The following is a 40,840-nucleotide window of genomic DNA, read 5'->3' as shown; positions in this document are numbered from 1 at the left end:
CCAAAGCAGCAGCGGCGCGGGCCGGCGGGCCAGTGGTGGGGCGGCCGGGAGCGGCGCCGCGTGGGCTGCCAGCCGGGCGGCCGCGGCCATCGAAGCTCCCGCGCCACCGAACGGCGGCACCGCCCCCGGCGGTAACGACTTCACAGCGGGCAGCAGCGGAATCACACCCGCCGGCGGTGGGGTGGCACCTGCGGGCAGTGGGATGGCTTTCCCCGGCAGCACGGCGTTCCCGGGCAGCGGGATGGCTCTGTCCGGCGGCACGGCACCTCCGGGCGGCGGAATGGCGACCGCCGGCGCTGGGGGTTGGAGTGGTCACGACGGCTGGGCCGGTGATGGTGGCGAGGGCGGACTGTTCGACGGCGGGCACGGTCTGGACTCCGTACCGGACGGTCCGCCGGTCGGCCGACACCGACGCACCTGAGCGGCCGGCACGACCTGCTGTTTCCGCCGTCCTGCGGAGGCTCCGCACACTCAGGCCGTTCGCCGGACTGGTGACCCGGCCGGCGCGGTCGACTGGTTCAGCGGTGGCTGGACCGGCGGAGGTGGCCGCCACCGCGACGCCGGAGGCGCCCGGGCTGGTCAGGGCAGGCGGGTCTGGAGCACGCCGTTCTGGATCCGGGTGGGCAGGATCTGCTGGTCGTTGCCGGACGGTCCCTGCACGACCTCGCCGCCGTTGAGCCGGAACGCGCTGCCGTGCCACGGGCAGACCACGCAGGCGTGGCCGTCGATCTCCTGCACTTCGCCCTCGCCGAGCGGCCCACTCTGGTGCGGGCAGCGCTCCAACATCACCGTCACCTCGTCACCGTGCCGGTAGAGGATCACCGAGATGTCGTCGTCCACCTCTCGGGTGATCAGGGTGCGTTGCGGCAACGTCGCCATGTCGGCCAGCGAGTGCCAGCCCTCGGACATCCGGCGCAGCTCGGAGATGCTCTGGTTGACCTGCGCCCCCTGCTTGTACGCGAGGTGCCCCCCGATGTACGCCCCGATGCTCACCGTGGAGAGCCCGAGGAAACCGAGAGCGCGGCCCATCCCGTGGCGGCCGGACAGTCGGGCGGCCAACGAGCTGGCGTAGAGCGTCAGGCCGACGGTGTTGGCGGCGGCGTGCACCAGGCCGACCCGGCGCTGTTCACGGGCGAGTGCCGCCCAGTCGTTCAACCCGGCGACCGCCGCCGGCAACGCGCTGACGGTGCCCAGGCCGACCAGCACGGTGGCGGGCCGGCGTTGCCCGGGCATCAGGTCCAGCACCGCGGCGCTGATCCACGCGCCGACCGGCACCTGCACCATCGCCGGGTGCAGCGGATGCCCGAGGGTCACCCCGTGCAGCAGGTCGCGCAGCCGACGTGGACGCAGCGTCCCGAGGACGACCTTCTGCAACCGGTCACCCGCGCGGTCCAGCCGGGAGTCCTGCTCAACTTTCGTCAAAAGTGCTCGCACGAGTACCGACTTCCCGGCGATCGCCGTCGCAAACCGGTCGGTGGCGACAAACCTGCCGCACCGCCCACGCCGCCGATCTTGCAGCTTCTGTTCCGATAATTCGGGGCACAAGCCGCGAACCGGCAACCGGAAGTGCAAGATCGACGGGGATTGTGGGCGTGGGGCGGGCCGGGCATGCTGGCGGGATGGGTGTGCGGGTGGAGCGGGTCGGGGCGGTCACCACCGTGGTGCTGGACCGGGCGGCCGCGCGCAACGCCGTCGACGGGCCGACGGCGCGGGCACTGGCCGACGCCTTTCGGGCCTTCGAGGCCGATCCGGACGCGGCGGTGGCCGTGCTCTGGGGTGCCGGCGGCACTTTCTGCGCCGGCGCCGACCTCAAGGCGATCGGCACGCCGAGCGGCAACCGGGTCGAGCCGGAGGGGGATGGCCCGATGGGTCCGACCCGGATGACGCTCAGCAAACCGGTGATCGCGGCGATCTCCGGGTACGCGGTGGCGGGCGGGCTCGAACTGGCGCTCTGGTGTGACCTGCGGGTCGCCGAGTCCGACGCGACACTCGGGGTGTTCTGCCGCCGTTGGGGGGTGCCGTTGATCGACGGCGGCACCGTCCGGCTGCCCCGGTTGATCGGCGAGAGTCGGGCCATGGACCTGATCCTCACCGGCCGCCCGGTGTCGGCCGACGAGGCGTACACGATGGGGTTGGTCAATCGGTTGGTGCCACCCGGCCAGGCTCGGGCCGCGGCCGAGGAGTTGGCGGCGACGATCGCCCGGCATCCGCAGACCTGCCTGCGCAACGACCGGGCGGCGCTGCTGGCGGGCGCGGGGCGAGGAGAGCCGGAGGCGCTGGCGACCGAGTTGGCGTACGGGATGGACTCGCTGGCCACGGACGCGGCGGCCGGCGCGGCCCGGTTCGCCGCGGGCGAGGGCCGACACGGCGCGACGCCGCCGGGAGGGGGGACCCTCCCGGCGGCGCCCGGTGCGAGCTAGCTCAGTTGCGGTTGATGGTGAAGGTTGTCGTGGGGTTCTGGATGTCGACCGCGTTGTTGCTCAGCCGGAGGTTGTTGAAGGTGACCGACCCGACGGCCGGCCCCTGCCCGGCCTCCGGCATCGGGTTGGCCCAGATGGCGAAGCCGGACTTCGCGTCGTAGGCGTCACCACTCTTCCGGGCACCGCTGATGGAGATGTTCGTGAAGACCGTGTCGGTGATCGGGTTCTGCGGCTGCCCGCCGACGTAGTTGGTCTGGAACATGATGCCGCTGTAGGTGGGGTCGACGATGTCGACGTCGCTGACCCGGATGCCCTGGAACACCTTCGAGGCGGAGAAGACCCAGATCGCCGGGAAGGTCTGCGAGCCCCAGAAGTGCCCACCGGCCCGCACGATCGAGATGTTCTCGAACCGGGTCGGCGGGTTGGCACCGAACCCGTTCATCGGGTAGCCGAAGTCGAGCGAGCTGATGGTGATGCCGGAGTAGACAAGCGTGTCCGCGATGTAGATGTTGCGGAACGTGTTGCCGTAACCGCCGTAGACGGCGACGCCGGCGGCCCGCCAGGTGAGGGTCGAGGTCAGGTTCTCGTAGATGTTGTCCTTCATGTCGGCGCCGCCCGCGTCGATCGCCGAGAACAGCGCGAAGCTGTCGTCGCCGGTGGCCCGGGCGTCGTTGTTGCTGACCAGGTTGTTGGTGCTCCCGTTGGTCATGTTGATGCCGTCGGCGAACATGTTCCGGATCCGGGAGTTCTTGATCGTCATGTAGTCGGTGTTAGCGCCCCAGTAGAGGCACACCATGTGCTCATTCCAGATGTTGTCGATCACGATGTTCGACACGTTGGAGAAGTCGAACACCTTGCCCGGACCGTCGATCCGCGAGGTGTAGTTACCGAAGTACGCGAAGTTCTTGAACGACGAGTTGGCCGCCGAGTTCTCGGCCCGGAAGCCGATGTCGGTGTTGTCCTGGCCCGACGGCGCGTTGAACCGGGTGTACCAGGGGCCGGCGCCGGTCACCTGGACCGCCTTGCCGTACACCTGAAACTTCGACGAGGTGGAGTAGTTACCGGCCGGCAGGTACACCCCGATCAGGTTGCCGGTGGTGTCCATCCGCACCCGGTCCAGGGCGTTCTGCACGTCCTGGTGGGTGAAGCCGGTCGGCGTGGTGTAGCGGGCCGGGTCCGGGTTGGCGATCGGCGCCACCTGCTCCGTGTTGATGAAGTCGATGGCGTACGTGGTGGTGTTGGCCGGGTCCTTCTGAAGGCGGATCTTGCTGCCGGCCGGGACTGTGGAGTTGAGCATGACGTTGGCTTCGTCGTAGATGTGCCGCGGTCCGCCCGCGCTCGGCGAGTTGCCCGGGCTGGTCTCGTTGCCGTAGAGCCAGGCGTACCGGGACGTCAGGTCGATGGCCTTGTGGAACGTGCCGTTGACGTAGACGTTCAGCGTCGAGTTGATCCCACCGCCGCCCGGGGCGTCCGGGATCGAGAAGCGGGTGACCAGCGTGTTGGTGCTGGCCCGGGTGGTGAACTCGACGTAGCTGCCGGTCGAGTTGAGGGTCACCGCCCGCCGACCGGACGCCTCGCCGGCCAGGTCGCCGACCTCCCGGTTCGGCCCGACGACGGTGGCGCCGCCGCCGACCGCGCCGTCCTCGGCCTCGTACATGTCGTACGGCATGTTGGCGCCGCGACCGACGAAGAGCGGACGGTCACTGGTGTTGTTGGCCTGCTTGACCGGCAGTTCGTTGCCGTCGGCGGCGAGCACCACCCGGACGGTGTACTTGCCGTTCGCGGCGGTCCAGGTACCCAGGTTGATCGGGCCGACCGTGGCACCGGCGTTGATCACGCCGGAGTACGAGCCGGTCAGGGTACGGACCACGGTGCCGGACTCGTTGAGCACGGTGAGCGTGATGCCGTGCGCACCGGACGCCGAGGCCACACTGCCGGCGTTGCGTACCGACACCGAGAAGGTGACCGTGTTGCCGGCCGACGGGTTGCCCGGCGACCAGGCGACCGACGAGGCGACCAGGTCCGACGTGGCGACCGGGCTGACCACCAGCGGGCTGGGGTTGGTGTAGCTGTTGTTGGTGTCGTCCTGCTCGACGACGGTGTTCGACTCGTCGACCTTGGCGCTGAGCGGGTAGCTCCCCGAGTCCCGGGTGCCGATGCTGGCGCTGACCGTGGTCGAGGCACCGGCCGCGAGGCCGCCGACCGAGGCCGTGCCGACCCGGGTGGAGCCCAGGTAGAAGTTGACGTTCGTCGCGCCGGAGGCCGCCGAGCCCGCGTTACGCACCGTCGCGGAGAGCGTGATGGTGCTGGTCTCCACAGGTGCGGACGGGCTGAACGACATGCCGGTCACGGTCAGGTCCGGGTTCGGCGCCGGAGTGCCGAAGACCTGGAACTCGGCCACCTGACCGGCCGGAGCACCGGTGTTCGAGGCGATCGAGAGCCGTACGTCGGCCGCCGCGCCGGAGACCGGGATGGTCACCGTGTTGCCGCTGCCCGGGTTGAAGGTGTAGTTCGCCGCGCCGACCAGGGTGGTGAAGCTCGACGAGCCCTGGTCCCGGCCGAGCACTGTGATGTTCTGGGTACGCGTGCCCCACGCCGAGTCCGGGTTGAGCTTCACGACGACCTGGCTGAGGCTGGCGTTCGCGCCGAGCTGCACGGTCAGCGTGCTCGGGTTGCCGTTGCCCTCCCAGTACGTGGCCACATTGTTGTCGTTGGCGTTGGTGGCCACGAACGTGTGCACGTACCCGGAGGCGGTGATCGGCTTGCCGGTCGCCAGGTTGGAACCGGTCGGCGGGTTGCCGGTGCCGGTCCGGGTCACGGTGTTGCTGTTCGCCGACTGGTTACCGGCCGCGTCCTTGGCCCGCACGTAGTACGACACCGTGGCGCTGTCCGCCTGGCTGTCGGTGTACGTGAGCGTCGAGCCGTTGACGGTGCCGCGCAGCGCGCCGTTGGCGTAGACGTCGTAGCCGGTCACCCCGACGTTGTCGGTGGACGCCGACCAGGCGAGCCGGATCTGCCCGCTGGCCGGCTGGGTGTAGGCCAGGTTGCCCGGGACGCTTGGCGCCTGGGTGTCGGTGCTGCCGGTGGCGCCGTACACCTCGACCTCGGAGAACTGCGCGGCCGGCCAACCGGAGTTGCCGGTGACCTGCACGCGTACGTAGCGGGTGCTGGCCGCGGTGAAGCTGACGGTCGCGGTGTTGCCGCTGCTCGGGTTGAAGGTGTAGCCGGCGGACGCCTTCAGGGTGGTGAACGTAGAGCCGTTTGTCGAGCCCAGCACCGACAGCGTCTGGGTACGGGTCTGCCAGTCCGACGCGGGTGGCAGCTTCAGCACCACCCGGTCCACGCTGACCGTGGCGCCCAGGTCCGCCTGGATCCACTGCGGGAACGCGTTGTTGCTGCTCTCCCAGTAGGTCGACGCGTTGCCGTCGTTGGCGTTGCTCGCCACGTAGTTCTGGTTGTAGCTGCTGGCGGTCATGGTGGCGGAGAGCCCGGCGAGCAGGGCCACGCGGGCGGCGGCCGCGGACGGGTCGGCCGCCGGTGCCGCGCTCGCCATGGGGGTGACGACCGGGGCGGTGGCGAGGAGCATCCCGGCGAGCGCGCCGGCGAGCATCCGACGGCGGCCCGTGCGGGCGGTGCGGGGGACGGTGGTGGGCGCGCCGGTTGGCGGCGTGCCTCGTCTGGTGCCGGTCCTGGACATGGGGTCGCTACACCTCTTTCGGGGGTGGGTGTGGGTGCGTTGCCCGGTGACGGGTGCAGGGGTACGCCCGTCGTTCCGCGACAGGTGGGGGACGGTGCGGGTTGGGGACGGGGTCGGACGGCCGGCGCGGCGTTGCGCCGGAGCGCCCGGACCGGGTGCCCCCGCCCGGTCCGGGCGGGGGCGCCCGACCTAGCTGGAGTAGACCTCGAACTCGCTGAGCTGGCCGGCTGGCCAGCCGCTGTTGCCGGTGACGGTCAGCCGCAGGTACCGCTGGGTGGTCGCCGCGAAGGTCACGGTGACCGTGTTGCCGCTGGCCGGGTTGAAGCTGTAGCCGGCGGACGCCTTCAGCGTGGTGAACGTCGAGCCGTTGGTGGAGCCGAGCACCGCCAGCGTCTGCGTACGCGTCTGCCAGGCCGATGACGGTGGGAGCTTCAGCACGACCCGGGACACCGACCGGTCGGCCCCCAGGTCCACAGTCAACGACTGCGGGAACGCGTTGTTGGCGCTCTCCCAGTAGGTGTTCGCGTTGCCGTCCACCGTGTTGGCGGCGGCGTACACGTCGGAGTGGCTGGTCTCGGTGACCGACCGTCCGGCCGCCAGGTTGCCGGTGGGCGGCGGCGTGGTCGGGGGCGGGGTGGTCGGCGGTGGGGTGGTCTGCGTGCCGCCGTACACCTCGACCTCGGAGAGTTGCGCGGCCGGCCAGCCGGTGTTGCCGGTGACCGTGACCCGCAGGTAGCGGCGGTCACCGGAGGGCAGCCCTATCGACACGGCGTTGCCCGTGCCGGGGGCGAAGACTCGACCAGCGGACGACGCCAGGGTGGTGTACGACGAGCCGTCGGTGGAGCCGAGCACCGACAGCGTCTCGGTGCGTTGCTCCCAACCGCTGGGCAGCTTGAGCACCACCCGGTCGACCGACCGGGACGCGCCCAGGTCGATGGTGACCGACTGGGGGAAGGCGTTGTTGGCGCTCTCCCAGTAGCTGGCCGCGTTACCGTCCACCACGTTGGCCGCCGTGTAGCTCTGGTTGGTGCTGGTCGCGGTCGTCGACCGGCCCAACGCCAGGTTCCCGCTGGTCGGGGGCGGAGTGGTCGGCGGTGGCGTGGTGGGCGGCGGGGTGGTCGGCGGCGGCGAGGTCGGCCCGCCACCCCACTGGGGGGTCGGCCACGGGCCGCAGTACGGGGTCGGGGTGTACCAGCCGGAGTTGCCGGAGCCCTGGGTGATCTGGAAACCGGCGCCCACGCAGTTGTGCATCGGGTTGCTCTGCGCGATGTTGGTGGCCCGCACGTTGGTGAACGACACCTGGCTGTTCGCCTGCACCTGCAGCGCGTACGTGCCGGCGCCGTCGATCCGTACGTTGTTGAGGTTGATCCCGTTGGTCTGGCCCTCGATCCAGTGCAGCGCCGCGTAGGAGCTGTCCAGGATGTCGGTGTCGGTGATGTTGATGGTGGGGTTCTGGAACGCCTCGTTGAGCGCGGAGAACCAGATCGCGCCGACCCCGAAGTTCCAGTTGTAGTCCGAGTTGCCGTTACGGATCAACGTGTTCCGGGCGATCGTCCAGGTGCCCTGGACTCCGGTGGCGCCCTGCACGCCGGGGTAGCGGTTCGCGACGTGGATGCCACCGCCGTTGGTCAGCGAGTCGGCCGTCACGTTGTCGGTGATCTTGATGTCCCGACCGCCGTAGCTGACCAGGTGGTTGGCCAGCAGGGTCACCCCGATGGTGTTGTGGGTGAAGGAGTTGTTGACGTTCGGCACGCTCTGCGCCCACATCGCCAACGCGTCGTCGCCGGTGTTGCGGACGAACGTGTTGGTCACCGTCGAGTTGGTCACGCCGGTGTGGAAGTTCACCCCGTCCGCGGTCTGGTCCAGGATGCGGCTGTTGCGGATGGTGAAGTTGTCCATCGGGCCGTCCATCCACGCCCCGACCTTGGTGTTCTCCAACCACAGGTTGTCGACCACCGAGTTGGTCATCGCCCCGCCCAGGGCGTTGACCTGGTCGTCGTCGACCCGCTCGCGGATGTCGCCGATGATGGCGAAGTCCCGCAGCGTGACGTTACGGCTGGGCCCGTTCGCCTCGTGCGCGCGGACCGGGCCGGTGTAGCCGCCACCGGGGACGTACTTGCCGTAGATGCCGACGGACCTGTTCCGCTCGGTGGGGTGCCGCCCGCCGAGCACCGAATACCAGGGGCCCGCGCCGCGCAGGGTCACCCCGTCGACCACCACGTGGTCCCAGAGGGTGAAGGTGCCGGTCGGGATCCAGACCGCCCGGCCCTGGGCCTTGCCGGCGTCGACCGCCGCCTGGAACTTGGCAGTCGAGTCGGTCGCGCCGCTCGGGTCTGCGCCGAAGTCGGTGACCACGTCGAGCACACCGGAGGGCTTCGTGATCGCGGGGGCGACCAGCTCGAAGTCGGCCAGGTCGATGGTGAACGTGGGCGACTGCGCGGTCGAGGAGACCTGGAACCGGATCTTCGTGCCGGCCGGCTGGGTGCTGCCGAACAGCGCCCGGGTCTCGTCGTAGAAGTGGTGCGGGTTGGTGTCACCCGGGTTGTTGTTGAACGGGTATCCGCCGTAGTACCAGCCGTACCTCGACGTCACCGGGACCGACTTCAGCAGCGCCCCGTTGGCCCGCAGGTCGATGGCGGCGTCGCGGCCGGTGCCGGCCGGGCTGTCCGGCAGGCTGTACCGGAAGGTGACCGCGTTGGCCGGAGCGGTGAGGGTGAACTCGACGTACTCGCCGACGGCGTCCAGGGTGACCGCCTCCCGGCCGGACGCCTCGGACGGCAGCGTGCCGTACCGCCGGTCCGGGCCGATCTTCGTGCCGTTGTGGGCGGTCTCCTCCGCCTCCTGCTCGACGAACGGAACGGTGGCACCCCGGTTGGGGATGTCGAAGGGGGACAACCCCGCCGCCGAGGCCGGGGTCGCGGTGCCGGTGACCGCGAGGGCGGTCACCGTTGTGGCGGCGAGCAGGGTGGCGGCGATGGCGGCCAACCCTGCCCGGGCCGGGTGTCGAAGGTGGTGCGGGGTGCCGGTGGTGTGGTTGGCCATGAGCTGCGCTCTCCCTTTCGTCAGGCAGGCCAGATCCCCCCGTGTTGGTGCGGTGTAGCGCGTCCCCCCTTGGTTCTCCCTTCCTGGTGGTGTGGTGTCGGCGGCCGGGACGGGCCGCCGACACCACGGCGAGCAGAGTCAGGTCAGGCCGGGCCGTCCGCCCCGTGCGGCCCGTCGGTGGATTCGGCGGTACGCAGCCAGACCGCGGTGTCGGACGGCAGCAACCCGTCGTCGAGCGGCCCGCTGGCCAGCACCAACTCCCCCTGAGCTGGCATCGGCACCGCCTCGGCGGAGAGGTTGACCAGGCAGGCGAAGCCACCGCCACGGCTGAACGCGAGCACCCCGTCCGGGGCGGGCAGCCAGGTCAGCTCGCCGTCACCGAGCGCCGGGTCGGCCTTCCGGGCCTGGATCGCCGCCCGGTACAGCTCCAGCATCGAGGCCGAGTCGCCGGTCTGCGCGCTGGCCGTCCGGTCCTTCCAGTCGGCCGGCTGCGGCAGCCACGGTGCCGCGGCGCCCTCGGGGCTGAACTCGAACGGCGGCTCGTCCCCGCCCCACGGCAGCGGTACGCGGCAGCCGTCCCGACCGGGGTCGATCCGGCCGGAGCGCTCCCACATCGGGTCCTGCCGCAGCGCGTACGGGATGTCCTCGACCTCGTAGAGGCCCAGCTCCTCGCCCTGGTAGACGTAGGCGGCGCCGGGCAGCGACAGCGAGAGCAGCGCGGCGGCGCGGGCCCGGCGGGTACCCAACTCCAGGTCGGTGGGGATGCCCTCGCGTTTGGCGGCGAAGCTGAACCGGGTGTCCGCCCGACCGTAGCGGGTGACGTGTCGGGTGACGTCGTGGTTCGAGAGCACCCAGGTGGCCGGCGCGTTGACCGGCGCGTGCGCGCTCAGCGTCCCGTCGATGCTCTCCCGCAGCGCCGCGGCGTCCCAGGCGCAGCCGAGGAAGTCGAAGTTGAACGCGGCGTGCAGCTCGTCGGGGCGTAGGTAGTTGGCGAACCGCTGCCGGTCCGGCAGCCACACCTCACCGATCAGCGCCCGGTCGGTGTACTCGTCGGCGACCCGACGCCAGCCCCGGTAGATCTCGTGCACCCCGTCGAGGTCGTGGAACGGGTGCGGTTGGTCCGGTCGGACCTCGGGCAGCTCCCCGTCCTTGACCAGGAGCCCGGCCGAGTCGATCCGGATGCCGTCCACCCCCCGGTCGAACCAGAACCGCAGGATGTCCTCGAACTCCGCCCGTACCCGGGGGTGGTCCCAGTTGAAGTCCGGCTGCTGGGGGGCGAAGAGGTGCAGGTACCAGTCGCCGGGGGTGCCGTCCGGGTTGGTGGTGCGGGTCCAGGTCTCGCCGCCGAACTCGCCGATCCAGTCGGTGGGTCGCTCGTCGCCGTTCGGGCCTCGGCCCGGTCGGAACCAGAACAGGTCCCGTTCGGGCGCACCCGGCCCGCCGGCAAGCGCGGCCTGGAACCAGGGGTGCGCGTCGGAGCAGTGGTTGGGCACCACGTCGACGATGGTCCGGATGCCCAGCGCGTGCGCCTCGGCGATCAACGCCTCCACCTCGGTCAGGGTGCCGAAGACCGGGTCGATGTCGCGGTAGTCGGAGACGTCGTAGCCGGCGTCCGCCATCGGGGACGGGTACCAGGGACTGAACCAGATCGCGTCGACGCCGAGCGCGGACAGGTGGTTCAGCCGGGACCGGATGCCGGCGATGTCGCCGATGCCGTCGCCGTTGCCGTCGGCGAAGCTCCGGGGATACACCTGGTAGATCACGGCTCCCCGCCACCACGGACTTCTGTCAGCTGTGGACACGAGCACCTGCTTTCTGCGTCAGTACGTCGGCGGGTTCGCCGGACCTGGATATGTATCGGGCGAACGGTCGTTGTTCGCCGCGCGGGAGGACCGGTGGTGGCTAGCCCTTGATGCTGCCCGTGGTCAGACCGGACATGATGTTCCGTTGGAAGATCAGGAAGATGATGACTGTCGGGATCGCGGCGATGACCGACGCGGCGATCACCACGTTCATCGGTGTGCCACCGGCGAAGGCGTAGATGCCGACGCTTACCGTCCGGGTCTCGGGCGACGGCATGACCAGCTTCGGCCAGAGGAAGTCCTTCCAGACCGCCGTCACGGCGAAGATCGAGACTACGCCGAGGATGGGACGCGACAGCGGCAGGATGATCGACCACAGCGTGCGCAGCGACGTCGCCCCGTCCATGAGGGCGGCTGCCATCAACTCCTCCGGAATCGAGTCGAAGAACCGCTTCAACAGGAAGATGTTGAACGCGTTGGCGACCAGGGGCAACCAGATGGCGAAGGGTGAGTCCAGCAGGTTGATGTGCACGATCGGCAGGTCGATCACGGTCACGTACTGCGGAACGATGAGGACCATCGCCGGGATCATCAGCGTCCCCAGCATCAGGGCGAGAATCACGTTGCCGAAGATCGGTCGAAGCTTGGACAGCGAGTACGCGGCGGCGGTGTCGAGGACGAGTTGGAACAGCACCGCGCCGATGGCGTAGTAGAAGGTGTTGAACAGCAGCTTGGCGAGGGCCAGGTTGTTCCACGCGTCGACGTAGTTCTGCGGCTGCGGATCCTTCGGGAACAGCGACGGCGGGGTCTGCGCGATCTCCTGGCCGGACTTGAGCGCGCCGGTGACCATCCAGTAGAGCGGCCCGAGGAAGACGAGCGTGAACCCCGCCACGACGACGACCAGCAGCGTCCAGTAGATGACCCTGCCACGCCCCCGGCTGATCTGGGTCTGGGAAATGAGGGTCCGGGTGCCGGAATCCTGTGCCATTCCTCGCCGTCCTAGTCCTGTTTCGCAGTCAGCCGCACGTACACGGCGGAGAAGCCGGCAAGCACCACGAGCATGATCACGCCCAGTGCGGCGGCGCCGTTGAGGTCGTTCTGGAAGAAGCCGTGCTGGTAGATGAGGTACGCCACCGAGGTCGCGGAGTCCTCCGCGCCCGCACCGTTGGCGAGGATCAGTGGCTCGATGAAGAGCTGCATCGTGGCGACGATCTGCAACATCGCCAGGAGCGCGAGGATCAGCCGGGTCTGCGGGATCGTCACGTGCAGGATCCGCCGCCAGATCCCGGCGCCGTCCAGCTCGGCCGCCTCATACAGCTCGCCGGGAATGTTCTGCAACGACGCCAGGTAGATCAGCACCGCGCCGCCCATGTTCATCCAGGTCGACGCGACCACCATCGCCGGCATCGTCATCTCGGGCGACTGCATCCACTGCGAGGTGGGCAGGTGCAGTGCCTTGAGGATCGCGTTGAAGAGCCCGGCCTCACTCGGGTCGTACGCGTAGAACTTGAAGAGGAACAGCGCGGAGGCCGGCGGCAGCATCACCGGCAGGTAGACCAGGATCCGCAGGTAACCCTTGCCGTGCCGGAACTCGTTGAGCAGGATCGCCACGAAGAACGGCACCACGTACCCGAGGGCGAGCGCGAGCACCGTGAAGTAGAAGGTGTTCTGCCAGGCCGTCCAGAAGCTCGGGTCGGCGATGATGCGGGAGTAGTTGTCCCAACCCACCCAGGTGGTCTCGCCACGCCGGGTGCGCTGGAAGCTCATGACGATCCCGCGGATCATCGGGTACCAGGAGAAGACGACGAAGCAGAGCACCGCCCCGATCAGGAACGCGTGACCGGTGAGGTTGTCCCGTACCTTGCGGCCGAGGCTCGTGCGCTGCGGCCTCGCCGAGTACGGCGACGGCGGGCGGCCCGGTTTCCTGGGGGTCTCCGGGACGGTGGTGATCGCCAAGGCAACTCCTGGGTGAGTCGGTGACGTCGAGATGTGGTGCGAGTGGCGTGGGGGTCGGGTCGGCGTCCCGACCCCCACACGATCGGTCAGCTCTCGGCGGCGAGGAGCTGGTTGACCTTCTCCTCGGCGGTCTTGAGCAGTGCGTCGATGTTCGAGTTCGGGTTGGTCAGCACACCCGACATCGCGGCGTCGAGCACGGCGTAGACGGCCTGCGCGTTGCGCGGCTCACCCTTGATCGGAACCGGGGTCGCCTCGAAGAGCGCGAAGTTCGCCGTGTCCACGTTCGCGTTCGCCTTGCGCAGCTCCAGCTCCTGCTTCTGCGCGTCACTGCCGTTGGCGAAGAGCAGCGGCTGGGGCAGACCCACCGGGTAGTTCTGCGGCTTGGCCCGGACGTAGTCGAACTGACCCTTGCCCGGGGTGAGCTTCTGGTACGCGATCCACTTCAGACCGGCCTTGACCTGCTCGGGCGTGAGGTCCTTCTTGAAGAAGTAGCCCTCGCCACCACCGAGCGTCCCCTTCGCCGCGCCGTCCTGGCCGGGCAGCGGAGCCATCGCCCAGTCCTGGAACTTGCCCTGGAACTGGCTGACGATCGCCTGGGTGGCGTCCGGCGCGCCGATGAACATGCCGACCTTGCCCGCACCGGCGTTCGTCAGCAGGTCGCCCCACTGCAGCAGCTGACGGGCGCCCATGCTGTTGTCGCCGTACCGCATGTCCTTGAGGTTCTGCAGGACCTGCTTGCCCATGGCGTTGTTGAAGTCGGCCTTCTTGCCGTCCTCGGTGAGCACCCGGCCGCCCTGCGAGTAGAGCAGGGAGGTGAAGTGCCAGCCGCCGGTGTTGCCGGCGCTGTACTCCGAGTAGCCGGCGATGCCGTTGCCGAGGGCGGAGATCTTCTTGGCGGCGGCCCGAACCTCGGCCCAGGTCTTGGGCGGGTTGTTGACGTCCAGCCCGGCCTGCTGGAACAGGGCCTTGTTGTAGACCAGGCCCATCGAGTAGTTCTTCACCGGAACGGCGTAGAGCTTGCCGCCGTCGGTGAAGACCTCCTTGAGCGCCGGGTCGACGCTGTCCCAGGTCGGGATCGTGTCCTTGCTGACCTGCTGGCTGATGTCCATCGCCTGACCGGAGTCGAGCACCTGCTGGAGATCTGTCATGTACCCGTAGAAGACGTCGGTCACGGTGCCGCCAGCGAGGCGGGCGGTGAAGTCCGGCGGGTTGTTGCACTGCTCGCCGACGCTGACGCTCTTGATGGTGATGTCCGGGTTCTGCTTCTGGAACTCGGCGACGTCGTCGTTCCAGTTCTTCAACAGCTCTTTCTGCGCGCCGACCGGCTGACAGTCGACCGTGATGGTGACCTTGCCGCCGGCGTTCGAGCCCTTGTCGTCGCTCTTCGTGGAGCACGCCGTGAGGCTGAGCCCCAGGCCGGCCACGAGCGCAACCGCCGCAGCCTTTCGGTATTGCGGTACGGACATCTGTCCATCCCTTCGGGAACGGGTGTCTCCAATGACCTTCGCTGATCTGCGGTGATACGACCTGACGCCCAGTAGCTGCGTCGGAGCCAGATGTGAGTGGAGTCACTGTAGCGAGGCCGACTCATTTCGGCAAGGTATCGACCCTGTTCCGAAAGGACACGACGTGATTACGGCAGATGTTGGCAAGGCTTTGAAAGCAGCCCGATTTGCCGGCTATTGATCCCCTATGGCCGGTCATTCGACCCGATCGATGCCGACCGTGGCGAGCAACGACGAAAACGGCCGCCGACCGCGTGAGCGGTCGACGGCCGAAGCGTCGTTCGGGGTGGCGCCTAGCGGCCGGGAGCGGGCGCGGTGGAACCCCGCACCACCAACTCCGGCTCGAACAGCAACTCGTCCTGCAGCACGCCGGCACCCTCGATCTGGGTGACCAGCAGATCCACCGCGGCCTGCCCCATCGTCTCGATCGGCTGCCGCACCGTGGTCAACGGCGGATCGGTGCACGTCATGAAGGCGGAGTCGTCGAAACCCACCACCGACACGTCGGCCGGGACCGAACGCCCCAACCGCCGGGCCGCGCGGATCGTGCCCAGCGCGAGCACGTCGCTGGCGCAGATGATGCCGGTCACGCCCCGCTCGACCAACTTCGTCGCGGCTACCCGCGCGCCCTCCATCGAGAAGCTGGACCGCTCGACGCACTCGGCGTCGCCCTCGTCCCAGCCGGCTGCCTGGATCATCGCGTCGAGCTTGCGCCGGGACGGCACATGCCCCTCCGGGCCGAGCACCATCCCGATCCGCTCGTGCCCGAGCGAGCGCAGGTGCCCGTACGCCTGCTCCACCGCCACCGCGTCGTCAGTGGAGACCCGGGGGAAACCCAACTCGTCCACGCCGGCGTTGACCAGCACGACCGGAAGCCCTCGGTCGGTCAGCCGACGGTAGTGGTCGTGTCGGGCGTCGGCGAGCGCGTACGAGCCACCAGCGAAGATCACCCCGGAGACCTGGTGGTCGAGGAGCATCTCCACGTAGTCCATTTCGGAGACGCCGCCGATGGTCCGGGCACAGAGCGCCGGGGTGTAGCCGCGCTGAGCCAGGGTGCCGGTGACGACCTCGGCCAGCGCCGGGAAGATCGGGTTCTGCAACTCGGGCAGCACCAGCCCGACCAGCCGGGCGCGTTCGCCGCGCAACTTGGTCGGCCGCTCGTAACCGAGCACGTCCAGGGCCGTCAGCACGGCGGTACGGGTCGCCTCGGAGACTCCGTCGCGGCCGTTGAGCACCCGGCTGACGGTGGCCTCGCTGACGCCCGCCTTCTTGGCAACTTCAGTCAACCGCTTGGTCACGCTCGCAATCGTACGTCACCTTAATGAAAGAAATGAACAGCGATCTGCCCGGCGTTTGCTGGTTGGCTGACGCATTCTTCCCACCGTCGACCATTCCGGCCCCCTGGCCCCGCAGCATCGACCGCACGGGTTCCAGACCGCCATGATCGACTCGGTTTTGGTGATACCGCGGGGTCCCGATGCCCCGGACACCGCGACTTCCTGAAACGCGAGTGGATCATGCCCGGTCGCCGCGCGGGACGGCGCGGGGCCGGGGGTCAGGACAGGTCGCGTAGGGCGGTTTCGATGGCCCGGTGGAAGGTCGGGTACGCGTAGATCATGTGCCGGAGCTGACTCAGCGGCACCGCCGCGTGCACCGCCACCACCAGTGCGGACAGCACCTCGCCGCCGGCCGGGCCGACCGAGGTCGCGCCGATCAGTACGCCCTGGTCGGCGTCCGCCACGAGCTTGATGAAACCGTCGTCGCCGACCCGGTGGATCCAGCCCCGGGTCGAGCTGCCGAGTTTGGTGAAACCCACCTGCACGTTGATGCCGCGCTCGCGGGCCTGCTGCTCGGTGAGCCCGACCGCGCCGATCTCCGGGTCGGTGAAGGTCACCCGGGGCAGCGCCCGGTAGTCGGCGCGCGGGACGGTGCCGGCGGACCCGCTCGATCCGCTGGCGGCCAGCGCGCTGGACGCGCCCATCGCTCCACCGACCACGCTGGAGGTGCCGCTGGCGTCCGCACCGGCCTTCGCCTGGCGGGCGCGGGCCAGGATGTCGGCGATCACGATCCCCGCCTGGTACATGGCGATGTGGGTGAAGGCGCCCTCGCCGGTCAGGTCGCCGACCGCCCAGACGTGGTCGGTGACGTGCAGCCGGTCGTCGACCGGGAGGTAGCGCTGGCTGGCGTCCACGCCGATCGTGTCCAGACCCAGCTCGGCCAGGTGGGCCTTGCGCCCGGTGACCACCAGCAGCCGTTCAGCGGTGAACTCCGCGCCGCCGCCACCGCGCAGGGTGAACCTGGTCCCGTCGTGGTCGACCCGTTCGGCGCGTACCCCGGTGTGGATCTCCACGCCGTCGGCGCGCAGCGCCGCGGCGGCGACCTCGGACGCCTCGGGTTCCTCGATGGCCAGCACGCGGTCGAGCGCCTCGACCACTGTGACCCGGGCCCCGAAGCGGGCGAAGACCTGCGCCAACTCCAGGCCGATCGCGCCGCCGCCGAGCACGAGCAACGACTCCGGCAACTCCTCGGCCTCGATCGCCTGGTGGTTGGTCCAGTACGGCGTGTCGGCCAGGCCGTCGATCGGCGGCACCGACGGACGGGTGCCGGTGCCCAGCACCACCCCGTGTCGGGCCTCGAACACCTGGTCACCGACGCGGACCCGGCGTGGACCGTCGAGCCGGCCGCTGCCCCGCACGAGCCGGCCGCCCTTGCCGATGAACCGCTCCGCCGCGACCGTGTCGTCCCAGGTGTCGGTGGCTTCCTCGCGGATCCGCTTCGCCACCGGCGCCCAGTCCGGCTGGACCTGCGCCGTTCCGGCGAGCCCGTCGACCCGGCGAGCCTCGGCGAGAGCGTTGGCCGCTCTGATCATCATCTTGCTCGGGATGCAGCCCCAGTACGGGCACTCCCCGCCGACGAGATCCCGTTCGACGCCGACGACGCTCAGGCCGGCCTCGGCGAGCCGTTCGGCCACCTCCTCGCCACCGACTCCAAGCCCGACCACGACCACATCCACCAGCTCCGGCTCCGCCACACCGAACAGCATCCCCCAGCGACACCACCCCGACCATCGGGGTCGCGGAAAAGTCGGCACGCTCACCGCTCCGGACGCTTACCGTGGCCGGATGCACGCACGCTTCGCTCCGGTCCGGGACTGCTTCCACGACCTGTTCGCCTCCGGCCGGGAGACCGGTGCCAGCCTCGTCATCTGGTACGACGGTGAGCCGGTCGTCGACCTGGTCGGCGGCTCCCGGGCCGGTGACGGGCCGGGCGGCGAGCCGTGGCGGCCGGACACGCTGGTCAACGTCTACTCGGTCGGCAAGCCGGTGGCCGCGCTCTGCCTGCTGATGCTCGTCGACCGGGACAAGGTCGATCTCGACGCGCCCGTGGACCGGTACTGGCCGGAGTTCCGCACTCCCGCCACCGTCCGTCAGGCGTTGTCGCACACCGCCGGGCTGCCGGCCTTCCCGGTGCCCCGGCCGGCCACCGCGGTCGCCGACTGGGCGCTGCTCAGCGGCGACCTGGCCGCCGCCGACCCGGAGTGGTCGCCGGGCTCGGTCGCCGGGGAACACGCCTGGACGTACGGGCATCTGGTGGGCGAGCTGGTCCGCCGCGTCGACGGACGGTCGGTGGGCCGGTTCCTGGCCGAGGAGATCGCCGACCGGTGGCAGCTCGACCTCGGCTTCGGGCTGGCCGAGGCGGACCAGCGGCGCTGCGCGGACCTGCGCTACGGCGACCCGCAGTGGCCAGGTCGGAAGCTCGGCGAGCCGGGCTCGCTGCGGGCGCGCGCGATGGGCAACCCGGCGGGTGGGCTGGACCTGGCCGTGCTGAACAGCCCGCTGTGGCGAGGCGCCGAGATGCCGGCGGTCAACCTGCACGCCAGCGCGTCCGGTCTGGCCCGGCTCTACGCCGGTCTGCTGGCCGGCGGCGTCCTGGACGGCGTCCGGCTGTTCAGCCCGGAGTTGGTGGCAGAGACGACCCGGGTGCAGTACGACGGGCCGGACCTGGTGCTGGACCGTCCGGCCCAGTGGACGCTGGGCATGCAGCGGGAGCCGGACGGCAGCTGGGGCATGGGCGGCCTCGGCGGCAGCGGCGCGTGGGCCGACCCGGAACTCGGTTACGCCTGCGCGTACGCCACGGCCCGGCTGGACGAACACGACCGGGTCAACGAGCTGGCCGACGCCCTGCACTCGGTGCTTTGATCAGCGCAGCCAGACGGGGTCGGTGCCCGGCACCGAGAGGGGCGGTGGGTAGTCGAGCGTCTGGCGGAGGGCCTCGGGCAGCTTCCACGGTTGGTGCACCGCCTTGCCCCGCACCCCGGCCAGCTCCGGCACCCACCGACGCACGTAGTCGCCGGCCGGGTCGTACCGTTCGGCCTGCCGGACCGGGTTGAACCCCCGGTAGGGCTTCGTGTCGTTGCCGGTGCCGGCGACCCACTGCCAGTTGCCGGAGTTGTTCGCCACGTCCCCGTCGAGCAGCCAGCGGAAGAACACCGCCACCCCGGACCGCCAGTCCTGCCCGAGGTGCTTGGTGAGGTAGCCGGCGGTGATCAGCCGGGCCCGGTTGTGCATCCAGCCCTGCGTCCGCAGCTGCCGCATCCCGGCGTCGACGATCGGCATCCCGGTGCGTCCCTCGGTCCAGGCCGCCACCGCGTCGTCGTCGTAGCGCCACTGCTCGGTGGCGCCCCGCCGGTACGCCGCGGTCGATATCTCCGGGAAGGCGGCGGTGACCTGGTAGTAGAAGTCCCGCCAGCAGAGCTGCCGGACGAACGGGCCGGACCGGTCCCCGGCCCGGTTCGCCACCGCCAGCGGCGACACGCAGCCGAAGCGCAGGTACGGGCTGAGCCGGGAGGTGTCGTCGCCGGCCATGTCGTCGTGCTGGTCGCCGTACCGGGTCAGGTCGGGCAGCCAGTCGGTGAGCCGCTGCCGCGCGATCCGCTCGCCGCCGGTGGCCGCGTCGGGCGAGTCGCCGGCGGGCAGCGCCGGCAGTTGGCCCACGCGGACCCGGTCGGGCAGCGCGATCCGGCGCGGCGCGGCCAACTCCTCGCGCCACCGGTTGGCCGCCCAGGCCCGGTGGTACGGGCTGAACACCCGGTAGTGGTCACCGCCGCCACCGGGCCGCAACGCGCCCGGCTCGACCACTGTCAACCCGGGAAACAGTCGCAGGTGCAATCGGTGCCGTTCGCACTCGGCGCGTAGTCGCCGCTCCCGACGGACGGCGTAGTGGCTGACGTCGGCCGAGAGCGCGACGGCCGTGGCCCCGACCTCGTCGGCCAGTCGGATCGTCTCGGCCACCGCGTCGCCGTGCCGGACCACCAGGTCGCCACCACGGTCGCGAAGCTGGGCGCGCAGGTCGGCGAGGGCCTGGTGCAGGAAGCGGGTGCGGTTGGCGGAGAGGTCGGCCAGCGCCGGGTCGAGCACGTACAGCGGCACCACCTGGTCGAAGGCCGCACAGGTGGTGGCCAGCGCCGGGTGGTCGTGCACCCGCAGGTCGCGGGTGAGGAGCACGATCGCCGTGCTCGCGGTCACCGGCTCTCCGGGTGGATCGTCGGCCCGGGGATGACGACCGGGGTACCGGTCGAGCTGAGCAGGGCCCGCGCGGCCACCGCCATCCGTCGCCGCTGCGGCACCAGGGCCCGCCGGACGAAGACGTCGTAGTCCTGCGCGGCCACCTCGTCGAGGATGCCGCCGTAGAGCGCGTACGCGGTGCGCATGCAGGCCTGCGAGGCGGGCGCGAGCATTGTGATACCCGGTGCGGCGGCGGCGTAGTGCGCCTGGGCGCGGGTCACCTCGTACTCGATCAGCTCGCGGATCCGGGACGTACCGCGACCCCGCGCGCGGGCCTCGGCCAACTCGTCGCGGGTGACCCCGAACTTCGCCAGGTCCTCGTCCGGCAGGTAGGTGCGGCCCCGGTCGAGGTCCTCGGCGACATCCCGGATGAAGTTGGTGAGCTGGAAGGCGAAGCCGAGCTGCCGGGCCGGCTCCCGGGCCGCCGCCGGGTCGGAGCTGCCCAGGATCGGCAGCATCATGGTGCCGATGACCCCCGCCGAGCCCTCCATGTAGTCGAGGAGGTGGTCGTAGGTGGGGTACGCGGTGACGGTGAGGTCCATCGCCATGCTCTTCAGAAACGACGCAAAGTCGTCCCGGTCGAGATCGAAGACGGCGATCGTGTGCAGCACGGCCGGCAGGAGTGGGTCGTCGACCGGCGCCCCGTGCAGACCGGCCACGAACTGGCTGGCCCAGTGGTCCAGCAGGGCGGCCCGCTCGGCCGGCGGCAGCTCCTCGGTGCGGTCGACGATCTCGTCCGCGTACCGGGTGAAGCCGTAGAGGGCGTGCACATGTCGTCGTTTCCAAGCGGGGAGCAGTCGGGTGGCGAGATAGTAGGTGCGGCCGTGGCGTTTGTGCAGCTCACGGCACCGGTCATAGGCAGCGGTGAGATCAGTTTCCACCGGCCCTCCTCCATTTATCGACGCACCAATCGACGCAACCCGTAGCCTAGGGTACGCTCAGCCGCATGGCCAACGACGCAGTTGCGGGCAACGTGACCCGCGTGGCGGCGGCAGGGCCGGGGGACGGGGACGATCCGGTCCGCGCCGTTCTGGCCGCGTACACCCACGATCTGGTCACGGCGGTCGACGAGACCCTGAACGCGTTCCTCACCGCCGAGGTCGACACCCTCAACGACATCGACCCATCGATGGGCAGCTTCGCCGCCACCGCGCGGGAGGCCGTCCTGGCCGGCGGCAAACGGATCCGGTCCACGTTCGCCTACTGGGGTTGGCGCGGGGCGGTCGGCGGCACCGCAGCGCTGCCGCCCGTGCTGCCCGCGCTGGCCGCGCTGGAGCTGCTGCACACCTTCGCGCTGGTGCACGACGACGTGATGGACGCGTCCACCACCCGCCGCGGTCGGCCCACCGCCCACGTCGCGTTCGCCGAACAGCACGTCGCCGCCGGCCACCGAGGTGATCCCGGCCGGTTCGGTGAGGCCGTCGCCGTGCTCATCGGCGACCTCTGCATGGTCTGGGCCGACCAGTTGCTGGCCCACGCCTCGGTGCCGTCGACCCGACTCTTCGAGGTGCGCCGCTGCTACGACCAGATGCGGGTGGAGACGGTCGCCGGGCAGTATCTCGACGTGCTCGGCGAGAACGACCCGGCCAGCTGGTCGGTCGACCGGGCGCTGCGGGTGGCCCGCTACAAGACCGCCAGTTACACCGTCCAGCGACCACTGCTCTTCGGGGCCTGCCTGGCCGGGGTGCCCGCCGACGATCCGCTGGTCTCCGCGTACACCCGTTATGGCCTGGCCGTCGGCGAGGCGTTCCAGCTCCGCGACGACCTGCTCGGCGTCTACGGCGACCCGGCGGCCACCGGCAAGCCGGCCGGGGACGACCTCCGCACCGGCAAGCCGACCACGCTGCTCATGCTGGCCCGTGAGCTGGCCACGCCGGCCCAGCTCACCGCGTTGGAGGCGGCCGCCGACGGACCGGTCGACACGCTCGCCAAGCTGGTCGCCGAGACCGGCGCGGTGACCCGGGTGGAGCAGATGATTGCCGAGCGGGTGAGTGACGCGTTGGCCGCGCTGGACGCCGCACCCGTGGACCAGACGGCGCGGACCGCGCTGACCGGGCTGGCCACCGCCGCTGCCAACCGGCGGGCCTGATGAGCGACTTGAGCGAGGAGGTGGTCACGTGCGGACGGTGACAGGACGGACGGACCGGGTGGTGGTCGTCGGGGCCGGGCTGGGCGGGCTTGCCTGCGCGCTGCACCTGGCCGGCAGCGGTCGACAGGTGACCGTGCTGGAGCGCGAGCCGGTGCCCGGCGGGCGGGCCGGACGGCTCGGCGTGGACGGCTACGAGTTCGACACCGGCCCGACCGTGCTCACCATGCCCGACCTGATCGCCGAGGCGCTCGGCGCGGTCGGCGAGGAGCTGCGCGACTGGCTGGACCTGACCCCGCTCGACCCCGCCTACCGGGCGTACTACCCGGACGGCTCGACCCTCGACGTGCTCACCGACACCACCCGGATGGCGGCCGAGATCTCCCGGGTCTGCGGGCCCCGGGAGGCCGACGGCTACCTGCGTTTCGTCGAGTACGCGCGGGAGCTGTGGCGGCTGGAGCGCACCGACTTCATCGAGCGCAACCTGGACGCGCCAACCGACCTGATCACCGGCAACCTGCTCAAGCTGATCGGCGGCGGGGCCTTCCGGCGCCTCCAGACGAAGATCAACCAGTTCTTCCGGGACCCTCGTACCCAGCGGATCTTCTCCTTCCAGGCGATGTACGCCGGCCTCGCGCCGCACGACGCGCTGGCCATCTACGCGGTCATCGCGTACCTCGACTCGGTGGCCGGGGTCTACTTCCCGCGCGGCGGCATCCACGCGGTCTCCAGGGCGATGGCCGGCGCGGCCGAGAAGCACGGCGTGCAGATCCGCTACGACGCCACGGCGACCCGGGTGGAGACCGCGAACGGCCGCGCCACCGGCGTGCTCACCGCCGACGGTGACCTGGTGCCGGCCGACGTGGTGGTGCTCAACCCCGACCTGCCGGTCGCCTACCGGGACCTGCTCCCCGCCGCGCCGCGGCGCCAGCTCACCTACTCGCCGTCCTGCGTCGTTCTGCACGTCGGCTCCCGACAGGGCTATGCGAAGATCGCCCATCACAACATCCATTTCGGACGCGCGTGGAAGGGCACCTTCGATGAGGTCATCCGACGGGGTGAGCTGATGACCGATCCGTCGCTCCTGGTGACCAACCCGAGCCGGACCGACCCCGCGGTGGCCCCGCCGGACCGGCACACCTACTACGTGCTCGCCCCGGTGCCCAACCTGCACCGGGCGCCGTTCGAGTGGCGCGGCGACCTGACCCAGCGCTACACCGACCAGCTGATCGGCACCCTGGAGGAGCGCGGCTACGTCGGTTTCGGCGCCGGGGTCGAGGTGCTCCGGGCGATCACCCCCGCCGAGTGGGAGGAGCAGGGGATGGCCGCGGGCACGCCGTTCGCCGCCGCGCACACGCTCTTCCAGACCGGCCCGTTCCGCCCGTCCAACCTGCACCGTGACCTGTCGAACGTGGTGTTCGTCGGCTCCGGGACCCAACCCGGCGTGGGCGTGCCGATGGTGCTGATCTCCGGCAAGCTCGCCGCCGGCCGGATCACCGGGGAAGGCCGATGAGCAGCCGCGAGAAGCACCTCGTCGAACTCGTCGACGAGACCGGCCAGGCCCACGGCGAGACGACCGTCGCGGCCGCGCACCAACCTCCGGGGCAGCTGCACCGGGCCTTCTCGGTGTTGCTGGTGGACCCGGACGGCCAGGTGCTGCTCCAGCGCCGAGCCGCCGTCAAGACCCGGTTCCCGCTGCGCTGGGCCAATTCCTGCTGCGGCCACCCGCAGCCCGGGGAGTCGCTCGCCGATGCGGCCAACCGACGGCTGGGCGAGGAGTTGGGCGCGGGCCCGGTCGAGCTGACCGAGGTAGACCACGTCGGGTCGCTCGGCGGCGGCTGCCTCCACCAGCGGGCGCAGCTCGCCGTCGCCGGCCACCCGCAGCGTGCCGAGCGCACCCACCGGGTGCCGACGCCAGGCGTCCAGCAGCAGGTCGACGCCCTTCTCCGGGGAGAGCCGGGCCATGTACAGGAACCCGTCACCGAGCGGCGCCGGCCGACCCGGGTCGGGTACGGAGTTCGGCTTCACCACGATGCGTTCGTCCGGAATGCCGTAGTCGCGGAGGTGGTCGGCGATCGCCGAGGTGAGCGCGACGTAGCGATCCACCGAGCGCCAGGTGCCCCGGTGCACGGCCAGGGTGGTCGCCATCAGCGCGCTCTGCACCGCCGAGTCGCGGTAGCAGCGGTGCTTGATCGCCGGCACCCCCAACGCCCGGCCCTTGCAGTCCTGACAGATCACGCCGTCGCGGAAGTAGATCCCCGACGAGCAGACCTGCCGGTAGTTGTGCACCGTCTGCACCACCGGCACGCCGTGCCGGTGCGCGGTCCGCACCACCCAGGGCGAGATCAGGGGGTACGGGTTGTGCAGGTGCAGGACGTCCGGTCGGTGCTCGGTGAGCAGCCGGCTCAGGTCGTGCTGGGCGCGCGGCGCCCAGATCGGCGAGATCGGCAGCAACGCCTTCGCCGCCTTCGACATCGACGGGATCTCGTCCGAACTGCGGATGAAGGGCAGCACCTCGACGCCAGCGGCGGTGAGCTGAGCGATCTCCGAGTCGACGATCGTGTTCTCACCGGACGGCTGGGCTTCCCGGTACCGGTTGTGTGCCACCACGATTCTCACGGGAAAGAAGGCTACCGTTGTGTCGTGCCCGAACTACCGGAGGTTGAGGCGCTCGCGGGTTACCTGCGTCAGCGCGCGGTGGGCCGGCGCGTCGATCGGCTGGAGATCGCCGCGATCAGCGCCCTGAAGACGTACCAGCCGGCGCCGACCGAGGTCGCCGGTCGGGCGGTGGTCGACGCCAGTCGGCACGGCAAGTTCCTCGATGTCCTCTTTGAGGGCGGCCTGCACCTGGTGGTGCATTTGGCGCGAGCGGGCTGGCTGCACTACCGGGAGGCGTTCCCCGCCACCACCCCGCTGCGTCCGGGCAAGGGCCCGATCGCGGTGCGGGTACGCCTGGACGACGGTTCCGGCTTCGACCTCACCGAGGCGGGCACCCAGAAGAAGCTGGCCGCGTATCTGGTCACCGACCTCGCCGAGGTCCCCGGGGTGGCCAAGCTGGGCCCGGACGCGCTCGCCGCCGATCTGCCCACCTTCGCCGAGCGGCTGCGGAGCCGGCGCGGGCAGGTCAAGGGGGTGCTGACCGACCAGTCGGTGCTGTCCGGGGTGGGCAACGCGTACTCCGACGAGATCCTGCACGCCGCGAAGTTGTCCCCGTTCGCGATCACCGATCGGCTCACCGACGCCCAGATCGCCACCCTGCACGCCGCCACCCGTCAGGTTCTCGGCGACGCGGTCGAGCGGTCCCTCGGTCAGCGGGCCGCGGAGCTCAAGGGCGAGAAGCGCTCCGGGCTGAAGGTGCACGCCCGCACCGGGCTGCCCTGCCCGGTGTGCGGGGACACCGTGCGCGAGGTGTCGTTCGCCGACTCCAGCCTCCAGTACTGCCCGACCTGTCAGACCGGCGGCAAGCCACTCGCTGACCGTCGGTTGTCCCGTCTCGTACGGTGAGTAACCCCACTCTGTGACTACGGAGCGGAATCGCCCTCACTGAGTGAAAGCTCCGGTCCGCCGTTCTCGCCAGGCGCGCATCCATCGGTATAGTGGCCCGGTCCCCGGCTTCTGAAATGGTGCGGAGCCGGCCAGATCCCGCCGGCACCATCGGCTGCCAATCTCCTTCGGGGCGGCGACCGGTCGGAGCCCGCGTGGGAGACTGGGACGGTGGGCGACCCGGGCCCTCACGCCGAGTGAGCGGCCCGTGTCATGCGGGAGGACATGGGTGAGGTGACGGCAAGCCTCCAGCGCCCGGTAACCAACGAAGGCCGGAGCAGACTCGTGCGGCACGTCGACAGCTTCGAGATCCAGCCGCCGACGCCGCCGTCACACAACGGCGTCCCTCGGTCGGCTTGGACCAGGGCACGACGCCGCGTCTCCCGTTGGCACCGCCCCTACATCGCGATCCTGCTGCTGCTCGACTTCGGCGCGGCGGCATTCGCCAGCTGGATCGCGATCCAGCTGTTCGACCAGGCCGCCTCCGGGTTCTCCGGCACCAAGCAGGACCCGACCTGGTTCCACACCATCTCCTACCTGCTGCTCCCGCTCGGCTGGGTGATCATCCTCTGGAGCAACCGGGCGTACGACCGCCGCTACCTGGGGCTCGGCCCGGACGAGTTCAAGCGGGTGATCCGGGCCGGGGTGACGGTCGCCGCGAGTGTCTCGTTCCTCGCCTTCGCCACCAAGACCGAGTTGTCCCGCTGGACTGTCGGCACGGCGCTGCTCGGTGCCCTGCTGTTGATCCTGTGGGGCCGTTTCGTGGCCCGCTGGGCGCTGCACTACATCCGGCGGCGGGCCGGCCAGGCCGCGCACCGGATGGTGCTGGTCGGCACCCTGCCCGAGTGCCTGGAGGTCTACGCGGCGGTCACCCGCAGCCCGGCCGCCGGGCTGATGCCCGTCGCCATCCACATCACCGACGGGTACGCGGCGGCCCGAGGCATGCCGACCCCGGTTCCGGTGTACGCCGGACGCGACGTCCTGGCCCTGGTCCGTGAGGTCGGTGGGGACACCATCGCCGTCTGCGGGTCGGCCAGCGCCGAGCCGGGCGAGCTGCGCCGGCTGGCCTGGCAGTTGGAGGGCTCCGGTGTCGACCTGGTGGTCGCCCCGCAGCTGACCGACATCGCCGGGCCCCGGGTGCACATCCGGCCGATCGAGGGTCTGCCGCTGCTGCACGTCGAGGAGCCGACCCTCTCCGGGCCGGCGTTGCTGGCCAAGAACCTGATGGACCGGGTCGCCGCCGGCCTCGGCCTGCTGCTGCTGGTCCCGCTCTTCCTGGCCATCGCCGTGGCGATCCGGATCTCCGACCCCGGGCCGGTCTTCTTCCGCCAGCCCCGGGTGGGGCACGAGGGGCGCACGTTCCGGGTGTGGAAGTTCCGGACCATGTACGTCAACGCCGAGGACCGGCTGGCCAGCCTGGTCGACCGGAACGAGACCGACGGCATGCTGTTCAAGATGAAGGAGGACCCCCGGGTCTTCCCGGTCGGCCGTTTCCTCCGGGCCACCTCGCTGGACGAACTGCCGCAGCTGATCAACGTGCTGTGGGGCGAGATGTCGCTTGTCGGCCCCCGCCCGCTGCCGGCCGACGACGGCGACTTCCTGGGTGACGTCCGCCGCCGCCTGCTGGTCCGTCCCGGCATGACCGGCCTGTGGCAGGTCTCCGGCCGCTCCGACCTGTCCTGGGACGAGTCGGTCCGACTGGACCTCTACTACGTCGACAACTGGTCGCTCGCGTACGACCTGAGCATCCTGTGGCGCACCGTCGGAGTGGTGCTCGCCCGCAAGGGCGCGTACTAGAGGGTTGGCGCGCCGGCTCGCAGGGGCGAGGATCGCTGCGTGGCTGCCAACCTCTCCGCCGTGGTCGGCGTCGTCTCACTCGTCACCGCGCTGACCGCCGCCCTGTTGGCGGTGCTGCGGCTGCGGGCCCGCCGTGGCATCGCCACCGCCACCCAGCGGGCCACCTACGAGGTGCTGCACACCGCCGGCCTGGCCGCCGAGCCGCTGCGCGCCGGGCTGAGCGAGGCGGGCGCGGCGAAGGCCGTACGCCATCTGCGGGCTCTGGTGGGCGCGGCCGGGCTGGCGCTCACCGACGCCGACCGGCTGCTGGCCCTCGACGGGCGCGGCACGCACCACGGAGAGCAACTGCTCGCGGCGGCCCAGCGGACGGTGGGTTCCGGCCGCTCGACGGTGCTGGGTGAGCAGGAGTTGCACTGCGACCGGGTCGACTGCCCGATCCGTGGGGCGGTGGTCGCGCCGTTGCTGGGGGCGGACGGGCGGGTGGTGGGCGCGCTGGTGGCGGTCGCCGACAGCCCACCGCCTCCGGGGTTGGTGCAGGCCACCCTGGAGACGGCGCACTGGGCCGGCAACCAGCTCGCCCTGGCCGAGTTGGACTCGTCGCGGGAGCGGCTGGCCCGCGCCGAGATCCGTGCGTTGCGGGCGCAGATCAGCCCGCACTTCATCTACAACGCGCTGACCGCGATCGGCTCGTTCGTGCGCACCGACCCGGAGCGGGCCCGGGAGCTGATCCTGGAGTTCGCCGAGTTCACCAGGTACTCGTTCCGGGCGCACGGCGAGTTCACCACGCTGGCCGAGGAGCTGCGGTCGATCGACCGTTACCTGACCATCGAGCGGGCCCGGTTCGGCGACCGGTTGCAGGTGCGGTTGCAGATCGCCCCGGAGGTGCTGCCGGTGACGCTGCCGTTCCTCTGCCTCCAGCCGTTGGTGGAGAACGCGGTTCGCCACGGGTTGTCCCGCAAGCCGGGCACGGGCATGGTGAGCATCGAGGCCCGGGACGCGGGCGCCGAATGCCACATCACGGTGGAGGACGACGGAGTGGGAATGGATCCGACGACGCTCACCGCCGGCATCGCCGAGCTGGCCCGCGGCACCGGCGACCCGGGTGACGACACGGGCCAGCACGTCGGCCTCTCCAACGTCGACGAGCGGCTGCGGTCGGTCTTCGGGGACCGGTTCGGCCTGGTCGTGGAAACCGGGCTGGGCTCGGGCACGAAGGTGAGCATGCGGGTGCCGAAGTTCCACCCCGGCGTACGGGCAGGGTCGTGAGCGAGCGAACCGGGACGGGCGCGGTGAACGCTGCCGGTTTCCTGCGCGTCCTCGCGGTGGACGACGAGCCGCCCGCGCTCGACGAGCTGGCGTACCACCTGCGGGCCGACCCCCGGGTGGCCCGGTTGCACACGGCCGGGGATGCCACCGAGGCGCTGCGGCTGCTGCGCGACGGCGACGTGGACGTGGTCTTCCTGGACATCCGGATGCCCGGCCTGGACGGCATGGAGCTGGCCCGGGTGCTGCGCCGCTTCGCCCGGCCACCGGCGATCGTGTTCGTCACCGCGTACGACGACGGCGCGGTGGACGCCTTCGACCTGGGCGCCACCGACTACGTGCGGAAACCGGTTCGCGCCGACCGGTTGGCCGAGTCGTTGCGCCGGGTGATCGGCTCGCGAGTGGTGCCGTCGCACCCGGCGGCGCTGGCCCGCGCGGAGGAGGACCCGACCATCCCCATCGAGTTGGCCGGCACCACCCGGATGCTGCCCCGTTCGGCGGTGCGCTGGGTGGAGGCGCAGGGCGACTACGCCCGGTTGCACACCGCGGAGGGGTCGCACCTGGTGCGCGTCTCGCTGGCCACGCTCGCGGAGCGCTGGGCCGATGCCGGGTTCGTCCGGGTGCACCGGTCGTATCTGGTGCAGTTGAAGTTGATCGCGGAGTTGCGGCTGGTCAACTCCGGCTACGTGGTGGTGATCGACTCCACCGAGCTGCCGGTGAGCCGGCGGCACACCCGGGAGCTGAAGGACAAGCTGGTCAGGGCCGCGAAGCAGGATTGGAGTCGCTGAGCCGGGAATGGGAGCAGCCCTACCGTACGTTGTACGCTAGTCCGTACGACTTCCGGGAGGCTTGCCGTGACCGAGACCCCGTTCGACGCCGAATCCGAGTTCGACCGCCAACTCGACCGACTGGTGCAGCTCGGTTACCCCGCCCTCGCCGGTCTGACCGAGAGCGCCTTGCGCGACCTGGTCGCGCCACTGCGGGCCAGGGCGGTCGAGGGCACCGTCGGGCTGCCCGCCCCGACCGACGCCCGGGTGCCGTTCCTGCTGGTCACCACCCGGGACCTGATCGGGGTGCCGGAACGGGTGGAGTTGACCACCCTGGCCGGCAAGCGCAAGCCGGGCGTCGTCGACCGGAACTACGCAGAGGACGACCTGCCCCGCTTCGACCCGATCAAGGAGTTGGAGGTGCCGGCCGGGCCGGCGTACCTGCTCTTCGACGTCGACCGGGGCGAGGAGTTCCGCAACCTGGCGCCGGCCACCGCCCTGGAGGGGATCACCGCTCAGGGCCGGCTGCCGCTCAGCATCGACGAGGGCCTCGCCTTCATCACGCTGCACCCGGCCGCGTTGGCGAGCAACAGGTGCTTCTCGCTTGTCGGCTCCCGCTGCGGCGACAAGCGGGTGCCGGCGCTCTGGATCAGTCAGGGGGCACCCAAGCTGGGCTGGTGCTGGTACGGCAACCCGCACACCTGGCTCGGCTCCGCCTCGGCCCGGCCGGAGCGCATCGGCCTGGAGTGACCGCGGGCCGTCCGTGATCAACTCGCGTTCCTGGAAGTCGGGCCATCCCACCGGCTCGGATGGCCCGACTTCCGGGAAAGCGAGTGGGTCAAGCCCCGGGGTCAGAAGATGTCGGCCAGCGGCAGGGCGAGGGGGAACGGCCGCTCCGTGCGATAGACCTCGCCGACCGGCAGAACGGTCTGCTCGCGGTAACCGCCCGCGCCGTTCACCAGCACGGTCAGGGTCTGCTTGCGGGGCTCCACCAGCCAGTAGATCGGGATGCCGACGGCCGCGTACTCGTGACGTTTGAGCACCAGGTCACGGCCGGCGTTGCTCGGCGGGATCACCTCGACGACGAGAAGCACGTCGACCGGGTCGAGGGCGGCACCGCCGTTGTCCAGTGCGCTCTCACCGGCGACGAAGAGATCAGGCACGAAGTACGACGAGCGTTTCGCACTCACCCCGATGTCCTGACCCACGAGCACACCGGCGGGGGCCTGCCGGTCGAGGATCCGACGGAGGCGGTTGGCGACCGCGCCATGGAAGACGTCCGCATGGGGGGACACGAGCAGGCTCCCGTCGAAGATCTCGTAGACCTGGTCGTCCTCGGGGAGGCTCTGGAGGTCGTCCACCGTCCAGGCGTCGCCCCAGCCGGGCCGGGCAGGGTTGGTCACCGTCACACCTCCTCTCTACCGGACCACCCTGACAGCTCGGTCGGTTGTCCACAACGAGCCTTGGGAGTTCCCCCACGCCAGCCGGGATGGCCCCGGGGTTATCCACAGGCGTAAACGGTTTTCCACAGGTTATGCACAACGCCACGCACCGGTGTGCACGACACCGTCGGGCGGCTCTGCTTGACAATCGCGTACGGCGGGCGAGACTGCCGGGGTGGCCAAGCAACTCCCTGACGTGGGGTCGGGCGGCGCGGTTCCGCCGCCCCGGCGGTCCCGGATCGTGCTGGCCGACATCACCCGGCAGGACACCCGCGCCGAGCGGACCCGCGCCGAGCTGGCCCAGCAGACCCAGGTCGGCGAGGCGCTGGTCCGCGGCCTGGTCCGGGCCCAACTGGCGCTGGCGCTGCGGCTGTCCCTGGTGGTGGCCATCGGGTTGGGCGGGCTCCCCTGGCTGTTCGCGATCGCGCCCTCGCTCGGCCGGACCACCGTCGCCGGTGTCAACCTGCCGTGGCTGCTGCTCGGGGTGGCCTCCTTCCCGTTCCTGATCGCCGTGGGCTGGGCGTACGTGCGGCTGGCCGAGCGCAACGAGCAGGACTTCACCGACCTGGTGCAACGGCCGGAGCACTGAGGTGGGCAACGACTTCGTGGTCCCGGCCATCGTCGCGGTCACCCTGGTCACCGTCGGGATCGGCTTCTACGGGCTGCGGTTGGCCCGGACCACGTCCGACTTCCTGGTGGCGTCCCGGGCGATCAGTCCGACGTGGAACGCCGCCGCCATCGGCGGGGAGTACCTGTCGGCGGCGAGCTTCCTCGGCATCGCGGGGCTGGTCCTCAAGTACGGCGTGGACGTGCTCTGGTACCCGGTCGGGTTCGCCGCCGGCTACCTGGCGCTGTTGCTCTTCGTGGCCGCGCCGCTGCGCCGCTCCGGGGCGTTCACCCTGCCCGACTTCTGCGAGCTGCGGTTGGGGTCGCGTCGACTCCGCATCCTGGCCACCGCCTTCGTGATCTTCATCGGTTGGCTGTATTTGGTGCCGCAACTCCAGGGGGCCGGGCTGACCCTGGCCACGGTGGCCGGCTCGCCGTACCCCCTCGGCGCCCTGCTGGTGGCCGCCGTGGTCACCGCGAACGTGGCGCTGGGCGGGATGCGCGCGATCACCTTCGTGCAGGCGTTCCAGTACTGGCTCAAGCTGACCGCTCTCGCCGTACCGGTGATCTTCCTGGCCCTGCAGTGGCAGGCCGACGGCCGCCCGGCGGTGACCCCGCCCGACGGGCCGACGTTCCGGGCCGCGACCACCGTCGTGGTCGAGCACCGCGCGACCCTCACCCTGCCCGATGGTGACATCCGGGAGGTACGCCCCGGCGACGAGCTGACCTTCGCCGCCGGTGATCCGGTGCCGGACGTGTCCGGGGTGGCCACCGACGCCAACGACTGGTTGCTGCCCAGCGCCGCCGGTGACGACGACCGCGGCCTGTTCGCCACGTACTCGCTGATCCTGGCCACCTTCCTGGGCACCATGGGCCTGCCGCACGTGCTGGTGCGCTTCTACACCAATCCGGACGGCGCGGCGGCCCGCCGGACCACCCTGGTCGTGCTCGCGTTGGTCGGCGCGTTCTACCTGCTGCCCACCCTGTACGGGGTGCTCGGCCGGATCTACACCCCGCAACTGCTGCTCAGCGGCCAGACCGACGCGGTGGTGGTGCTGCTACCCGAAGCGGCCCTCGGCGACGGGCTGGTCGGGCGGCTGCTCGCCGCGCTGGTCGCCGCGGGCGCGTTCGCGGCGTTCCTCTCCACCTCGTCCGGGCTGCTGACCAGCGTCGCAGGGGTGATCTCGACGGACGTGCTCGGTCGGGGCTCGGTACGCGGGTTCCGGCTGGCCACCGTCATCGCCGGTGGTGTGCCGGCGGTGCTGGCGCTGCACGTCTCCGGACTGGACGTGTCGCAGGTCGTCGGGCTGGCCTTCGCGGTCGCCGCGTCGAGCTTCTGCCCGCTGCTGGTGCTCGGCATCTGGTGGCGCGGGCTGACCGATGTGGGCGCCACCGCCGGCGTGGTGGCCGGCGGCGGCGCGGCGATCGGCGCGGTGCTGGTCACCGTGCTCGGCCCACCCCTGTCCGGCTGGCCGGCCACGCTCATCGCGCAGCCGGCCGCCTGGACGGTGCCGCTGGCCTTCACCGTGATGGTCGCCGTCTCGATGGCGACCCGCCGCCGAGCCCCGGCCGACGTCGCCGCCACCATGCTCCGCCTGCACACCCCGGAAGCCCTCCGCATGCAGTGATCGCAGCTGCCGCAGATCCTGCCTCCGCGATCTTGCACTTTCTGTCGCGGCAGAAGGCGCATATCTGCCCAGGTCGACGACAGAACCTGCAAGATCGGCGTGGTTCTCCTTCTCGGGGCCTTTGTCCGCCTCGGGGATGATCGCGGGTCCGCCCGTCGCCGGACGGCGGAACTGGCGATCGACGGATAACGTCGGCGCATGACTGTTGAGCACCCCGCGCTCGCACTGCGTGGCCTGGCCAAGCGGTTCGACGGCACGATCGCGGTGGCCGGCGTCGACCTGGACGTCCCCGCCGGTTCCTTCTACGGCCTGCTCGGCCCGAACGGGGCCGGCAAGACCACCACGCTGTCGATGGCGGTCGGGCTGTTGCGACCGGACGCCGGCTCGGCCTGGGTGCTCGGGCACGACGTCTGGCAGGACCCGGTCACCGCCAAGCGGCTGCTCGGTGTGATGCCCGACGGGGTCCGGCTGTTCGACCGGCTGACCGGGGCGGAGCTGCTGGCGTACAACGGGTTGTTGCGGGGGATGGACCCGGCGGTGGTCGACCAGCGGGCCGCCGAGCTGCTGGACGTGCTGGCGCTCGGTGACGCCGGTCGGACGCTTGTGGTGGACTACTCGGCGGGCATGAAGAAGAAGATCGGCCTGGCCTGCGCGCTGCTGCACGGCCCCCGGGTGCTGGTGTTGGACGAGCCGTTCGAGGCGGTCGACCCGGTCTCCGCCGCGCTGATCCGGGACATCCTCACCCGGTACGCGGCCGCCGGCGGCACGGTGGTGTTCTCCAGTCACGTGATGGAGGTCGTCGAGCGGCTCTGCTCGCACGTGGCGATCCTGGCCGGCGGCACCATCAAGCGGGTCGGGACCATCGACGAGGTCCGTGGCGGTCGCTCGTTGGAACAGGTCTTCGTCGAGGTGGTCGGCGGGCGCACCGCGACCGGCCAGGAGCTGTCGTGGCTCTCCCAGTGAGCGCGGACGCCACCCCCGCCGCGCCGGTACGGTCGGTCTCCGCTCGCCACTTCGTGCGGCTCAAGCTGCGGGTGATGGGCAACAACTTTCGGGGCCAGGGCTGGCGGATCGCCCTGTTCGTCGGCGGCGCGTTGCTCGGGCTGTGGTTCGCCGCCAGCGGTTTCTTCCTGTTCGCCGCGCCGGGCCTGACCGACAACGGCCGGTACGCGGTCCTGGTCGCGGCGGCGGGCGGCGGGCTGCTGGTGCTCGGTTGGCTGCTTCTGCCACTGGTCTTCTTCGGTGTGGACGAGACACTGGACCCGGCCCGGTTCGCGCTGCTGCCGCTGCCCCGGCGCACCCTGGTGACCGGCCTGTTCGCGGCGGCCCTGATCAGCGTGCCGGCGCTGGCGGTGCTCATCGCGTCGTTCGGGTTGGTGCTGACCGCCTGGTCGTTGGGGGGCTGGTCGGCGGGGTTGGTCGCCGTCGTGGGTGTGCTCGCCGGGCTGCTGCTCTGTGTGGCCGCCAGCCGGGCGGTGACAAGCGCCTTCGCCACCATGTTGCGGTCCCGACGGGTCCGCGACCTGGCGGCCGTGCTGCTGGCGGTGACGGCCGCGCTGCTCGGCCCGTTGCAGGTCTTCGGCCTCGCCGCGCTGCGGGAGGCGGACTGGGCCCGGTTGACCGGTGCGGCGACGGTGATCGGTTGGACGCCGTTGGGCGCTCCGTGGACCGTCGGCATCGACGTGGCCCAGGGGCGGGTGTGGGCGGCACCGGTCAAGTTGCTGATCACGGTGGTGGCGCTCGGTGCCCTGCTGTCCTGGTGGTCCCGGTCGCTCGAGTCGGCGATGGTGGGTGCGGCGAGCGCCGGTAAGGCCCCGGTACGACGCGGAGTTGCCGGCGGTGCAGTCGCCCAACTGTTTCCCCGGGTCGCCGGCTGGACCCGCCGGGACCAATTCGGTGCCCTGGTCGCCAGGGAGGCCCGCTACTGGTGGCGGGACGCTCGCCGCCGAGCCAACCTGATCACGATCGCGGTGGTCGGCATCTTCGTGCCAGTGATGATCAACGTTACCGGCGGGGACTTCGCGGCCATGGAGGACGAGGGGTTGACGGCGGCTGCCAGCGACAGCTCACCTGTCGTGGTCACCATCTCGATGGTCTTCGTGGGCGTGCTCGCCGCCGTCACGCTCGCCAACCAGTTCGGCTTCGACGGCAGCGCGTACGCCGCGAACGTGGTGGCCGGGGTGCCCGGCCGGGTCGAGCTGCGGGCCCGGATGACGGCCTTCTCGCTGTACGTGCTGCCCATGCTGGCGGTCGTCGCGGTGGTGCTGTCGGTGCTGCTCGGTCAACCGGGTTGGATCGGGCTCACGGCCGGAAGCCTGGTCGCCACCTACGGCGCCGGGCTGGCGGTCAACAGCCTGGTCTCGGTGCTGGGGGCGTACTCGCTGCCGGAGACGAGCAACCCGTTCGCCATGAACAGCGGTGCGGGCCTGGCGAAAGGGCTGCTCACCCTGCTGGCCATGCTCTCCTCGGCGGTCGCCGCGGTGCCGATGGTGGTGGCCGCCGCGCTGCTCGGTGACGCCTGGCTCTGGTTGGCCCTGCCGGTCGGCGTCGCGTACGGGCTGGGGGCGGCGCTGCTGGGCGCCTACCTGGCCGGCGACGTGCTGGACCGACGCCAACCGGAGCTGCTGGCCACGGTCACCCCTCGCCGCTGAGCGCGGACCATCCCATCCGGCCGAACGCCGGTCCGCGGCGCCCGCCCCTCGTTATGGTGCGAGCAGTCGGGGACGAGGGGGCAGTCGGCATGGGCTCGCACACGCGCTACCGCAGCATCGTCGTCGACGGGCTCTCGGTCTTCTACCGGGAGGCGGGGGCACCGGACGCGCCCGTGCTGCTGCTCCTGCACGGCTTCCCGTCCTCGTCGCGCATGTTCGAGCCGCTGTTCGACCGGCTCGCCGACCAGTTCCGGCTGATCGCGCCGGACTACCCCGGCTTCGGGCACAGCGCCGCCCCGGATCCGCGGAGCCCCTACACCTTCGACCGGATCGCCGAGACGATGGCGGGTTTCGTCGCCGCCGTCGGCGTGGAGGACTACCTGCTCTACGTGCAGGACTACGGCGGGCCGGTGGGGTTCCGGATGGTCCTCGCCGATCCGGGCCGGCTGCGCGGCCTCATCGTGCAGAACGCGGTGACCCACGACGCGGGGCTGGGCCCGCTCTGGGGCACCCGCCGGGCCTTCTGGCAGGACCGGGCCGCGCACGAGGCGGCGGTCCGGGAGAACGTCCTCTCGCCGGCGGCGATCCGGACCCGGCACGTCGGCAACGATCCGGACCCGGAGCGGTACGACCCCGACCTGTGGGCCGACGAGCACGCCTTCCTCAGTCGCCCCGGGGAGATCGAGCGTCAACTGGACCTCCAGTACGACTACCGGACCAACGTCGCCTCGTACCCGACCTGGCAGGAGTGGCTCCGGCGGACCCAGCCGCCGCTGCTGGTGGTCTGGGGTCGGTACGACACCTCGTTCGAGGTCTCGGAAGCCGAGGCGTACCGCTCCGACGTGCCGGGGGCGGAGGTGCACCTGCTCGACGGCGGGCACTTCGTGCTCGACACGAGACCGGACGAGGTGGCCGCCCTGATTCGCTCCTTTGCCGGTCAAGTTCGGGCGACGGGCGGGGCGGGTCACAATGTTTCACGTGAATCATGAGCCGGGTGCCGAGATCCACCACACCGACCCGTTCGCGGTGCCGACCGGGCAGCGGTCGCCGGTACGCCGGCTGCGTGGTCGCCTCGCCGCACCGGTGACCCTCTGGACGGCGCCCGGCCCGGCCGGGCTGACCGTCTCGTCCACCCTGGTGGCCGAGGGGGAACCGGACCGGCTGCTCGGGCTGATCGACCCGGAGTCCGACCTGTGGGCGGCCGTCGAGGAGTCGGGGCGGTTCGCGGTCACGCCGCTCGGCCCGCCACACCGGCAACTCGCCGACCGGTTCGCCGGCCTCTTCCCTGCCCCGGGCGGGCTCTTCGCCACCGGCACGTGGACCGAGACGCCGTACGGGCCGGTCCCGGCGGACGCCGGCGGCTGGGCCGGGTGCCGGCTGGACACCGCCCGGGAGTACGGCTGGGGCCTGCTGGTCGAGGCCACGATCGAGGCGGTCGACCTGGCCGAGGAGGCCGCTCCGCTGCTGCACTACCGCGGTCGCTATCACGAGCTGCCGGCCTGAACGGACGCCCCACCCGGGGGTGACCGATCACCGCAGTGACCTGAGTCACCTGGCGCAGCCAGTCAACCGCTCGGCGCACTCGCCGACCGGCGTCGATCTCAGCCTTCCCTGCCGGGGAGTGCGCTCTTTACGGTGCGCGAAACTCCTCTGACGCCTGTGAAGGTGGTGATCCACAAATGTCCACGGACACACCCGCTCCGGCCGCTTCCCAGTCGGACAAGTACCTGGCCGTACAACGGTCGGACGAGTTCGCCGGGCTGCGGCGTGCGCTGCGCGGCTTCGTCTTCCCGATGACCGTCGCTTTCTTCCTGTGGTATGCGCTCTACGTCATTCTCTCCGCGTACGCCCGGGACTTCATGGGCACGAAGCTGTTCGGCAGCAACATCAACGTCGCGCTGGTCTTCGGCCTGCTCCAGTTCGTCTCCACGTTCCTGATCGCCTGGCTCTACTCCCGGTACGCGGACCGGAAGATCGACCCCATCGCGGACCGGATCCGCGCCGAGATCGGGGAGGTGACCCGTGAAGACGGTTCACGCGGTTGAGACGTTCCTCGCGGCGGAGGCGGGCAACCACACCGCCCGCAACCTGACCATCACGCTCTTCCTGGTCTTCGTGGCGGTGACCCTGGGCATCACCATCTGGGCCAGCCGGCAGACCAAGACGGCTACCGACTTCTACGCGGGCGGCCGGTCCTTCTCCGGCTTCCAGAACGGCATGGCGATCGGCGGCGACTACATGTCGGCCGCGTCGTTCCTCGGCATCGCCGGCATCATCGCGCTGTACGGCTACGACGGCTTCCTCTACTCGATCGGCTTCCTGGTCGCCTGGCTGGTGGCCCTGCTGCTGGTCGCGGAGCTGCTGCGCAACTCGGGCCGGTACACGATGGCGGACGTGCTGGCGTTCCGGATGCGTCAGCGTCCGGTGCGTACGGCGGCGGCGGTCTCCACCATCACGGTGTCGATCTTCTACCTGCTCGCGCAGATGGTGGGCGCCGGCGCGCTTGTCGCGTTGCTGCTCGGCATCCGGCCGGGGACGACCTTCCTCGGCATGGACGCGTCCACCGCGAAGATCGCCACCATCGTCATGGTCGGTGCGCTAATGATCATCTACGTCACCGTGGGCGGGATGAAGGGCACCACCTACGTGCAGATCGTCAAGGCGTTCCTGCTCATGGGTGGCGCGCTGCTGATGACGATCCTGGTGCTGGCGAAGTTCAACTTCAACCTGTCGGAGCTGCTCGGCCAGGCGGCCGCGGCCTCCGGCAAGGGCAACGCGTTCCTCGAACCCGGGTTGCGGTACGGCGTCGAGGTCGCCGGCAACTCGACGCAGACCTTCTACAACAAGGTGGATCTGCTGTCCCTGGGTATCGCCCTGGTGCTCGGCACCGCCGGTCTGCCGCACATCCTGATCCGCTTCTACACGGTGCCGACCGCGAAGGCGGCCCGTAAGAGCGTGCTCTGGGCGATCGGCATCATCGGCACGTTCTACCTGCTCACCCTGGCCCTCGGCTTCGGTGCGGCGGCGTTGGTGGGCAGCCAGGCGATCACGGCACAGGACAAGGCCGGCAACACCGCCGCGCCGCAGTTGGCCGAGGCGCTCGGCATCGACTTCTTCGGCGGCGAACTGGGCGGGGCAGCCCTGCTCGCGATCATCGCGGCGGTCGCCTTCGCCACCATCCTCGCGGTGGTCGCCGGGTTGACGTTGGCCTCGTCGTCCAGCCTGGCGCACGACTTCTACGCGAACGTGCTGAAGAAGGGTGAGGCGTCGGAGCGGCAGGAGGTGCGGGTCGCCCGGATCTCCGCCCTGGTGATCGGCGCGGTGTCGATCGCCCTGTCGATCTACGCGCAGAACCTCAACGTGGCGTTCCTGGTGGCGCTGGCCTTCGCCGTCGCCGCCTCGGGCAACCTGCCAGCGATCCTCTACAGCCTCTTCTGGCGGCGGTTCAACACGTCCGGCGCGGTGTGGGCGATCTACGGGGGGCTGCTCTCGGCCGTACTGCTGGTGTTCTTCTCGCCGGTGGTCTCCGGTGCGGCGACCTCGATGTTCCCGGACCACGACTGGCAGTGGTTCCCGCTGTCCAACCCGGGCATCCTCTCCATCCCGTTCGGTTTCCTCTGCGGGTGGATCGGCACCGTCATCTCCAAGGAGCACGACGAGGACAAGTACGCGGAGCTGGAGGTGCGCGCCCTCACCGGCGCCGGCGCCCACTGATCGCGCCACCTCCACAGCGGGGTCCCCTGTCGACGCGCGACGTCAACAGGGGACCCCGTCCGCGAATTCGGCGGTCGGTAGGCTGAGCGGTATGAAGGTTGCTGAGCGCTTTGGTTCCGGTCACCGCGTCCTCGTCACCGGCGGAGCTGGCTTCGTCCCGTCGCACCTGGTGGACGCCCTGATCGCCCGGGGTTGCACGGTGGTGGCGCTGGACAACTTCGTGACCGGCTCCAAGGAGAACGTCGCCCACCTGCTGGACCGGCCGACCTTCACCCTCGTCGAGGCGGACATCTCCGACGGGCTGCCGACCCACCACCCGGCGTTGGCCGAGCGGTTCGACGCGATCCTGCACATGGCCTCCCCGGCCAGCCCCACCGACTTCGCCCAACTGCCGGTGGAGATCCTCCGGGTCGGCTCGGTGGGCACCCTGCACCTGCTGGAGCGCGCGGTCGCCGACGGCGCCCGGTTCCTGATGGCCTCCACCAGCGAGGCGTACGGGGACCCGAAGGAGCACCCGCAGCGGGAGACCTACTGGGGAAACGTCAACCCGATCGGTGTCCGCAGCGTCTACGACGAGGCCAAGCGCTTCTCCGAGGCCGCGACGATGGCGTACCACCGCTACCGCGGGCTCGACGCGGCGATCGTCCGGATCTTCAACACGTACGGCCCGCGGATGCGCCCGGACGACGGCCGCGCCATCCCGACCTTCATCTCGCAGGCGCTGCGCGGTGAGCCGATCACCGTGCACGGCACGGGCAACCAGACCCGGTCCATCTGCTTCGTCGAGGATCTGGTGCGCGGCATCCTGCTGCTGCTCGACTCGACCGAGACGGGTCCGGTCAACTGCGGCACCGAGCACGAGCTGACCATGCGGCAACTCGCCGAGTTGATCGTGTCGCTCTCCGACAGCACCTCGAAGGTGACCTATGTCACCCGCAGCTCGGACGACCCGGAGATGCGCCGGCCAGATCTCACGCTGGCTCGTGAACTGCTCGGATACGAGCCGTCGGTCGCGCCCGAAGACGGCCTGCGACGCACGATCGAGTACTTCCGGGCGCGGCTAGGGTAACCGGATCTCCGCGTACGCCCGCCGCTGAGTGTCGCCTGAAGGCGGCGGTGGCTCCCGCTACGTACCCTGAGTTACATGTCCGCGACCTCGTCTGCCGGCGTCCCGCATCCGTACCTGCATCGCAGCGCCGGGCGCGCGTCGGTGCCCGGCCCCGACCGGGGCGCCTCCGGGCGTGCCCGTCCGACCGAGGCACGCTTCTACCCGTCGTACGACGAGGAGCAGCCTCGCTCCGGCGGCCCGGCAGGGCCCGTCGGGCCTGGCGGCCCGGGTGACGCCGGTGGCCCGGGG

29 protein-coding genes and 5 pseudogenes are annotated in these 40,840 nt (G+C 70.7%); 20 read left to right on the top strand and 14 right to left on the bottom strand.

Annotated elements, in window-relative coordinates:
• Together PSH25_RS04995 and PSH25_RS04990 are read right to left on the bottom strand one after the other, a co-directional pair.
• Nucleotides 1-261: pseudogene (locus PSH25_RS04995) on the bottom strand (hypothetical protein); the annotation flags it as partial.
• A 318-nt stretch (nt 262-579) separates the two neighbouring features.
• On the bottom strand, nt 580-1,434 hold the full coding sequence (locus PSH25_RS04990) for a Rieske (2Fe-2S) protein (protein WP_238657878.1): 855 nt from the start codon (nt 1,432-1,434) through the stop codon (nt 580-582).
• Between the two features lie 185 nt (nt 1,435-1,619).
• On the opposite strand from PSH25_RS04990, the gene PSH25_RS04985 reads away from it, so the two are divergent.
• Nucleotides 1,620-2,420 carry a crotonase/enoyl-CoA hydratase family protein gene (locus tag PSH25_RS04985; protein ID WP_238657877.1) on the top strand — a complete coding sequence of 267 codons (801 nt, stop codon included), beginning with the start codon at nt 1,620-1,622 and terminating at the stop codon, nt 2,418-2,420.
• Between the two features lies 1 nt (nt 2,421).
• On the opposite strand, the gene PSH25_RS04980 is transcribed toward PSH25_RS04985, so the two are convergent.
• The 8 genes from PSH25_RS04980 to PSH25_RS04945 form a co-directional block, all read right to left on the bottom strand.
• On the bottom strand, nt 2,422-6,117 hold the full coding sequence (locus tag PSH25_RS04980; RefSeq protein WP_238657876.1) for a discoidin domain-containing protein: 3,696 nt from the start codon (nt 6,115-6,117) through the stop codon (nt 2,422-2,424).
• 189 nt (nt 6,118-6,306) lie between these two features.
• On the bottom strand, nt 6,307-9,159 hold the full coding sequence (locus tag PSH25_RS04975) for a galactose-binding domain-containing protein (protein WP_238657875.1): 2,853 nt from the start codon (nt 9,157-9,159) through the stop codon (nt 6,307-6,309).
• Between the two features lie 143 nt (nt 9,160-9,302).
• Nucleotides 9,303-10,961: a glycoside hydrolase family 13 protein gene (locus tag PSH25_RS04970; RefSeq protein ID WP_238657874.1), complete on the bottom strand. Its 1,659-nt coding sequence runs from the start codon at nt 10,959-10,961 to the stop codon at nt 9,303-9,305.
• Nucleotides 10,962-11,061: 100 nt separating this feature from the next.
• The gene (locus PSH25_RS04965) at nt 11,062-11,949 is read right to left on the bottom strand and encodes a carbohydrate ABC transporter permease (protein ID WP_238657873.1); all 888 of its coding nucleotides are present in this window, start codon (nt 11,947-11,949) and stop codon (nt 11,062-11,064) included.
• A gap of 11 nt (nt 11,950-11,960) precedes the next feature.
• Nucleotides 11,961-12,917 carry a carbohydrate ABC transporter permease gene (locus PSH25_RS04960; RefSeq protein ID WP_238657872.1) on the bottom strand — a complete coding sequence of 319 codons (957 nt, stop codon included), beginning with the start codon at nt 12,915-12,917 and terminating at the stop codon, nt 11,961-11,963.
• 86 nt (nt 12,918-13,003) lie between these two features.
• Nucleotides 13,004-14,383, bottom strand: a complete 1,380-nt coding sequence (locus PSH25_RS04955) for an ABC transporter substrate-binding protein (RefSeq protein WP_238657871.1) — start codon at nt 14,381-14,383, stop codon at nt 13,004-13,006.
• A 332-nt stretch (nt 14,384-14,715) separates the two neighbouring features.
• On the bottom strand, nt 14,716-15,720 hold the full coding sequence (locus tag PSH25_RS04950) for a LacI family DNA-binding transcriptional regulator (protein ID WP_238657870.1): 1,005 nt from the start codon (nt 15,718-15,720) through the stop codon (nt 14,716-14,718).
• 257 nt (nt 15,721-15,977) lie between these two features.
• The gene (locus PSH25_RS04945; RefSeq protein ID WP_238657869.1) at nt 15,978-17,465 is read right to left on the bottom strand and encodes a dihydrolipoyl dehydrogenase family protein; all 1,488 of its coding nucleotides are present in this window, start codon (nt 17,463-17,465) and stop codon (nt 15,978-15,980) included.
• 79 nt (nt 17,466-17,544) lie between these two features.
• Here PSH25_RS04945 and PSH25_RS04940 point away from each other — a divergent pair, with 79 nt between their 5' ends.
• On the top strand, nt 17,545-18,621 hold the full coding sequence (locus PSH25_RS04940) for a serine hydrolase domain-containing protein (RefSeq protein ID WP_238657868.1): 1,077 nt from the start codon (nt 17,545-17,547) through the stop codon (nt 18,619-18,621).
• On the opposite strand, the gene PSH25_RS04935 is transcribed toward PSH25_RS04940, so the two are convergent.
• On the bottom strand, nt 18,622-19,947 hold the full coding sequence (locus tag PSH25_RS04935; protein WP_238657867.1) for a cryptochrome/photolyase family protein: 1,326 nt from the start codon (nt 19,945-19,947) through the stop codon (nt 18,622-18,624).
• Nucleotides 19,944-20,867: a phytoene/squalene synthase family protein gene (locus tag PSH25_RS04930; RefSeq protein ID WP_238657866.1), complete on the bottom strand. Its 924-nt coding sequence runs from the start codon at nt 20,865-20,867 to the stop codon at nt 19,944-19,946. Before PSH25_RS04930 ends, PSH25_RS04935 begins: the two co-directional genes overlap by 4 nt.
• A gap of 65 nt (nt 20,868-20,932) precedes the next feature.
• Here PSH25_RS04930 and PSH25_RS04925 point away from each other — a divergent pair, with 65 nt between their 5' ends.
• The 3 genes and pseudogenes from PSH25_RS04925 to idi form a co-directional block, all read left to right on the top strand.
• The gene (locus PSH25_RS04925; RefSeq protein ID WP_238657865.1) at nt 20,933-22,075 is read left to right on the top strand and encodes a polyprenyl synthetase family protein; all 1,143 of its coding nucleotides are present in this window, start codon (nt 20,933-20,935) and stop codon (nt 22,073-22,075) included.
• Nucleotides 22,076-22,103: 28 nt separating this feature from the next.
• Nucleotides 22,104-23,585, top strand: coding sequence for a phytoene desaturase family protein (gene crtI / locus PSH25_RS04920; RefSeq protein WP_238657864.1), 1,482 nt, complete (start codon nt 22,104-22,106; stop codon nt 23,583-23,585).
• Nucleotides 23,582-23,884, top strand: a pseudogene (gene idi / locus PSH25_RS04915) (isopentenyl-diphosphate Delta-isomerase); the annotation flags it as partial. The gene crtI and the pseudogene idi, both read left to right, overlap by 4 nt.
• Here the strand turns inward: idi and PSH25_RS04910 are convergent.
• Nucleotides 23,864-24,691, bottom strand: a pseudogene (locus PSH25_RS04910) (glycosyltransferase); the annotation flags it as partial. The pseudogenes idi and PSH25_RS04910 sit on opposite strands and share 21 nt — an antisense overlap.
• Before the next feature lie 24 nt (nt 24,692-24,715).
• On the opposite strand from PSH25_RS04910, the gene PSH25_RS04905 reads away from it, so the two are divergent.
• From PSH25_RS04905 to PSH25_RS04885, 5 genes are all read left to right on the top strand, one after another.
• On the top strand, nt 24,716-25,576 hold the full coding sequence (locus tag PSH25_RS04905; RefSeq protein WP_238657882.1) for an Fpg/Nei family DNA glycosylase: 861 nt from the start codon (nt 24,716-24,718) through the stop codon (nt 25,574-25,576).
• A gap of 264 nt (nt 25,577-25,840) precedes the next feature.
• Nucleotides 25,841-27,412, top strand: a complete 1,572-nt coding sequence (locus PSH25_RS04900) for a sugar transferase (RefSeq protein WP_238657881.1) — start codon at nt 25,841-25,843, stop codon at nt 27,410-27,412.
• 39 nt (nt 27,413-27,451) lie between these two features.
• Nucleotides 27,452-28,678 (top strand): sensor histidine kinase, encoded by a 1,227-nt coding sequence (locus PSH25_RS04895; RefSeq protein ID WP_238657863.1) that lies wholly within the window; start codon nt 27,452-27,454, stop codon nt 28,676-28,678.
• A 23-nt stretch (nt 28,679-28,701) separates the two neighbouring features.
• Nucleotides 28,702-29,463, top strand: coding sequence for a LytR/AlgR family response regulator transcription factor (locus PSH25_RS04890; protein ID WP_238657880.1), 762 nt, complete (start codon nt 28,702-28,704; stop codon nt 29,461-29,463).
• A 66-nt stretch (nt 29,464-29,529) separates the two neighbouring features.
• Nucleotides 29,530-30,192: a DUF5701 family protein gene (locus PSH25_RS04885; RefSeq protein ID WP_238657862.1), complete on the top strand. Its 663-nt coding sequence runs from the start codon at nt 29,530-29,532 to the stop codon at nt 30,190-30,192.
• Nucleotides 30,193-30,293: 101 nt separating this feature from the next.
• Here PSH25_RS04885 and PSH25_RS04880 read toward each other — a convergent pair whose 3' ends face one another.
• Complete coding sequence (locus tag PSH25_RS04880) at nt 30,294-30,845, bottom strand: Uma2 family endonuclease (protein ID WP_238657861.1); 552 nt, start codon at nt 30,843-30,845, stop codon at nt 30,294-30,296.
• A 214-nt stretch (nt 30,846-31,059) separates the two neighbouring features.
• Between PSH25_RS04880 and PSH25_RS04875 the strand changes: the two genes are divergently transcribed.
• From PSH25_RS04875 to PSH25_RS04830, 10 genes and pseudogenes are all read left to right on the top strand, one after another.
• Complete coding sequence (locus PSH25_RS04875; RefSeq protein ID WP_238657860.1) at nt 31,060-31,473, top strand: DUF485 domain-containing protein; 414 nt, start codon at nt 31,060-31,062, stop codon at nt 31,471-31,473.
• A gap of 1 nt (nt 31,474) precedes the next feature.
• Complete coding sequence (locus PSH25_RS04870; protein WP_238657859.1) at nt 31,475-33,118, top strand: sodium/solute symporter; 1,644 nt, start codon at nt 31,475-31,477, stop codon at nt 33,116-33,118.
• Nucleotides 33,119-33,316: 198 nt separating this feature from the next.
• Entirely contained in the window at nt 33,317-34,081 is a 765-nt protein-coding gene (locus PSH25_RS04865; RefSeq protein ID WP_238657858.1) for an ABC transporter ATP-binding protein, read from the top strand.
• Nucleotides 34,066-35,769 carry an ABC transporter permease gene (locus PSH25_RS04860; protein ID WP_372492720.1) on the top strand — a complete coding sequence of 568 codons (1,704 nt, stop codon included), beginning with the start codon at nt 34,066-34,068 and terminating at the stop codon, nt 35,767-35,769. The genes PSH25_RS04865 and PSH25_RS04860 overlap by 16 nt, the downstream gene beginning before the upstream one ends.
• Nucleotides 35,770-35,858: 89 nt before the next feature.
• Nucleotides 35,859-36,758 (top strand): alpha/beta fold hydrolase, encoded by a 900-nt coding sequence (locus PSH25_RS04855; RefSeq protein WP_238657857.1) that lies wholly within the window; start codon nt 35,859-35,861, stop codon nt 36,756-36,758.
• Nucleotides 36,721-37,272, top strand: a pseudogene (locus PSH25_RS04850) (flavin reductase family protein); the annotation flags it as partial. The gene PSH25_RS04855 and the pseudogene PSH25_RS04850, both read left to right, overlap by 38 nt.
• 176 nt (nt 37,273-37,448) lie before the next feature.
• The gene (locus PSH25_RS04845) at nt 37,449-37,814 is read left to right on the top strand and encodes a DUF485 domain-containing protein (RefSeq protein WP_088950720.1); all 366 of its coding nucleotides are present in this window, start codon (nt 37,449-37,451) and stop codon (nt 37,812-37,814) included.
• Nucleotides 37,792-39,483, top strand: coding sequence for a monocarboxylic acid transporter (locus tag PSH25_RS04840; protein ID WP_238657855.1), 1,692 nt, complete (start codon nt 37,792-37,794; stop codon nt 39,481-39,483). Before PSH25_RS04845 ends, PSH25_RS04840 begins: the two co-directional genes overlap by 23 nt.
• A gap of 91 nt (nt 39,484-39,574) precedes the next feature.
• Nucleotides 39,575-40,552, top strand: a complete 978-nt coding sequence (locus PSH25_RS04835) for an NAD-dependent epimerase/dehydratase family protein (protein ID WP_238657854.1) — start codon at nt 39,575-39,577, stop codon at nt 40,550-40,552.
• Nucleotides 40,553-40,627: 75 nt separating this feature from the next.
• Nucleotides 40,628-40,840, top strand: a pseudogene (locus tag PSH25_RS04830) (LCP family protein); the annotation flags it as partial.

Origin of the sequence: Micromonospora foliorum, from assembly GCF_022229015.1 — a bacterium.
Taxonomy (GTDB): domain Bacteria; phylum Actinomycetota; class Actinomycetes; order Mycobacteriales; family Micromonosporaceae; genus Micromonospora; species Micromonospora foliorum.
This window is presented reverse-complemented; position numbering and strand designations above follow the sequence as displayed.

Bases quoted from the DNA above. Each gene is read 5' to 3' on its own strand.
- PSH25_RS04945 (WP_238657869.1), bottom strand. From the start codon at position 17,465: ATGCTGTTCGGTGTGGCGGAGCCGGAGCTGGTGGATGTGGTCGTGGTC.
- PSH25_RS04965 (WP_238657873.1), bottom strand. From the start codon at position 11,949: ATGGCACAGGATTCCGGCACCCGGACCCTCATTTCCCAGACCCAGATC.
- PSH25_RS04900 (WP_238657881.1), top strand. From the start codon at position 25,841: ATGGGTGAGGTGACGGCAAGCCTCCAGCGCCCGGTAACCAACGAAGGC.
- PSH25_RS04940 (WP_238657868.1), top strand. From the start codon at position 17,545: ATGCACGCACGCTTCGCTCCGGTCCGGGACTGCTTCCACGACCTGTTC.
- PSH25_RS04855 (WP_238657857.1), top strand. From the start codon at position 35,859: ATGGGCTCGCACACGCGCTACCGCAGCATCGTCGTCGACGGGCTCTCG.
- PSH25_RS04835 (WP_238657854.1), top strand. From the start codon at position 39,575: ATGAAGGTTGCTGAGCGCTTTGGTTCCGGTCACCGCGTCCTCGTCACC.
- PSH25_RS04925 (WP_238657865.1), top strand. From the start codon at position 20,933: ATGGCCAACGACGCAGTTGCGGGCAACGTGACCCGCGTGGCGGCGGCA.
- PSH25_RS04975 (WP_238657875.1), bottom strand. From the start codon at position 9,159: ATGGCCAACCACACCACCGGCACCCCGCACCACCTTCGACACCCGGCC.
- PSH25_RS04955 (WP_238657871.1), bottom strand. From the start codon at position 14,383: ATGTCCGTACCGCAATACCGAAAGGCTGCGGCGGTTGCGCTCGTGGCC.
- PSH25_RS04865 (WP_238657858.1), top strand. From the start codon at position 33,317: ATGACTGTTGAGCACCCCGCGCTCGCACTGCGTGGCCTGGCCAAGCGG.
- PSH25_RS04845 (WP_088950720.1), top strand. From the start codon at position 37,449: ATGTCCACGGACACACCCGCTCCGGCCGCTTCCCAGTCGGACAAGTAC.
- PSH25_RS04980 (WP_238657876.1), bottom strand. From the start codon at position 6,117: ATGTCCAGGACCGGCACCAGACGAGGCACGCCGCCAACCGGCGCGCCC.
- PSH25_RS04985 (WP_238657877.1), top strand. From the start codon at position 1,620: ATGGGTGTGCGGGTGGAGCGGGTCGGGGCGGTCACCACCGTGGTGCTG.